The sequence below is a fragment of the Sphingomonas edaphi genome, from assembly GCF_003583725.1.
In the GTDB taxonomy this organism is placed as follows: Bacteria; Pseudomonadota; Alphaproteobacteria; order Sphingomonadales; family Sphingomonadaceae; genus Sphingomicrobium; species Sphingomicrobium edaphi.
The window spans coordinates 1,003,368-1,058,219 of sequence record NZ_QXTF01000001.1 but is presented as its reverse complement, the minus strand read 5'-3'; the positions used below and the strand labels follow the sequence as shown (position 1 = coordinate 1,058,219).

The 54,852-nt window shown below is 63.1% G+C and carries 60 protein-coding genes and 1 tRNA gene (2 of these 61 running past the window's edge); 22 read left to right on the top strand and 39 right to left on the bottom strand.

Translation table 11 applies throughout. From position 1 onward, the window contains the following. A protein-coding gene (gene mutS / locus D3M59_RS05430; RefSeq protein ID WP_233543147.1) for a DNA mismatch repair protein MutS crosses the window boundary here: on the bottom strand, nt 1–1,194 show its beginning. 1,401 nt of this gene lie to the left of the window's left edge; only the first 1,194 of its 2,595 coding nucleotides appear in the window; its start codon is at nt 1,192–1,194; its stop codon lies off the left edge, out of view. Nucleotides 1,195–1,282: 88 nt separating this feature from the next. On the opposite strand from mutS, the gene D3M59_RS05425 reads away from it, so the two are divergent. After that, nucleotides 1,283–3,571, top strand: coding sequence for an NADP-dependent malic enzyme (locus tag D3M59_RS05425; protein ID WP_119532273.1), 2,289 nt, complete (start codon nt 1,283–1,285; stop codon nt 3,569–3,571). Nucleotides 3,572–3,700: 129 nt separating this feature from the next. On the opposite strand, the gene D3M59_RS05420 is transcribed toward D3M59_RS05425, so the two are convergent. Both D3M59_RS05420 and D3M59_RS05415 read right to left on the bottom strand, forming a co-directional pair. Then, entirely contained in the window at nt 3,701–5,791 is a 2,091-nt protein-coding gene (locus tag D3M59_RS05420; protein WP_119532271.1) for a RelA/SpoT family protein, read from the bottom strand. 114 nt (nt 5,792–5,905) lie between these two features. Beyond that, entirely contained in the window at nt 5,906–6,229 is a 324-nt protein-coding gene (locus D3M59_RS05415; RefSeq protein WP_119532269.1) for a CC_3452 family protein, read from the bottom strand. Between the two features lie 118 nt (nt 6,230–6,347). Here D3M59_RS05415 and D3M59_RS05410 point away from each other — a divergent pair, with 118 nt between their 5' ends. Next, nucleotides 6,348–6,827: a winged helix-turn-helix transcriptional regulator gene (locus D3M59_RS05410; protein ID WP_233543146.1), complete on the top strand. Its 480-nt coding sequence runs from the start codon at nt 6,348–6,350 to the stop codon at nt 6,825–6,827. 56 nt (nt 6,828–6,883) lie between these two features. Here D3M59_RS05410 and rpoZ read toward each other — a convergent pair whose 3' ends face one another. Continuing rightward, nucleotides 6,884–7,225: a DNA-directed RNA polymerase subunit omega gene (gene rpoZ, locus D3M59_RS05405; RefSeq protein WP_119532265.1), complete on the bottom strand. Its 342-nt coding sequence runs from the start codon at nt 7,223–7,225 to the stop codon at nt 6,884–6,886. A gap of 80 nt (nt 7,226–7,305) precedes the next feature. On the opposite strand from rpoZ, the gene D3M59_RS05400 reads away from it, so the two are divergent. Further along, nucleotides 7,306–8,514 (top strand): phospholipase D-like domain-containing protein, encoded by a 1,209-nt coding sequence (locus D3M59_RS05400; protein ID WP_233543145.1) that lies wholly within the window; start codon nt 7,306–7,308, stop codon nt 8,512–8,514. Here the strand turns inward: D3M59_RS05400 and D3M59_RS05395 are convergent. Then, nucleotides 8,511–9,029: a class I SAM-dependent methyltransferase gene (locus D3M59_RS05395; RefSeq protein WP_119532892.1), complete on the bottom strand. Its 519-nt coding sequence runs from the start codon at nt 9,027–9,029 to the stop codon at nt 8,511–8,513. The genes D3M59_RS05400 and D3M59_RS05395 overlap by 4 nt on opposite strands. Nucleotides 9,030–9,254: 225 nt before the next feature. On the opposite strand from D3M59_RS05395, the gene D3M59_RS05390 reads away from it, so the two are divergent. Then, nucleotides 9,255–10,571, top strand: a complete 1,317-nt coding sequence (locus D3M59_RS05390; protein WP_119532261.1) for an MFS transporter — start codon at nt 9,255–9,257, stop codon at nt 10,569–10,571. On the opposite strand, the gene D3M59_RS05385 is transcribed toward D3M59_RS05390, so the two are convergent. The 3 genes from D3M59_RS05385 to D3M59_RS05375 all read right to left on the bottom strand — a co-directional run bounded on the left by D3M59_RS05385 (nt 10,568) and on the right by D3M59_RS05375 (nt 14,405). Continuing rightward, a complete protein-coding gene (locus tag D3M59_RS05385; RefSeq protein WP_119532259.1) occupies nt 10,568–12,883 on the bottom strand; it encodes a CDC48 family AAA ATPase in 2,316 nt (771 codons plus the stop codon). The two genes, D3M59_RS05390 and D3M59_RS05385, sit on opposite strands and share 4 nt — an antisense overlap. 306 nt (nt 12,884–13,189) lie before the next feature. Further along, nucleotides 13,190–13,948: an SDR family NAD(P)-dependent oxidoreductase gene (locus D3M59_RS05380; protein WP_233543144.1), complete on the bottom strand. Its 759-nt coding sequence runs from the start codon at nt 13,946–13,948 to the stop codon at nt 13,190–13,192. A gap of 1 nt (nt 13,949) precedes the next feature. Continuing rightward, nucleotides 13,950–14,405 carry a peptidylprolyl isomerase gene (locus D3M59_RS05375; protein WP_119532891.1) on the bottom strand — a complete coding sequence of 152 codons (456 nt, stop codon included), beginning with the start codon at nt 14,403–14,405 and terminating at the stop codon, nt 13,950–13,952. A 115-nt stretch (nt 14,406–14,520) separates the two neighbouring features. On the opposite strand from D3M59_RS05375, the gene mgtE reads away from it, so the two are divergent. Genes mgtE through D3M59_RS05360 form a run of 3 tightly spaced genes read left to right on the top strand, consistent with a single transcriptional unit; the run spans nt 14,521 to nt 17,960 of the window. After that, nucleotides 14,521–15,945 carry a magnesium transporter gene (gene mgtE / locus D3M59_RS05370; protein WP_119532255.1) on the top strand — a complete coding sequence of 475 codons (1,425 nt, stop codon included), beginning with the start codon at nt 14,521–14,523 and terminating at the stop codon, nt 15,943–15,945. 38 nt (nt 15,946–15,983) lie between these two features. Then, a complete protein-coding gene (locus D3M59_RS05365) occupies nt 15,984–16,382 on the top strand; it encodes a DUF1489 family protein (protein ID WP_119532254.1) in 399 nt (132 codons plus the stop codon). Nucleotides 16,383–16,424: 42 nt separating this feature from the next. Further along, nucleotides 16,425–17,960, top strand: coding sequence for a glycosyltransferase family 39 protein (locus tag D3M59_RS05360; protein ID WP_119532253.1), 1,536 nt, complete (start codon nt 16,425–16,427; stop codon nt 17,958–17,960). A 2-nt stretch (nt 17,961–17,962) separates the two neighbouring features. Here the strand turns inward: D3M59_RS05360 and D3M59_RS05355 are convergent, their stop codons facing one another. From D3M59_RS05355 to dinB, 4 genes are all read right to left on the bottom strand, one after another. Continuing rightward, entirely contained in the window at nt 17,963–18,670 is a 708-nt protein-coding gene (locus tag D3M59_RS05355; protein ID WP_119532252.1) for a GIN domain-containing protein, read from the bottom strand. 51 nt (nt 18,671–18,721) lie between these two features. Beyond that, nucleotides 18,722–19,450, bottom strand: coding sequence for a head GIN domain-containing protein (locus D3M59_RS05350; protein WP_119532251.1), 729 nt, complete (start codon nt 19,448–19,450; stop codon nt 18,722–18,724). A 116-nt stretch (nt 19,451–19,566) separates the two neighbouring features. After that, nucleotides 19,567–20,106 carry a CarD family transcriptional regulator gene (locus tag D3M59_RS05345; protein WP_119532250.1) on the bottom strand — a complete coding sequence of 180 codons (540 nt, stop codon included), beginning with the start codon at nt 20,104–20,106 and terminating at the stop codon, nt 19,567–19,569. A gap of 171 nt (nt 20,107–20,277) precedes the next feature. Then, nucleotides 20,278–21,315, bottom strand: coding sequence for a DNA polymerase IV (gene dinB, locus D3M59_RS05340; RefSeq protein WP_233543179.1), 1,038 nt, complete (start codon nt 21,313–21,315; stop codon nt 20,278–20,280). A 125-nt stretch (nt 21,316–21,440) separates the two neighbouring features. Here dinB and sucC point away from each other — a divergent pair, with 125 nt between their 5' ends. The 3 genes from sucC to D3M59_RS05325 are packed head-to-tail and all read left to right on the top strand — an operon-like array spanning nt 21,441 to nt 24,335. After that, on the top strand, nt 21,441–22,640 hold the full coding sequence (gene sucC / locus D3M59_RS05335; RefSeq protein ID WP_119532248.1) for an ADP-forming succinate--CoA ligase subunit beta: 1,200 nt from the start codon (nt 21,441–21,443) through the stop codon (nt 22,638–22,640). A gap of 19 nt (nt 22,641–22,659) precedes the next feature. After that, nucleotides 22,660–23,409 (top strand): electron transfer flavoprotein subunit beta/FixA family protein, encoded by a 750-nt coding sequence (locus D3M59_RS05330; protein ID WP_119532247.1) that lies wholly within the window; start codon nt 22,660–22,662, stop codon nt 23,407–23,409. After that, the gene (locus D3M59_RS05325) at nt 23,406–24,335 is read left to right on the top strand and encodes an electron transfer flavoprotein subunit alpha/FixB family protein (protein ID WP_119532246.1); all 930 of its coding nucleotides are present in this window, start codon (nt 23,406–23,408) and stop codon (nt 24,333–24,335) included. The genes D3M59_RS05330 and D3M59_RS05325 overlap by 4 nt, the downstream gene beginning before the upstream one ends. Here D3M59_RS05325 and D3M59_RS05320 read toward each other — a convergent pair. The 3 genes from D3M59_RS05320 to D3M59_RS05310 form a co-directional block, all read right to left on the bottom strand. After that, a complete protein-coding gene (locus D3M59_RS05320) occupies nt 24,332–25,627 on the bottom strand; it encodes a hypothetical protein (protein WP_119532245.1) in 1,296 nt (431 codons plus the stop codon). The two genes, D3M59_RS05325 and D3M59_RS05320, sit on opposite strands and share 4 nt — an antisense overlap. A 132-nt stretch (nt 25,628–25,759) precedes the next feature. Further along, on the bottom strand, nt 25,760–26,392 hold the full coding sequence (locus D3M59_RS05315) for a hypothetical protein (protein ID WP_233543143.1): 633 nt from the start codon (nt 26,390–26,392) through the stop codon (nt 25,760–25,762). Between the two features lie 89 nt (nt 26,393–26,481). Beyond that, entirely contained in the window at nt 26,482–27,825 is a 1,344-nt protein-coding gene (locus D3M59_RS05310) for a S8 family serine peptidase (RefSeq protein ID WP_119532243.1), read from the bottom strand. 70 nt (nt 27,826–27,895) lie between these two features. On the opposite strand from D3M59_RS05310, the gene D3M59_RS05305 reads away from it, so the two are divergent. Then, nucleotides 27,896–28,396 carry an RNA polymerase sigma factor gene (locus D3M59_RS05305; protein WP_119532241.1) on the top strand — a complete coding sequence of 167 codons (501 nt, stop codon included), beginning with the start codon at nt 27,896–27,898 and terminating at the stop codon, nt 28,394–28,396. A 1-nt stretch (nt 28,397) separates the two neighbouring features. Then, the gene (locus D3M59_RS05300) at nt 28,398–29,093 is read left to right on the top strand and encodes an anti-sigma factor family protein (protein ID WP_119532239.1); all 696 of its coding nucleotides are present in this window, start codon (nt 28,398–28,400) and stop codon (nt 29,091–29,093) included. On the opposite strand, the gene nhaA is transcribed toward D3M59_RS05300, so the two are convergent. Further along, nucleotides 29,090–30,304: a Na+/H+ antiporter NhaA gene (nhaA, locus tag D3M59_RS05295; protein ID WP_119532237.1), complete on the bottom strand. Its 1,215-nt coding sequence runs from the start codon at nt 30,302–30,304 to the stop codon at nt 29,090–29,092. The two genes, D3M59_RS05300 and nhaA, sit on opposite strands and share 4 nt — an antisense overlap. A gap of 116 nt (nt 30,305–30,420) precedes the next feature. On the opposite strand from nhaA, the gene D3M59_RS05290 reads away from it, so the two are divergent. Further along, nucleotides 30,421–30,777 carry a hypothetical protein gene (locus tag D3M59_RS05290; RefSeq protein ID WP_119532235.1) on the top strand — a complete coding sequence of 119 codons (357 nt, stop codon included), beginning with the start codon at nt 30,421–30,423 and terminating at the stop codon, nt 30,775–30,777. On the opposite strand, the gene D3M59_RS05285 is transcribed toward D3M59_RS05290, so the two are convergent. The 14 genes from D3M59_RS05285 to D3M59_RS05220 all read right to left on the bottom strand — a co-directional run bounded on the left by D3M59_RS05285 (nt 30,774) and on the right by D3M59_RS05220 (nt 41,577). Continuing rightward, nucleotides 30,774–31,394, bottom strand: coding sequence for a response regulator transcription factor (locus D3M59_RS05285; protein WP_119532233.1), 621 nt, complete (start codon nt 31,392–31,394; stop codon nt 30,774–30,776). The two genes, D3M59_RS05290 and D3M59_RS05285, sit on opposite strands and share 4 nt — an antisense overlap. Continuing rightward, nucleotides 31,391–32,548, bottom strand: coding sequence for a sensor histidine kinase (locus D3M59_RS05280; RefSeq protein WP_119532231.1), 1,158 nt, complete (start codon nt 32,546–32,548; stop codon nt 31,391–31,393). The genes D3M59_RS05285 and D3M59_RS05280 overlap by 4 nt, the downstream gene beginning before the upstream one ends. Before the next feature lie 84 nt (nt 32,549–32,632). After that, nucleotides 32,633–32,708 (bottom strand) — tRNA-Phe (locus tag D3M59_RS05275). Nucleotides 32,709–32,749: 41 nt separating this feature from the next. Next, entirely contained in the window at nt 32,750–32,941 is a 192-nt protein-coding gene (locus D3M59_RS05270) for a DNA gyrase inhibitor YacG (protein WP_407695425.1), read from the bottom strand. After that, entirely contained in the window at nt 32,925–33,857 is a 933-nt protein-coding gene (locus D3M59_RS05265; RefSeq protein WP_147416706.1) for an Rne/Rng family ribonuclease, read from the bottom strand. Before D3M59_RS05265 ends, D3M59_RS05270 begins: the two co-directional genes overlap by 17 nt. Next, on the bottom strand, nt 33,835–34,407 hold the full coding sequence (locus tag D3M59_RS05260; protein ID WP_119532225.1) for a Maf family protein: 573 nt from the start codon (nt 34,405–34,407) through the stop codon (nt 33,835–33,837). Before D3M59_RS05260 ends, D3M59_RS05265 begins: the two co-directional genes overlap by 23 nt. After that, complete coding sequence (gene infA / locus D3M59_RS05255; RefSeq protein WP_119532223.1) at nt 34,407–34,655, bottom strand: translation initiation factor IF-1; 249 nt, start codon at nt 34,653–34,655, stop codon at nt 34,407–34,409. The genes D3M59_RS05260 and infA overlap by 1 nt, the downstream gene beginning before the upstream one ends. A gap of 74 nt (nt 34,656–34,729) precedes the next feature. Then, complete coding sequence (locus D3M59_RS05250; protein WP_119532221.1) at nt 34,730–35,704, bottom strand: quinone oxidoreductase family protein; 975 nt, start codon at nt 35,702–35,704, stop codon at nt 34,730–34,732. Between the two features lie 79 nt (nt 35,705–35,783). Beyond that, on the bottom strand, nt 35,784–37,889 hold the full coding sequence (locus D3M59_RS05245) for a sodium-translocating pyrophosphatase (protein ID WP_119532219.1): 2,106 nt from the start codon (nt 37,887–37,889) through the stop codon (nt 35,784–35,786). 178 nt (nt 37,890–38,067) lie between these two features. Continuing rightward, on the bottom strand, nt 38,068–39,009 hold the full coding sequence (thiL, locus tag D3M59_RS05240; protein WP_119532217.1) for a thiamine-phosphate kinase: 942 nt from the start codon (nt 39,007–39,009) through the stop codon (nt 38,068–38,070). Between the two features lie 41 nt (nt 39,010–39,050). Then, on the bottom strand, nt 39,051–39,500 hold the full coding sequence (gene nusB, locus D3M59_RS05235; protein WP_199662370.1) for a transcription antitermination factor NusB: 450 nt from the start codon (nt 39,498–39,500) through the stop codon (nt 39,051–39,053). A gap of 21 nt (nt 39,501–39,521) precedes the next feature. Then, entirely contained in the window at nt 39,522–40,409 is an 888-nt protein-coding gene (locus D3M59_RS05230) for an alpha/beta fold hydrolase (protein WP_119532213.1), read from the bottom strand. Further along, nucleotides 40,409–41,290 (bottom strand): pirin family protein, encoded by an 882-nt coding sequence (locus D3M59_RS05225; protein WP_119532211.1) that lies wholly within the window; start codon nt 41,288–41,290, stop codon nt 40,409–40,411. Before D3M59_RS05225 ends, D3M59_RS05230 begins: the two co-directional genes overlap by 1 nt. Continuing rightward, a complete protein-coding gene (locus tag D3M59_RS05220) occupies nt 41,290–41,577 on the bottom strand; it encodes a BolA family protein (RefSeq protein ID WP_119532209.1) in 288 nt (95 codons plus the stop codon). The genes D3M59_RS05225 and D3M59_RS05220 overlap by 1 nt, the downstream gene beginning before the upstream one ends. A 19-nt stretch (nt 41,578–41,596) precedes the next feature. Here D3M59_RS05220 and D3M59_RS05215 point away from each other — a divergent pair, with 19 nt between their 5' ends. Both D3M59_RS05215 and D3M59_RS05210 read left to right on the top strand, forming a co-directional pair. Continuing rightward, nucleotides 41,597–42,199 carry a J domain-containing protein gene (locus D3M59_RS05215; RefSeq protein ID WP_233543142.1) on the top strand — a complete coding sequence of 201 codons (603 nt, stop codon included), beginning with the start codon at nt 41,597–41,599 and terminating at the stop codon, nt 42,197–42,199. After that, entirely contained in the window at nt 42,196–42,495 is a 300-nt protein-coding gene (locus D3M59_RS05210; protein ID WP_119532207.1) for an antibiotic biosynthesis monooxygenase family protein, read from the top strand. Before D3M59_RS05215 ends, D3M59_RS05210 begins: the two co-directional genes overlap by 4 nt. On the opposite strand, the gene D3M59_RS05205 is transcribed toward D3M59_RS05210, so the two are convergent. Genes D3M59_RS05205 through D3M59_RS05180 form a run of 6 tightly spaced genes read right to left on the bottom strand, consistent with a single transcriptional unit; the run spans nt 42,492 to nt 46,362 of the window. Then, a complete protein-coding gene (locus D3M59_RS05205; protein WP_119532205.1) occupies nt 42,492–43,142 on the bottom strand; it encodes a glutathione S-transferase family protein in 651 nt (216 codons plus the stop codon). The genes D3M59_RS05210 and D3M59_RS05205 overlap by 4 nt on opposite strands. Further along, nucleotides 43,139–43,861, bottom strand: coding sequence for a dihydrofolate reductase family protein (locus D3M59_RS05200; protein ID WP_119532203.1), 723 nt, complete (start codon nt 43,859–43,861; stop codon nt 43,139–43,141). Before D3M59_RS05200 ends, D3M59_RS05205 begins: the two co-directional genes overlap by 4 nt. After that, nucleotides 43,854–44,363, bottom strand: a complete 510-nt coding sequence (locus D3M59_RS05195) for a VOC family protein (protein ID WP_119532888.1) — start codon at nt 44,361–44,363, stop codon at nt 43,854–43,856. Before D3M59_RS05195 ends, D3M59_RS05200 begins: the two co-directional genes overlap by 8 nt. 10 nt (nt 44,364–44,373) lie before the next feature. Beyond that, a complete protein-coding gene (locus D3M59_RS05190) occupies nt 44,374–45,171 on the bottom strand; it encodes a VOC family protein (protein ID WP_119532201.1) in 798 nt (265 codons plus the stop codon). Nucleotides 45,172–45,176: 5 nt separating this feature from the next. Next, nucleotides 45,177–45,899 (bottom strand): DUF1428 domain-containing protein, encoded by a 723-nt coding sequence (locus D3M59_RS12435; RefSeq protein ID WP_119532199.1) that lies wholly within the window; start codon nt 45,897–45,899, stop codon nt 45,177–45,179. 19 nt (nt 45,900–45,918) lie between these two features. Beyond that, complete coding sequence (locus D3M59_RS05180; protein ID WP_325048607.1) at nt 45,919–46,362, bottom strand: VOC family protein; 444 nt, start codon at nt 46,360–46,362, stop codon at nt 45,919–45,921. A gap of 71 nt (nt 46,363–46,433) precedes the next feature. On the opposite strand from D3M59_RS05180, the gene D3M59_RS05175 reads away from it, so the two are divergent. The 4 genes from D3M59_RS05175 to D3M59_RS05160 all read left to right on the top strand — a co-directional run bounded on the left by D3M59_RS05175 (nt 46,434) and on the right by D3M59_RS05160 (nt 51,133). Further along, the gene (locus tag D3M59_RS05175; RefSeq protein WP_119532195.1) at nt 46,434–47,123 is read left to right on the top strand and encodes a winged helix-turn-helix transcriptional regulator; all 690 of its coding nucleotides are present in this window, start codon (nt 46,434–46,436) and stop codon (nt 47,121–47,123) included. 31 nt (nt 47,124–47,154) lie between these two features. Then, complete coding sequence (cobS, locus tag D3M59_RS05170) at nt 47,155–48,159, top strand: cobaltochelatase subunit CobS (RefSeq protein ID WP_119532193.1); 1,005 nt, start codon at nt 47,155–47,157, stop codon at nt 48,157–48,159. A 7-nt stretch (nt 48,160–48,166) separates the two neighbouring features. Then, nucleotides 48,167–49,993 carry a cobaltochelatase subunit CobT gene (gene cobT, locus D3M59_RS05165; protein ID WP_119532191.1) on the top strand — a complete coding sequence of 609 codons (1,827 nt, stop codon included), beginning with the start codon at nt 48,167–48,169 and terminating at the stop codon, nt 49,991–49,993. 216 nt (nt 49,994–50,209) lie between these two features. Then, on the top strand, nt 50,210–51,133 hold the full coding sequence (locus D3M59_RS05160; RefSeq protein ID WP_158581954.1) for an esterase-like activity of phytase family protein: 924 nt from the start codon (nt 50,210–50,212) through the stop codon (nt 51,131–51,133). Between the two features lie 19 nt (nt 51,134–51,152). On the opposite strand, the gene rpmB is transcribed toward D3M59_RS05160, so the two are convergent. Beyond that, on the bottom strand, nt 51,153–51,446 hold the full coding sequence (gene rpmB, locus D3M59_RS05155) for a 50S ribosomal protein L28 (protein WP_119532187.1): 294 nt from the start codon (nt 51,444–51,446) through the stop codon (nt 51,153–51,155). A gap of 155 nt (nt 51,447–51,601) precedes the next feature. On the opposite strand from rpmB, the gene D3M59_RS05150 reads away from it, so the two are divergent. Both D3M59_RS05150 and D3M59_RS05145 read left to right on the top strand, forming a co-directional pair. Beyond that, nucleotides 51,602–51,916: a hypothetical protein gene (locus D3M59_RS05150; protein WP_119532185.1), complete on the top strand. Its 315-nt coding sequence runs from the start codon at nt 51,602–51,604 to the stop codon at nt 51,914–51,916. Nucleotides 51,917–51,980: 64 nt separating this feature from the next. Continuing rightward, nucleotides 51,981–52,436 (top strand): nucleoside deaminase, encoded by a 456-nt coding sequence (locus tag D3M59_RS05145; protein ID WP_119532887.1) that lies wholly within the window; start codon nt 51,981–51,983, stop codon nt 52,434–52,436. Nucleotides 52,437–52,488: 52 nt separating this feature from the next. Here the strand turns inward: D3M59_RS05145 and D3M59_RS05140 are convergent, their stop codons facing one another. Next, nucleotides 52,489–53,163 (bottom strand): OmpA family protein, encoded by a 675-nt coding sequence (locus D3M59_RS05140; protein ID WP_119532183.1) that lies wholly within the window; start codon nt 53,161–53,163, stop codon nt 52,489–52,491. A gap of 108 nt (nt 53,164–53,271) precedes the next feature. Here D3M59_RS05140 and D3M59_RS05135 point away from each other — a divergent pair, with 108 nt between their 5' ends. Continuing rightward, the gene (locus D3M59_RS05135) at nt 53,272–54,642 is read left to right on the top strand and encodes a hemolysin family protein (RefSeq protein WP_119532181.1); all 1,371 of its coding nucleotides are present in this window, start codon (nt 53,272–53,274) and stop codon (nt 54,640–54,642) included. Between the two features lie 6 nt (nt 54,643–54,648). On the opposite strand, the gene D3M59_RS05130 is transcribed toward D3M59_RS05135, so the two are convergent. Then, on the bottom strand, nt 54,649–54,852 hold the 3' portion of the coding sequence (locus D3M59_RS05130) for a hypothetical protein (RefSeq protein WP_119532179.1). 291 nt of this gene lie beyond the right edge of the window; the window shows 204 of its 495 coding nt (coding positions 292–495); its start codon lies beyond the right edge, outside the window; the stop codon is at nt 54,649–54,651.

Below are 54,852 nucleotides of genomic sequence, written 5' to 3'. Positions count from 1 at the left end.
GCCGAGGTCGGGCAGCAGCGCGGTGAGCAGCTCCGGCCGGTCGCCGTCGGCTTCCAATACCGCCTTAAGCGCGGCACTCGCGGACAGGCCGTCGCGCAGCAGGGCAAGGTCGCGTGGACTACCACGTCCCGCGACCAGTCGGCCAAGCGCCCGGCTGATATCCGGCATGGCCTTTAGCGCGTCGCGTATACGCTCCCGCCGCAGCGGCTCGTCGTGAAGCCACTGGACCAGCGCCAGCCGCGCCTCAATGGCCTGCCGGTCGGTCAGAGGAGCGGACAGGTCGGCGCCCATCAGGCGGCGCCCCGGCGCCGTCACGCAGCGATCGACGGTCGCCATAAGGCTGCCCGCCAAACTTCCCGTCTGGGTCCGGCAAATCTCCAAGCTGTCGCGCGTCGCCGGGTCGATCGCCATATGCGCTGACCGCGCGATGCGGCGCGGCGCAGCGAGGAAGGCGATGGCGTTTTTCTGCGTAGCGTCGAGGTAGGCTAGCAAGCCGCCAGCCGCGACAAGCTCGGCGCGGCTCGGGGCGCCGAACCCGTCGAGCGTGGAAAGGCCGAACCGTTCCTTCAGCGCCCGCTCGCCGGCGAGGCTGTCGAAGCCCCCTTTCCCGGCGGTCGTCGCGATCCCCGGCAGATTGGCGTCGGCAACGGTCTCAGCCGGCGACAATCGCGCGAGTTCGGATCTCAGTTCGCCCGGCCCGCAACTCACCAGTTCGAACCGTCCGGTCGAAATGTCGGCGGCGGCGATTGCCCAGTCGTCGCCGGCCCGGCCGACGGCCGCCAGCCAGTTTGCGCTGCCGCTTTCGAGCAGCGATTCTTCCGTTAGCGTGCCGGGCGTCACCAACCTGATGATCGCCCGTTCGACGAGTGCCTTGGACCCACGCGCCTTTCGCGCTTCGGCGGGGCTTTCGATTTGCTCTGCAATGGCCACGCGGTGACCGGCACGGATCAAGCGGGCCAAATAGCCTTCCGCTGCGTGTACGGGCACGCCGCACATCGGTACCGGCTCCCCGCTGTCGGCGCCGCGCTTAGTCAGAGCGATGTCGAGGCAAGCGGCTGCGGCCTTCGCGTCGTCGAAGAAAAGCTCAAAGAAATCGCCCATGCGGTAGAACAGCATGGCGTCGCCCGCCTCGGCCTTAAGCCGGTGGTACTGAGCCATCATCGGAGTCTGGGTCGGGGCGTCGCTTCGGGCCATTGGCGCGGTCGTAGCGTCAAAGACCTTCGCGCGCGAGGGTGACTCTTTGTGCAAAAGGTCGTTAAAGCCGCGCTCGACAGGAGAGAGAATGAGCGAGAGCAACGTCAAGTTCACGCGTGATGAAGCGCTGGATTTCCATTCGCGCGGGCGTCCCGGGAAAATCGAGATCATCGCGTCGAAGCCGATGGCGACGCAGCGTGACCTGAGCTTGGCCTATTCGCCGGGCGTTGCGGTCCCGGTCGAGGCGATCGCGGAAGACCCAAGCAGGGCGTATGAGCTGACCGCCAAAGGAAACCTCGTCGCCGTCATCTCCAACGGAACCGCGATCCTTGGCCTGGGCAACCTAGGCGCGCTGGCGTCAAAGCCGGTGATGGAAGGCAAGGCGGTGCTATTCAAGCGCTTCGCGGACGTCGATTCGATCGACCTGGAAGTCGACACGACTGATGCTCAGAGGTTCATCGACGCCGTGTCGCTGCTTGGCCCGAGCTTCGGGGGAATCAACCTTGAGGACATCGCCGCGCCTGAGTGTTTCGTGATTGAGGCTGCGCTCAAGGAAAAGATGAACATCCCGGTCTTCCACGACGACCAGCACGGGACGGCGATCATCACCGCGGCAGGCCTCATCAACGCCTGCCACCTGACAGGCCGGACGCTAAAGGACATCAGGGTTGTCGTGAACGGTGCCGGCGCGGCGGCCATTGCCTGTACCGAATTGATCAAGGCAATGGGCGTTCCGCACAACAATGTGATCATGTGCGACCGTTCCGGCCCGCTTTACCCCGGCCGCGAGAATATGGACCAGTTCAAGTCGGCCCACGCCGTGCCAACGGACGCGCGCAGCCTGGCCGAAGCGCTGGTCGGTGCCGACGTCTTCCTGGGCCTTAGCGCTGCGCGCGCCGTCAGCGGCGACATGGTGAAGGCGATGGCACCCCAGCCAATCATCTTCGCCATGGCAAACCCCGACCCGGAAATTACGCCGCCGGAAGCCAAGGCGGCCCGGCCCGATGCCATCGTCGCGACCGGCCGTTCGGACTATCCGAATCAGGTCAACAATGTGCTGGGCTTCCCCTTCATTTTCCGCGGCGCGCTCGATGTGCGGGCCACCGGGATCAACGAGGAAATGAAAATTGCCGCCGCCAATGCCCTGGCCGAACTGGCGCGCGAAGCGGTGCCGGAGGAAGTGGCGGCGGCCTATGGCGGCATGACCCATCACTTCGGGCCAGATTACATCATTCCGGCTCCCTTCGACCCGCGCTTGATTGAAATCGTGCCGGCCGCCGTTGCCAAGGCCGCGATGGACAGCGGCGTCGCGCAGAAGCCGATCGCAGACATGGCGAAATATCGTGCTGAGCTGCGAGCACGGCTCAATCCCACCTCTTCGGTGCTAAGCCTCGCCTATGAGGCGGCCAAGGCCAATCCGAAGCGCGTCCTGTTCGCGGAGGGCGAAGAGGAAAACGTCCTGCGCGCTGCCATTGCGTTCCGGGAGGGCGGTTATGGCACGCCGGTGCTCGTCGGGCGGGAGGAAGTCTACGACAAGCTCTCCGAACTGGGCGTTGAGGATCCGCAAAGCTACGAAGTGCTGAACAGCCGGAATTCGCCGCTGGTCGGCCGCGCGGTGGATTTCATCTACGCGAAGCATCAGCGTCACGGGCTACTTCGCCGCGCCGCGGAGCGGATGGTGAATCAGGACCGCAACACCTTTGCCGCCGCCATGCTGGCGCTGGGCGAGGGCGATGCAATGATTACCGGAACGACTCGTCCGTTCAGCCAATCGCTGAGCCAGGTGCGCTGGGTCATCGACGACGAGAACGGCCCAACTCCGTTCGGCATTCACGTCATTGCCTCACGGGGGCAGACCGTTCTCATCGCCGACACGGCGGTCACGGAGCGGCCAACCGCCGAGCAATATGCCGCGATTGCGATCCGCGCCGCCGCCTTCGCCCGCCGCATGGGGCAGGAGCCGCGCGTTGCATTTGTCAGCTATACGACGTTCGGCAATCCGCCAGGGCGGCACATAGCGGAATTGCGTGATGCGGTGAAGCTGCTCGACACGCTTCAGACTGACTTTGAATATGAAGGCGAAATGGGACCGGACGTCGCGCTGAACCATGAAGCGCAGGAAAAATACTACCCGTTCAGCCGCCTAACCGGCCCGGCCAATATCTTAGTCATGCCGGGCCTACAGTCCGCCAATATTTCGGCCAAGCTTATCAAGGCGCTGGGCGGCGAAGTGGCGCTCGGACCGTATCTGATGGGCATGTCGTTGCCGGTGCAGATCGCGCCGATGACGGCGTCTTCGTCCGATCTCGTTACTCTCGCGGTCCTGGCCAGCGGCGGGGTCGACGCTATTCGCCGGGCACCGGATCGTAAGGGATAGCCGTACTGCTTACGCAGGCGTGATGAATCTCCTCGCCGACAACGGGGAGATATGCTGATTTCAAGACACCATCGCGGGGCTGTGCGCGCTGGCCTATCGCTGCGCGGTCATTCTTGGCCTTGGCTAAGCCTAGATGCGTTCGACTTGGCTGACCCCATCGGCAGCGCGGAGCGCTGCGATAAGGTTATGGAGGTGGGCTAGGTCGTGGACCTCGACAGCGACGTGGAAGGTGTGAAAGCTGCCGTCGCGATGCGCCAGACCCAGGTTCACGATGTTCGCCCCCTTGGCGCCGAGGATGCTGGCCATCTCGCCCAGCGCCCCCGCCACATCGCGAAGGATAACCATCAGCCGCGCCGTGCCGCCGTCAGACCCGTCGCCCCACGCCAGGTCCAGCCAGTCGGCGTCGACACCAGTCGCCAGCTTGTCGCAGCCGATGACATGGACTTCGATTCCCTCGTCCTCGCGGCGCAGCCCCACGATCCGGTCACCGGGGATGGGATGGCAGCACGATGCAAGGTCGTAGGCAACGCCCGGCGTCAGGCCCTTGATCGAAATGGCAGTACGTTGCCCAAGCGGGCGTGGCGCGACATCGCCGCCGGCAGAGCCCGGCATCAACGCTTCCATCAGCTCGACGTCCGACACGGACCGCCGCGCGATTTTGATCATCAGCGTATCGTGGTCCTCGACCTTGAGCGTCTTGACTGCCCGCTTCAGCGCGTCGTTGCCTAGGGGAGCCGGCAGGCGGGCAACGATCTCGTCGTAAATCTTGCGACCGAGCTCGATCGTCTCGTCGCGCTCCTTGTGGCGGACGAAGCGGCGAATCCCCGCGCGCGCCTTGCCGGTCACGACGAAGCGCAGCCATGAAGGCTGAGGGTGCTGGGCCTCCGACGCCAAGATCTCGACCTGGTCGCCATTGTCGAGGATTGTCCGAAGCGGGACCACGCGTCCGTTTACCTTTGCCCCGACCGTCTGGTCACCGAGATCGGTGTGAACGGCGTAGGAAAAGTCGACTGGCGTCGCACCCTTCGGCAGCTGGATCAGTTCGCCCTTGGGTGTGAAGGCGAAGATCCGGTCTTGGTACATCGCCATCCGCGTATGCTCGAGCAGCTCTTCTGGGTTGGCGGCGTGATCGAGGATTTCGACGAGGTCGGAAATCCACGGGACCTTCGCTTCATCAACCGGTCGCCCTTCCTTGTAGGCCCAGTGCGCGGCCAGGCCGCGTTCCGCCTGTGCATGCATTGCCTTGTCGCGAATCTGGATTTCGATGCGTGATTTGGAATCGTGGATCACCGTGGTGTGAAGCGAGCGATAGCCGTTGCGCTTCGGGGTGGAGATATAGTCCTTGTAGCGGCCCGGGACCATCGGCCAGCGCTGGTGGATGAGGCCAAGAGCGCGATAGCAATCGTCCGGGCTTTCCACGATGACGCGAAAGGCCATCACGTCCGACAACTGCTCGAAACTGATGTGCCGTTCGGCCATTTTCTTCCAGATGGAATAGGGGTGCTTCTCGCGTCCCGTAACCTCTGCTTCAAGTCCGTGGTCGGCAAGGTGGAGCTGCAGGCCGAGGCCGATGCGACTAACTAGGTCGCCGCCGGCTTCGTGAAGCTGCTGCAGCCGCCGCGTGATCGACGCGTAGGCGTCGGGCTCCAGCTCACGGAAAGCCAGGCCCTGCATCTCGTTCATGATTTCGTACATACCGATCCGCTCGGCGAGCGGGGCATAGATATCCATCGTCTCGCGCGCGATGCGGCGGCGCTTATCCTCCGACTTGATGTGGTGGAGCGTGCGCATGTTGTGCAGGCGATCCGCCAGCTTCACTAGCAACACGCGAATGTCGTCGCTGAGCGCCAGCAGGAATTTGCGCAAATTCTCTGCGGCGCGCTCGTTTTCTGATTGCGCCTCGATCTTGCTGAGCTTGGTTACGCCATCGACGAGGCGGGCGACATTGCCCCCGAACAGCTTCTCGATCTGCTCCGGCGTCGCAACGGTATCCTCGATCGTGTCATGCAGGATCGCGGTGACAATCGTCTCGTCGTCCAATTTCAGGTCGGTCAGTATGCCCGCTACCTCGATCGGATGGCTGAAATAAGGGTCGCCGGAGGCCCGGACCTGAGCGCCGTGGGCCTTCATAGAAAAGACGTAGGCGCGGTTGATCAATGCCTCGTCGGCGTCGGGATCATAGGCCCGGACCTTTTCGACCAGTTCATACTGTCTCAACACCGCTCTAATGTGGGGGAGCGGGGGCCTATTTCGCAAGCGCGAAAAAGGGCCGGCCCCCGGGGGAGGGACCGGCCCGTCGAGGAACCGCGCGCGTGCTGCGCGGTCCGGGGAGCATTAATTGGCCTTAGCGAGCGCCGCTGAGTCGCCTCCCTTTGCTGAACTGTTGCACTTGGCCAGCTCCGTAGCACCGAGTGCCCGCCCATCGACGGTAAAGCTTTCAAGGCGCCCTGCCTTGCGGGCGAGGTTCTGGCAGATCACAACCGACCGGCCATAATCGGTAGAGCCTTGGCAGGAACCGCCGGCGCACGACCAGACAATGTCTTTCCCGACGATGCGCGGGGTGGCCGGGGCAGTTACCGGCGTCGCCGAATAGGAGCCGGCGATCGCAGGACTGGCAAGTGCCGCAGCGGCGGTGAACATCAGGGCGAAACGGATCATGAGTGACTCCGCAAATTTGCGTTTCAGGTCGAAACCAGTTTGTCCATCAACGTTTCAACTTGCAACTGTTATTTCGCGAAAGCCTGTGCCTATAGTGCGTCGTGGGAGAGGTACTGCGTTGACGCGAACGGCTAATGAAAACGAACCCGACATCGAGGCTTTCCGCGCTGCGGCACTGAAATGCCCTTTGCCGCCATCAATCGAATTGATCGGCGAAAGATGGGCGTTCCTCATCCTGCGCGGTGCCTTCAACGGACTCCAGCATTTCGAGCAGTTTCAGGCAGGACTGGGTATCGCCCGAAACATCCTGTCGAACCGGCTTGCGCGCATGGTCGAGGGAGGCATACTGGAGCGACGGCCGGACCCGGCCGATCGCCGCAAGGTCATCTATTCGCTCAGTCCCAAGGGGGAAGCGCTGCTTCCGGTCGTGTTGGCGCTCCGCCAATGGGGCGAAGATTGGGGACACGGCACGCAGCATATCGTGCTGGCCGACCAGCGCGATGGCGTTCCCATTCGCCGCATTACGGTCCAAGCCGCTGATGGACGGGAGCTGAAACTGGGTGAGCTTATGTGGGTCGATCGCCCCGCGGGGATCTGAAACGAGAAAGGGCGACCGTTAGGCCGCCCTTCCTGTTTTTCGAACCAACTAAGCGATCAGTCGTAGTCGCCGCCGCTGGGGGTCGGACGCGGCGGAGCGGCCGCCGTTAGGCGGAGCGCCTCGGCCGATTCGCTCAGCGACGCCAATTCGTCCGTCTCGTCATCTTCGTCGATGCGGACGCGCTGTAGGTTGGAAACGATCGCTTCCTCAAGGTGCTTCGGGCGAACCGTCTGCTCCGCGATTTCACGCAGGGCAACCACCGGGTTCTTGTCGCGATCGCGATCGATCGTCAGGTCCGCGCCGCCGGAAATCTGGCGAGCGCGCTGCGCCGCCATCAGCACCAAGTCAAACCGGTTAGGAATCTTGTCGACACAATCTTCGACCGTCACGCGCGCCATTCGTCGCTCCGCCTCTTAATCCAAGCAGGATGGAAAGGCCGGGAGATAGGGAGATGCGCGCCCAGAGTCAATGAAATCGCATGGCGGCAAGTGCTTGCCAGCAGCATCACGCCCCTCCACACAGCGAACGGATGGCCGATGTTCCCCAAGACGACCGGAGCGTGGAGGTAGATGGCAACCGCCTGACACTACTGCCGGAAGGGCCCGAGCGGCTGGCTTGCCTTCTGGCGTTGATTGACAATGCCAAGCGGTCGGTCCGTCTCCTTTATTACATCTATACTGACGACCAGTCCGGCACACTTGTTTATGAAGCGATCGAGCGGGCACTGGACCGTGGCGTGCAACTGTCGCTTCTGGTCGACGGCTTCGGGCTGAAGGCGCCGGAGAATTATTTCTCGCCGCTGGTCGCGAAGGGACTCGTCTTCTGCAAATTTCATCCAACTTTCGGCCGCCGCTATCTAATACGCAATCATCAAAAGCTGGCGCTGGCGGACGAGCGGCAAGTATTAATTGGCGGCTTCAACATCGAAGATAGCTATTTCGGCTCGATCGAGGACGGGGCGTGGCGCGATCTTGGCCTATTGCTGGAAGGTGACGCCGCGGCGCGCCTCGCGCCCTATTATGATGCGTTGCTCCAATGGGCGTTAACCAAAGGCGCGAAGATCCGCGCGCTTAACCGCATCATCCACAGGTACAGCGAAAACAATGGCCCGTTGCAATGGACATTCGGCGGGCCGACACGCGGCCTCTCGCCTTGGGCCACGGCGACTTCGCGCGACCTGCTGACGAGCCGCGACGTCCAAATGATCGCGGCTTATTTTGCGCCGACCTGGGCGATGTTGCGGCGCATCGGGCGCATCGGCCAGAAGGGCCGCGCTCGCATCATCACTGCATCGAAGTCGGACAATCACGCCACGATCGCGGCCGCGCGATACACCTACACCAACTTGCTGCGCCGGGGGATCGAGATCTTCGAGTACTTACCGACCAAGCTCCACAGCAAGCTGGTCGTACTTGACGACATCGTCCACATCGGCTCGTCCAATTTCGACATCCGGAGCCTCTATCTCAACCTTGAGATGATGCTTCGCGTAGACAATCCCGACTTTGCGATGATGATGCGCCATTATTTCGAAGGCGAGATCGAAGCGAGCCAGCAGATTACACCGTATCTTCACCGCAAACGGTCCGGCCTGTGGACTCGGATTGTCCAGGCGATCAGCTTCTTCCTGGTGACGACCGCAGATTATACGGTCACGCGGCGATTAAATTTCCGACCCAGGTTTTAGCCGCGGTCGCGCCAGGCCCAGAACAGGGTTGCCGGCGGCACGTTGATCCATTCGAATCCACGATCGATCCGCTCGAAATGCGGCGCGATGAAATCGCGGACCTTGGGGCTGAACTGGTAGACCAGGAAGGCTCCGCCGTCCCGGATCGCGCGGCCGGTCGCGGCGCCGATAGCATCGCCCACGCCGGGCGGGAGCGTCGAAAAAGGCAAGCCGGATAGGATGTAGTCAGCATGATCGAAGCCGAACTCGGCGATGATCTTCTCAACATCGGCGGCCGAGCCATGAACGGCAATGAAGCGTTCGTCATCGATGTCCCCATTCAGGTAATCGATGAAATCCTGGTTGGTGTCGATCGCGATCAGTTTCGCATCCTTGCCGAGCCTCTCCAGGATCGGCCGGGTAAAGGTGCCGACCCCGGGGCCGTACTCGACAAACAGCTTGGTCGCTGACCAGTCGACCGGCCTTAACATCCTGTCGATCAGGATGCGGCTGGACGGGATGACCGAGCCGACCATCACCGGATGCTTCAGGAAGCCCCTGAGGAATTGCCAGCGCGGGCTCTTGCGGCCTCGGCCGGCGCGCAATTCATGGCGACGCTGGCCTTTATACTGGCTTGCACGGGTGGCGTTCAAAAGGGGCTCCACGAATAATTCAGGGCTCAGGCGTTCGCAAATCGCCAAGCGCTTGGCAAGGCAAATGGGCGGCTATCCCGCACGGTCCGGCGACGTTATGGCATCGGCATGCCGCTCGACAGGACCCGTCCGCGCGTTGCAGGCAGCGCGCTTACGACGCCGCATTTCCTGCTGCTGTATGCTGCCATGCTGGTTGCGGCAGCGGGCAATACCGCGCTCCAGTCGGTGATGCCCGCCATCGGCCGCGAAATTGGCATCTCCGATTTCTGGGTGACGGTTTCCTATACATGGTCGGCAGTGTTGTGGGTGACATTGGCGCCGTTCTGGGCGCGGATGAGCGACCGGCACGGCCGCAAGAAACTGACGCTGGTGGGCGTCGGCGGATTCATTGCGTCGATGGCGCTGTGCGGCCTAGTGCTGCTGGCGGGACTTGAAGGAGCGCTGGCAGGCGGGCTGACCTTTGCGGCGTTCGCTGTGGCACGATCTCTCTACGGTTCGCTCGGATGTGCGACGCCCAGCGCGACGCAGGCCTACCTCGCCTCTCGGACACGCCGGTCAGCGCGCGTTGAGGCGCTCTCGGCCCTGTCGAGCAGTTTCAGCTTGGGAACGATCGTCGGCCCCGCTCTGGCGCCACTGTTCGTCCTTCCTTTGCTGGGTCTGTCCGGCCCGTTGTTCGCATTCGCTGCGATTGCCGTTGTCGTTTTCGCGGCCATCCTGATCGGACTGCCCGACGATACGAAACCAAGGCACGGTCGGCGGGCGGGCCACGGCGCGGCGATGAGCTATCCTTCGCTGGCGAGTACGCCCACCGGAGCCAGTGTCATCGCGGCGACCTCACCGAAGACAGCAAAGCTCAGCTGGAAAGACGCGCGCATACGGCGGTGGATCGTCGCCGGAGTAGTCGCAGGTCATGCCCAGGCCGCGACGTTGGCGTGTCTCGGCTTTTTCGTGATCGATCGGCTGGCACTAGAGCCGCATGGCTCGGAACAGTCGATCGCCATCGTAATGATGGCCGGTGCGGCGGCGACGCTGGCTGCTCAATGGGGGTTGATTCCAAAGCTTCGGCTGGTGCCGCGCTCGCTAATCCTGTGGGGCGCCCTGATCGCGGCGATCGGGCTTGTCGTTACGATGATAGCCAACGACCTTTACGGGCTAGTGCTCGGCTTCGGGATCGCCAGCCTGGGATTTGGCTTCACCCGGCCGGGGTTTACCGGGGGCGCGAGCCTTGCGGTGCCGCTGCAAGAACAGGGTGGCGTTGCGGGCGTCGTCACGGCAGCCAACGGGTCGAGCTTCGTCTTCGCGCCGGCCATCGGCATCCTGTTGTACGGCATTGATCCGCACTGGCCCTTTGCAATCGGCGCGACCCTGCTCGTTGGACTCGTCCTGTGGGGCAGGCGGGCGCTCGATCGGCCCGCCGACCTTTAACCCTTGCCCGGCTCCGACTTACCTGAAACCTTGGGCGTCAGCATGCCTGGCAGGACGAAGCCGATGCCACCGACCGGCTTCACCGCGTCCGACTTTAGCGTCTCCTGAATTTTCGCGTAGTCGGCCAGCATCTCCTCAGTCACCGAGGCGCGGGTTTCGGATAGCGCAGCTTCAAAGTCGGCCATCGTCACCTCACCGCTATCAAGTCCGCGTCGAAGCGCAGTCAGGCCCGCACGGCGCACCAAGTCCTCAAGGTCCGCACCGGTAAACCGCTCCGTCCGCCGCGCGAGGCTTTCCAGGTCAACGTCCTTTGTCAGCGGCATAGTGGACGTATGGATCGCGAGGATTCTGCGACGACCCGCGGTGTCCGGCGTGCCGACGTAAATTAGCTCGTCGAATCGACCGGGGCGGAGCAGCGCCGGGTCGATCAGGTTCGGCCGGTTCGTCGCACCGATGAGGACGACGTTGTTGAGCTCTTCCAGTCCGTCCATTTCGGCCAGGATCGTGTTGACGACGCGCTCGGTGACTTGCGGCTCGCCCATACCGCCGCCGCGGGCGGGGACGAGACTGTCAAGTTCGTCGATGAAGATAACCGTGGGCGCTACCTGTCTGGCTCGTGCGAAAAGACGTGCGATCTGCTGTTCGCTCTCACCGTACCATTTCGAGAGAAGGTCGCTGGACTTCGTGGCGATGAAGTTCGCTTCACTTTCGCGTGCGGTCGCCTTGGCCAGCAACGTCTTGCCGGTGCCCGGCGGACCATAAAGCAAAAACCCTTTGGCCGGACGGATTCCCAGGCGGCGGAACGCCTCCGGATGCTTCAGGGGCAACTCGACACCCTCGCGGAGCTTGTCGCGAGCTTCGTCGAGGCCACCGATATCCTCCCAACCAATGTTCGGCATTTGCACCATGACTTCGCGCATGGCGGACGGCTGGACCCGCTTCAGCGCATTGTCGAAGTCGCTGCCATCGACCGACAACGCATCCAGCACTTCGGCCGGGATGCTTTCTTCGGCCAGGTTGATCTTCGGCATGATTCGCCGAACCGCTTCCAGCGCGGCTTCGCGAGTGAGTGCCGCAAGATCGGCACCGACAAAGCCGTAAGTGCGTCGGGCGAGTTCGTCGAGGTCGACGCCATCCGCCAGCGGCATGCCGCGCGTGTGAATGCCCAGTATTTCGCGGCGCCCGCGCTCATCGGGGACACCGATGACGATCTCGCGGTCGAACCGGCCGGGCCGGCGGAGCGCTTCGTCGATTGCCTCGGGGCGGTTGGTTGCGGCAATGACGACCAAGTTCTGGCGCGGCTCGAGGCCGTCCATCAACGTTAGCAGCTGGGCGACCAGTCGCTTTTCCGCTTCGCCCGTCACCTGGCCCCGCTTGGGCGCGATCGAGTCGATCTCGTCGATGAATATGATCGACGGCGCGGCCTTCGCCGCCTCATCGAAGATCTCGCGGAGCCGCTTTTCGGATTCGCCGTAGGCCGAACCCATGATTTCCGGCCCGGCGATGTGGAAGAATTGGGCGTCGCTCTCGTTCGCGACGGCTTTCGCAAGCCGCGTCTTGCCGGTGCCCGGCGGGCCGTGGAGCAGCACGCCCTTGGGCGGATCGACGCCCAGCCGCTGGAACAGTTCGGGATGGCGCAGTGGCAGTTCGACCATTTCACGCAGCGCGTCGATCGTGTCGGTCATGCCGCCAAGATCGTCGTAGGTGACGTCCGCCCGCCGCTCGCCTTCGCGGCGTTCGGTAAATTCCGGAAGCAACTCGACCTGCGTATTCTCATCGATATGGACGATTCCGCGCGGGACCGTCGAGACGACGCTCAGCCGCACTTCCTGCAGAGCAAAGGCCGGCGCGTTGAGTAGTTGTCGGATGTGATCGGGCATGTCGGCGTTGACGCGCTGGTGGCCCGTTGTCGCTACCGTGTCGCCCTCGCAGAATGGACGGCCTTCGAAACTGCGCTTGAGCGCATCGGCAGACCCTTGAAGGCGGACATTATTCTGAGTGGGAGCAAAGACGACCTTGGTAGCCGGCTTCGATATCGCCTTCTGGACCTCGACAAAGTCGGCGGAACCCACGCCGGCATTGGCGCGCTGCAATCCATCAAGTCGGATGATATCCAGCCCTTGGTCTTCTCCAAAAGGACGAAGCGCGCGGGCCGCCGTCGATCGCTTGCCGATAATTTCGATCACGTCTCCTTCGTTGAGTCCAAGCTCCTGCATCAACTTGGTCGGTAGCCGGGCGATTCCGCGTCCGCTGTCAGCCGGAGGCAGGTTCGCCACCTGCACGCGCCGGGTCATCGTATCGACAGTCGCCATTCGAAATCCTCTTGCTGGAACTCGCCCCAACGGCCCCCTCAACGCACCGCAATAGGAACGGCGGTGCGCCGTTGCGGTTCAATCTGGGGATATCGAGAAGAAAAAAAAGGGCCAGGCGTTGCCGCCCGGCCTTAAGTCTTCAGGAGAGGATGCCTCGAAAGGCCTAAGCGTTATCGCGCTGCACAATAAATTTTGCAAGTGCGATTTTGCAGGTGCGAACAGGCGGACGGACATGGTCCGCGCTCGATCAGTAGGAGAAAGCGGTCGCGGGAGGGCAAGTCGCCCGCTCGACGCAGTCCCGATTTTTTAGAGCTTGATTGTTCCTGCGATCCTTCGGAGCAGGCTGCGCGGCAGGAAGCGGTGGCCCTGTGCCCCGAGCTTGTTCGCGAAGCCCGGAATGACGATCGCTTGGCGCGAATCTAGCCCGGCCAAGCCGGCCGTAACGACGTCGTTCGACTTGGCGGTCAACGGATCCACGATCGGATGCCCATTGAATCCGGCCACTTGCCCGAATTCGGTGGCGGTCGGTCCCGGACAGAGTGCCGACACTACAACGCCATCCTTTCGCACTTCCTCGTGCAGCGCCTCGCTGAACGACAGGACGAACGCCTTGGTAGCGAAATAAACGGCCATGCCGGGCCCGGGCTGGAAAGCGGCGGTCGAAGCGACGTTCAGTATGGCGCCCGACTTTCGCTCAATCATCCCTGGCAAGACGGCGTGCGCCAGCTCCACCAGCGCTCCGCAATTCAGGTCGATCATTTGCCGTTGGCGGGCACCGCCCAGGTCAGCGAAGCGCCCCGTCAGACCGAAACCAGCGTTGTTGACCAACAGTTCTACATGCTCGCCGTTTGAAGCGAGCCCGGCCATCAGCTGCTCTGCCGCCCCGGCCTCGCTAAGGTCGGCGGTGACCGAGCGGGCATTGCCCAGCTCGTCCGCCAACGTATCCAGCCGGTCCTTTCGGCGTGCGACCAGCACCAGGCGCTGCCCACGAGCGGCCAACTGCCTGGCGAAGTCGACTCCTAGTCCGGCCGATGCGCCGGTTATCAGCGTGACCGGCCGGGTCACGTCAGGCGACCGTCGCCTTGACGATTTTGCCGGGTTCGCGCGGTGGCTCGCCGACCGGCAATGCGTCGACATATTCCATGCCACTCTCGACCTGACCCCAGACCGTGTACTGGCTGTCGAGGAAGCGCGCATCGTCGAAGCAGATGAAGAACTGGCTGTTGGCGCTGTTCGGGTTCTGCGCGCGGGCCATTGAGCAAGTGCCGCGCACATGCGGTTCCGAATTGAATTCGGCCTTCAGGTCAGGTTGCTTGGAGCCGCCCATGCCGGTTCCCGTCGGATCGCCGCCCTGGGCCATGAAGCCCGGAATGACGCGGTGGAAAACCACGCCATCGTAAAAGCCGTCGCGGGCGAGGCCCGCGATCCGTTCGACATGGCCGGGAGCCAAGTCGGGGCGAAGCTTGATGACGACGTCGCCGCCGCTGGAAAGGGTAAGGGTCAGGGTGTTGGCGTCGGCCATGATTGCGTCCTCATTTTCTGGAATGTGCGCGCCATGTAAGCGCCCGCCGCGGCTTGCGCCAGTGCGCTTCGGGGCATAGGGAGGCGCACCGGCAGTTCGGGCGAGGGAACATGGCATGAGCGAAAGCGACATCATCGCCACCCCTGCCGTCGAGCCCAACGGTACTCCTCCGGAAGACCGGGTTCACGACAAGGAAGACCGGCTGCGCACCAGCTTCGTCCGCGAAGTACTGGACGCCGTTGCCGACGGCGATGACGAGGCTGCGCGTGCGCTGGTCGCGGGCCTCCACCCCGCCGACATCGCCGATCTGATCGAACTTACGCCGACCGACGAACGCGCAGACCTGATCGAGGCGCTGGCCGGGATGGTCGACGCGGACGTCTATGCCGAGCTTAACGAGCACGTCCGCGAAGACGTGATCGACGAGATGGAGCCGCAGCAGGTCGCCGATCTCGCAGCCCAGCTCGACACCGACGATGCGGTCGCAATCCTCGAGGACCTCGAGGCCGACGACCAGCTGGCCGTTCTGCGCGCGATGGAGCCGGACGACCGCGCTGCGGTCGAGGAAGCGCTGACCTATCCGGAAGAATCCGCCGGCCGCCTGATGCAGCGCGACCTGATCGCGGTGCCGGAACATTGGAAGGTCGGGCAGGTCATCGACTATCTCCGGTCGGGCGACGAACTGGCGACCGATTTCTGGGAAGTGTTCGTCGTGTCTCCGGATCATCATCCGGTCGGGACATGCAAGCTGTCGGCGATCCTCCGCTCGCCGCGGACAGTGCAGGTTAGCGACATCATGGCCCGCAAGCAGACGCTGATCCCGGTCGACCTCGACCAGGAAGAAGTCGCGCTGAAGTTCCAGAAATACGCGCTGATTTCAGCCGCCGTCGTTGATCCCAGCGGGCGGCTGGTCGGCATGATCACCGTCGACGACATCGTCCACATCATTCAGGAAGAAGCTGGCGAAGACGCACTGCTGCTTTCGGGTGCTGGTGAAGGCGACATCAACGAACCGCTGATCGACACTTACAAGTCGCGTGTCCGCTGGCTTGCGGCGAACCTTGTAACGGCACTGGTCGCGGCAACCGTGATCCGCTTTTTCGAGGATTCGATTGCCCGCATGGCGATCCTCGCCGCGCTGATGCCTATCGTTGCCGGGGTGGGTGGTAACGCGGGGACGCAGACGCTGGCCGTGACGGTGCGCGCCATCGCGACCAACCAGCTGACCGGTTCCAACCACTGGCGGGCAGTCTGGCGCGAAATTCGCGTCGCGTTGCTAAACGGCCTGACCATCGCCCTGCTGATCGGGGTTGGCGTCACGATCGTTCTCGGCTCAGCGCAACTTGGCGCGGTCATTGCCGCCGCGATGCTGACGAACATCGTTATTGCCGGGCTCGCAGGCGTGCTCGTGCCGCTTGGACTTGAAAAGGCCGGCACGGATCCCGCCGTTGCCTCGTCGGTGTTCGTGACGATGGTCACCGACTCAATGGGCTTCCTCGTCTTTCTGGGCTTGGCGACGGCGGCGGGCCTCGCCGGCTAGCCCTTTGATACATCCGCGGCCCGTCCTATCTGGGCGGGGTGCCGCTCCATCTCACCAAGGTTGCCGTAGGCTGTGCCAGCGTCGAGGCGCTGCAGAACCGCATCGCGCGCCGCGTGTCAGGAGAAGTGGTGCGTGTGCCGACGCGGATGCGACCCAAGCGGATGAGCGAATTGGTTGGCGGATCGCTGCATTGGATCGTCAAGCACCGGATCGTTGCCCGCCAGGAGATCCTGCGCTTCGAGGACCGCAGCGATGGCCGCATCGACATCGTTTGTGCGGCGGATGTTGTGACGGTCGCTCCCACGCCGAAACGCGCGCATCAGGGCTGGCGCTACCTCGAGGACGAAGATGCGCCGCGCGGTGAGGGCGACGGCAGCGGCATCGGCGAACTGCCGCCGCGCCTGTATGGCAAGTTGGCGGCACTGGCGCTCGTTTAACGCGCTTCGCCCCGACAGGCATTGCCGCTAACGTTGTCGGCGATGCGAGACTCCGGGCCAGCCAGTAGCAGCGCGACGGACGGCTCAGCCGCGCTTAACCGCGCGGCGCTCGTTGCGGATCTCGGGTCATTCTGGCCCCTTTGGCTGCTTATCGCGGCCTCCATCGCGTTGCGGCTGTATCGGTTGGGTGAACTGCCCGGCCTGATCGGTGACGAAGCATGGTATGGCGTGCAGGCCCAGCGGCTGGCGAGTGGGACGGGCGGAGAGCTCCGGACGCCCACCGGTAACGTGCCCGGCCTGTTCCAACTGGGATCAGCCATATTGTTGCACTCGGTGGGTCCACCATCGGCATTGCTGCTCAGAATCCCCGCGCTGCTATCATCTCTTGCAGCGATGGCGCTCGCTTATGCAATCGGACGACGCTTTTTCGGGCCGACGGCCGGGATGGCGGCACTCGTCATTATGGCCTGCCTCCCCGCGAATCTCGCCTATGCGCGCCTAGGCTGGGATCCGAGTCATGCGGCGCTGTTCATTCTCGCCGCAACCTATGCGGCGCTTGCCCGCCGCCGCCTCTTGGCAATGTTGCTGTTCGCGTTGGCGATGGCCAATCATCCGGCAGCGGTGTTCGTCGCGCCTTTCTTGGCCCTGGTCTACGGCGGCGCGGTATTCGCCATTGCGCCACGCCGGACGGCGGCACTGGAGTTGGGGCGTTTCGCGTTGCTGCTTGCGGTGGCTATCGTCCTGATCACGCTGCTGTCGCCGTCAGCATCAAACTACATTGCGCCGGCCCAAATCGCCGCCAGGCTCGTTGACCCGTCCCAGTGGATTTCGTTCGCGGCGGGGTTCCTGCGATTGGTGGCGGGAGACACTACGTCCATCTTCATCGCCGGTCGTGCCCTTGGACCCGCGTCGACGATCTCTCATGCCGCCGTTGCGTTTGGTCTGGTCGGATTCGCAATTGCCGCGGCGGTTACCCTGGTTCGTCGGCCCGACCCGCTGGCCGCGGCGATTTGCCTAGGCTGGTGCGCTAGTGTGATCCTATTGTTTCTGGTGGCGGGATCATGGGCAATGCGGCCCGGGCTGGAGCGGTTTGCGATACCGTTGCTGCCGCTGACCGCGCTTTCGGCGGCTGTCGTGGTACAGCGCCTGGGGCACCGTACCATCGAGCAGACGGTTCTGGCCGTCATCGGCATCGCGGGGCTCGTGGGCTTCACCTTCTCTATCCTGCAGCCGCTGGTTCGAGGCGACTCGCGGCGCGCCGATGCCGTCTGGATCGGACTTCCCGCGCTGAACGAGCAGGCTCTCCGCTTGGTCGCGCGCAGTGCGCCGCGGGGAAAGGTCGTTGTCGTCGCCGAGGATTGGTGGATCTACTGGCCCCTGGTCTATCTCGCGCGAACAGACCGGTTCGCCATTTTGAGTTCCGATAGTGGGACGAGCCCGAACGAAAACGCTTTTTGGATTACTTACCGCGGCGGCGAGATGGACAGGGTGTTGGCCAGCACCGGCTATTGGCTTGCGGGGACGGTCATATCGCCTGATGGGACAGAAGCACTTCGGATCTGGCGAAGTCCGGACTGAATTTACTTACAGCCGCTAACACTGGCCGATCCCTTGGCGTTGATGGTGCAGGACGGCTGGCCGGCCAGCGTTACGGCCGCGAGACCGAGCGCATCGACCTTCGCGGTGCCAGTCACGGCGGTCCGGACGATCGAAGGCCCTTCCGCCCCGATTACGGCATCACGAGTGGTAAGACCGTCGGCGTCAAAATTGGAACTTCCGCGGACCGTTGCGGTCAGCTTGCCGACGCGCCCTGCCAGGCGAGCCGTTCCGGCGCCGGTGATCCCGACTTTCATAGTGTCGATGTCTATCGAATCGATCCGCGCCATTCCGGGGCCCTGGATAGCGAGATCGAATGTCTGGCCGCGCACCTTGTCGACGAGCAACGCGCCAGCGCCATTGATCCACGCATTGGCCAAAGACGGCGTGCCAACTTCGATAGTTACCGCGCCCCGGTCTTCGCCGGGAAACCCGCCCCAGCTTCCGCTTCCTGCGCGGACGACCAACGTTCTGCCCTCGACCCGCACCGACAGGCCGTCGAGCGCTCGTGTGCCCCCGCTGGCTCTCGCATATGGCGACACGCCAGTGTGGAGCGCGACTTGGTACGGACCGTCGATGCGAATCCGGTCGAAGCTGGGCACAGAGAAGTTGCGCTTTACCGCGGGCGCGGCGGCGCCGGCCGGAAGGCTAGCAATCGCAAGCAAGGCGAGGATAGGAAGACGATCGATCATGCTCCCATCCTCGCCTCACATGGTTAACGAAGCGTCAAAATGCTGGCAGCGCTAGCCGCAGCGGACGTTCCCCGATCCGTGCTTCGACACATTGCACTTGGCGCCGCCTGTGATGTCCACGTCACCGGATCCCATAATGGAGACATCGGCGGTCATGCTGGCGTTGGCGCTTACGCTGCCTGAGCCGGCGATCGACACTTCGGCGGCGCGCGTGGCGAGACCGCCGGCGTTGATGTCGCCCGATCCTGCGATCGAAAGATCGACACTATCCGCCTTCCCGGCCGCCGTCACATCGCCCGATCCGGCAATCGACAGCTTCACCGCACCGCCAGCTACGGACGCAAGGCGAAGATCACCGGAACCTGCGACATCACCTTCAAAATCGCCGGCGATCTTGTCGATGCTAATGCCGCCAGACCCGGCGATGGCCGCCTTGCGGAGCATGGCTGCGTTGACCGTAAACACGGCCTTTCCGTTGTTGGTCCAGCTCCAGCGGATTCCCTTGCGCTTCTTCGGCATGATCTTAAGCGTGCCGTCCTCGACGACAACGTCTGTCTCGGACAGCAGGTTTTCCCCGCCGGTCGCGCTGACGCCAGGCTGGCCGCCGGTGACGACGTTAACCTCATAGGGGCCGGCAACGGCAATCTTCTCGAACGCCCCGACCTGATAATTGCGGCTCACCTGCGGACCTGGATCGCGCTCCTCGGCGTCCGCAGAGAAATGGCAAGCTCCGGCCAGCAAAGCGGCGGCGGCAACGGTCGTGAAACTCTTGAGCATCATGGCCTCCCTTTAGCGTATTGCATACATAATACACCAAGGCAGATGCGGAGTGCAACGCAAAAGAAAAGGGCGCCCCGCAAGGGGCGCCCTTATCGATTGGCATCGAAGCTGGACCGCTACGCGTTCGCGGCTTCCTTCGCCTTGTTATGGATCGCGGCGGCCTTGTTCAAGATTTCCAGAATCTTGGCCAGCGCTGCCTTTTCATCGGTCTGTTCCATGGCACCCAACTCACGTGCCAGGCGCGACGAGGCGGCTTCGAAAATCTGCCGTTCCGAATAGCTTTGTTCCGGCTGGTCGTCGGCACGGAACAGGTCGCGGGTCACTTCGGCAATCGACGTCAGGTCGCCTGAGTTGATTTTCGCTTCATATTCCTGCGCACGGCGCGACCACATGGTGCGTTTGACCTTCGGCTTGCCCGTCAGCGTTTCCAGCGCGTCTTTCATCGTCTTGTCGCTCGACAGCTTGCGCATGCCGACCGAGTCCGCCTTCGCGACGGGAACGCGAAGCGTCATTTTTTCCTTTTCGAAGCGCAGCACGTAAAGATCGAGACTGGTTCCGGCGATTTCGGTGCTTTGCAGTTCGACCACCCGGCCAACGCCATGCTTGGGGTACACCACATAATCGCCAACATCGAAGCTAAGGGCCTTTGCAGCCATTCCGTCACCTTTCTCAAATGTCCACATCGCAGTCACAGCCGTTTGCGCACCGTATCGCCCCCCAATAGCGACCCCCCGGTCCCGGCCATGGCCTTCGTGGATTTTGATCCTGTATGGAACGACCGCCGCAGGAGGCGACGGCCGAATGACCATTATATAACAGAAAAATCTCTAAATCGCGAGTCCCAGTTGCCGCGGCGCGGAGTCGTCCTCCTCGATCAGCGAATGGAGCCCCAAGCCTAACAATCTGATTCCCTTGGGAACGGGCAGAATCTGGCCAAGCAGCGATTGCCCTGCGGCCTCGAATGCATCGAAATCCGGCACCGTGGACGCAAAGCTCTTCGATCGGGTGATCAGCGTGAAATCGGCATATTTCACCTTTAACGTCACCGTTCGCCCGCGCACTTGGGCGCGCTCGATCCGTTGCCAGGCATAACCGGCCACGCGCGACACTTCGCGCCGCAAATCTTCTTCTGCCGTAAAGTCCACGTCAAAGGTCCGTTCGGCGCTGACGGACTTATAGGGGCGATCAGACTTCACTTCTCGCTCGTCGATGCCCCGCGCGATGCGCCAGTACCAGCGGCCTGAGGAGCCGAAATGCGCTTCCAGCTGTTCGAGTGGCCAAGCCGCGAGATCCGCACCGGTTAGGATTCCCAGCCGCTCCATCTTCGCCGCCGTTACCGGCCCCACGCCGTGGAACCGCTTTACTGGAAGCGTGGCGACGAAGACGGCGCCCCGGTGCGGCGGAACGACGCATAGTCCGTCAGGCTTATTCTGGTCGCTCGCCAGCTTGGCGATGAATTTGCAGTAGCTCACGCCTGCGGATGCGGTTAGGCCCGTTTCCGCCTTGATCCGCGCCCTGATTTCCTCGGCGATCAACCTTGCCGTTCCTAAGCCGCGCCGGTCTTCGCTGACGTCGAGGTAGGCCTCGTCCAAGCTCAATGGCTCGATCAGGTCGGTATAGTCCGCGAAAATGGCGCGGATTTGGTGCGACACGGCGCGATATACGTCGAACCGCGGCTTAACGAATATCAGGCCGGGGCAGCGGCGTCTGGCCGTGACCGACGGCATGGCCGAACGAACGCCGAAGGAGCGGGCCTCATAGCTTGCTGCCGCGACCACGCCACGATGTCCGCCGCCCACCGCGACAGGCCTGCCCCGAAGCTCTGGATTGTCCCGCTGCTCGACCGACGCATAGAAAGCGTCCATGTCGACATGGATGATCTTGCGCGGTGGCGTATCGTTCACGACACGTTCTCTAACTTGGCTTTGCCGCCGAGTCATGCTTAAGGGCGCGGCAATCTGACCCCGTCATTTTTTCCGGAAAAAGCAACATGAACATCCACGAATATCAGGCGAAGGAATTGCTGGCGAAGTTCGGCGTGCCGGTTCCCGCCGGTCATGCGGCGATGAGCGTCGACGAGGCCGTCGAAGCGGCAAAGCAGCTTCCCGGGCCTCTGTGGGTAGTCAAGGCGCAGATTCATGCGGGTGGTCGCGGCAAGGGCAAGTTCAAGGAGCTTGGCCCGGACGCGAAGGGCGGCGTTCGCCTCGCCAAGTCGGTGGACGAAGTTCGCGCGAATGCCGAGGAAATGCTGGGCAAGACGCTGGTAACCATCCAGACCGGCGCCGAAGGCAAGCAGGTCCAGCGTCTGTACATCACCGACGGCGTCGACATCGCCAAGGAATTCTACTTGGCGCTGTTGGTTGACCGAGCTACCGGCCGTGTCGCGATCGTCGCTTCGACGGAAGGCGGCATGGATATTGAACAGGTCGCACATGACGCGCCGGAAAAGATCCACACAATTACGGTTGATCCGGCGACGGGCCTGATGCCGCACCATGGTCGCGCGGTTGCAGCTGCGCTGGGCCTGTCCGGCGATCTTGCAAAGCAAGCCGCCAACGTGACTGCAAAGCTGTACGACGCATTTCTCGGCACCGACGCCTCGCAGATCGAGATCAACCCGCTTGCAATCACCGAAGACAATAAGTTGATGGTTCTCGACGCAAAGGTCGGTTTCGACAGCAACGCCATGTTCCGTCACAAGGACCTCGCCGAGCTGCGTGACCTTACCGAAGAAGACCCAATGGAGATCGAGGCGTCGAAGTACGACCTCGCCTACATCAAGCTGGATGGCGACATCGGCTGCATGGTTAACGGCGCCGGCCTTGCCATGGCGACGATGGACATCATCAAGCTGAACGGCGCGTTCCCGGCCAACTTCCTCGATGTCGGCGGCGGCGCCTCGAAGGAGAAGGTGACGGCGGCGTTCAAAATCATCCTCAGCGATCCGGCGGTGAAGGGCATCCTCGTCAACATCTTTGGCGGGATCATGCGTTGCGACACGATTGCCGAAGGCATCGTCGCGGCCGCTCGCGAAGTTGACCTTGACGTACCGCTGGTCGTTCGCCTCGAAGGTACGAACGTGAGCCAAGGCAAGGAGATCCTGGCCAACAGCGGTTTGCCGATCGTCGCCGCCAACGATCTGGGCGATGCTGCTCGCAAGATCGTCGCGCAGGTCAAGGTCGCCGCCTAAGATTCTTCAGGAGAGCAAGATGAAGCTTCTCGTCGCCGTCAAACGGGTGATCGATTACAACGTCAAGCCGCGCGTCAAGATGGACGGCAGCGGTGTTGACCTCGCGAACGTCAAGATGAGCATGAACCCGTTCGACGAGATTGCGGTCGAAGAAGCCATCCGGCTGAAGGAAAAGGGCGCGGCGACCGAGATCGTGGTCGTGTCGATCGGCCCGGCCAAGGCTCAGGAAACGTTGCGCACCGCATTGGCAATGGGTGCTGACCGCGCCGTGCTGGTGCAAACGGAGGAAGAAGTTGAGCCGTTGGCGGTAGCGAAGATCCTGAAGGGCGTCGCGGAGGAAGAACAGCCGGGCCTGGTGATCCTCGGCAAGCAGGCGATCGACGACGACAGCAATCAGACGGGCCAGATGCTGGCCGCGCTGCTGGGCTGGCCGCAGGGCACCTTCGCGTCGAAGGTCGACGTCGCGGGTTCCGACGTCAGCGTCACGCGTGAAATCGACGGCGGTCTGGAAACCGTGAAGCTGGAGACGCCAGCGATCGTCACCACTGATCTGCGTCTCAACGAGCCGCGTTACGCGTCGCTGCCGAACATCATGAAAGCGAAGTCAAAGCCACTCGTGACCAAGTCGCCGGGCGATTACGGCGTCGATGTCGCACCGCGCCTTGAAACGCTGAAGGTGGTGGAGCCGCCGAAGCGGCAGGCGGGCGTCAAGGTCGGCTCGGTTGATGAGCTGGTCGCAAAGCTGAAGAGCCTGGGAGTCGCGAAATGAAGACGCTTGTCCTCGTCGAACATGAAGGCGGCCAGATCAAGGACGCAACGCTCGCTGCCGTGACCGCGGCTTCGCAACTCGGGGACGTCAATCTCCTGGTCGTCGGAACCGGCATCGATGCAGTTGCGCAGGCGGCGGCAAAGATAGCTGGCGCCGGCACTGTCCATGCTGCCAACGCCGCTCATTTGCAGCATCAGCTGGCCGAAGATGTCGCGCCCGTCGCGGCGGGCCTGATGGCCAATTACGACGCGTTCCTCGCTCCTGCAACGACGACGGGTAAGAACATTGCACCGCGCATCGCCGCAATGCTCGACGTCATGCAGATTAGCGACATCCTGTCCGTCGAGGACGCCGACACGTTCACCCGCCCAATTTACGCCGGCAACGCAATCGCGACGGTAAAATCAAAGGATGCGAAGAAGGTCATCACCGTGCGCGGGACGGCGTTCGAAAAGGCCTCGGCCGAAGGGGGCAGCGGCACGGTCGAAGCGGTCGAAGCTGGTAGCGCGTCTGGCAAGTCCAGCTTCGTCGGTGCCGAGCTCTCCAAGTCTGAGCGCCCCGAACTGACCAGCGCCAAGATCATTGTCTCCGGCGGCCGTGCCTTTGGATCGAACGACCAGTTTCACGGCCTGCTTGATCCGCTGGCCGACAAGCTCGGCGCGGCGGTCGGCGCGTCACGCGCGGCGGTCGACGCGGGCTATGCGCCCAACGATTACCAAGTTGGCCAGACGGGTAAGATCGTTGCCCCCGAAGTCTATATCGCAATCGGAATTTCTGGCGCGATCCAGCACCTTGCGGGGATGAAAGATTCGAAGACCATCGTCGCCATCAACAAGGATGAAGAAGCCCCGATCTTCCAGGTCGCGGACGTTGGCCTGGTTGGCGACCTGTTCAAGATCGTCCCGGAACTGACGGAAAAGCTCTAAGGCCTCAGGTCGCCAGGCAGCGTGGGCTCGGACAGGATTTTCTCCATCCGGGCCCAGCGCGCCTTGGGATCGGTGCCGGCCGCTTCGACATAAGCGCGAACCAAGTCTTGGCCCAGGCCGTAGTTGATCACATAGGTCCGATACTGGTCGGTAAAGTCGAGGCTCTTCTCGGCCCGTTCCTTCGATTGCAGCTGGTACTTCTGGCTTAGCTCCACCGCCCGGTCGCGGTCGATGCGCCCTTCCAGATATTCACGGGCAATGGTGAAACGCGCACCGGCCAAATCCTTTAAGGCCTTGGTCAGGGCGAGATATTTGGCTGCCTCCCCGGCCGAAAGGCCAGCCAGCGGATAAATGGTCGCCGCTTCAAACTTGAGCTGCTCGTCGCCGGGAAACGCAAGATCGATTCCGTAATTGGCAGACCCTTCCGCGATCAGGGATTGCGGCGAGTACAGCGGGTAGATGCTAAACTCGATCCAGTCCCGCCCCTTCGTCAGCTTTTCCTCAAGCAGCGCGTTCAGAACATGGTGACCTGGATAGCCCTCGTGACAGCCTAGGTCGACTGCCCGGCTGATCCGGATCGGCAGGTCGGTGTTTACCTGGATTAGGCTGTGCGCATTGCCTTTGTAGTAATTGTATCCGCTCCAGCTCTTGCCGGTGACGAACTCCAGCTTGAAGCTTTCGTTCTTGGGCAGGGCAATATGCTGGAACGTGCGGCGCTTGCACTCGGCGATGGCCGCGTCAAAAACTGGCTTCAGCCGCTCGGCCGGAATGTTAAATCTGTCCTGAAAGGATTCGACCCGGTCGGCAAGCGTGCCATCTCCCGGCACCAGTGCCTCGATCTTGGCGAGGACGGCGTCATAGGTTGGTAGCGGCTTCAGGTCGGGCACAACGCCGAACAGGCCTTTCGCCTCATCGGCAAACGATAGCTTTTCGCCCTGCATCATCTTTAGGCGCGTCGCCGCCGCGGTCAGTTGCGCGGCCAAAAAGCGGACGCGCCGACTTTCGAGTGAATCGCCGTTTGTCGGCAGAGAGGCTACCTTCGCCTGCAGTGCCTGCGTTTCCTGTGCCAACTCCGCGAGGGACAGATTGGCCGCCTTTGCCTTAGCTTCGGCTTGAATGTCAGACGGCCCATAATAGGCGTCGATATAGCCTTCCTCCTTTTCCCCGATTTCCAGGCTGAGCAGCACATATTCGCGCGCTAACGCGTCGATATCGCTCGGCGATGCGGGGGCTTTGCGGCTGCAGGCGGTAATGGCCATCGCGGCGAAAAAGATGACGGCGGCATTTTTCATGGACGGACCTTTACGACGAGCGACGGCCGTTGTCGGATTCCGGTTCAATCGCGTCAACCGTCCCGGACAGCAAACCGGGCTCGCTCCAAGGAGGATGGAGCGAGCCCGGCGGCTGGGGGCCTTGGAAAGCCGTTAGTTGCCGGCGGTACCCGAACCGCTGGCGGAGCCGCTTACCGATCCGCTGACACTGCCGCTGACATTGCCGGCCAAGTTGCCCGCGCGATCACGGACATGGCCCACGGCAGTGGTAGCCCGGTTGCGGACATTGCCAACCGCTGTCGTGGTGCGGTTACGCACCGCGCTCACCGTGCCCGCCGCGCGATCCCGAACAGCGCCAACGGTGCTGGCGACGGCGTCGGTGCCGACCGCCTGGACACCGAGACCGGCATTGCCGCTTGCCGAAGCGTCGGTTGACGATGATCCGGCCAGTCCAACCGTTTGGCCAAGGCCGTTGGCGCCGACCGCGCCGGTGGCCACGCTGCTGACAGAACCCGCCAGTCCCGCATTGGCGCTTGCGCTGCCGCTACGAGTATTGACCGAGCGGTTGGCCGACACGCTCCCGTTGACCGTATTGCTAATCGCTCCGGTCGCGCTGCCCACGATTGAGCCATTGCCAAGCAATCCGCCGCCCGAACCGCCGAGCGTCCCGGACAAGGCGCCGCCGAGGCCGCCACCTCCGCTGCCGCCGAGCAACTGCGCCTGCGCGGGGGCAGCAGCGATGGCCGCGCCGATAAGGGCGGTGGCGATCATGTTGGTCTTGAGCATCGAAATCTCCTTCGTTCTATGAGGCCGCTTCGGCCCCATCTGCAAAGAAGAACGGCACCCGCCGCCCACTTCATCCCGCGGCAGGCAATTTATTTTAGGCCAACAGCCTTGGGCGCCACATCGCAGGCCGAACAGACGATGCCGCGGCCTACTTTGCCCTTGCCCGGGACCGCTTCGCTCGCCAGCCGGTCCGCCGAACCCGTGGCGGCGAGCCTCGCGGTTACGAAGGGCGCCGCAAAGCTGGTGCCCCTGACGACCGTATACCCCTTGCCGGGCAGCGCTGCGGCAAGGTCTGCTCCGGGGGCGGCGAAGTCGAGGTGGGCCGACCGTCCCGCCTCACGGAGCGCGCGATTGCGAGAATCTACGCCCGTCACGGCAATCACTCCCGGATAGGATGCCGGATACTGCGGCGGTGAGGCCGGACCGTCGTTGCCAACCGCCGCCACCAGCGCAATGCCACGGCCGCGAAGTGCGGATATTGCCCGGGCCAGCATGCGGTTGGAAGGTCCGACAAGGCTAATGTTGATGACCGACGGCCGCTTCGACGCTGCCCAGGCCAGTGCACGGACGATTGTAGTGGCGGATCCCGCGGCGGCGTTACCGCCATAAACATCCCCGACGAACAGTTGCGCGCCGCGCGCCGCACCCTTGAAGATCCCCTGGTCACCGACGATCAGCGAGCCGACGGCCGTACCATGCCCCGTCGGCTGAGCCCCGCCGGCAAAGCCGCGCTGCTCGATCGATGCGCGCGCCAAGGCTGGGTGCGAGGCAATGCCGCCGTCGATCATCGCAATTCGAGCGCCCGGACGGACGGCACGATTAGCGGCCAGCAGAGCGCCTGCCGCTGGAAGGAGCGCTCCGCCAGCAGGTTCGTAGATATGGTTGTAATCCGCCTCCATTGAAGGGGCCGCCCTGCGAAGCGCCTTCAGTGCCTCGCGGACGTCCATTCCGCGCGGAATTGCAAGCGTTACCATGCGAATGCCCAATTCGCCCGCCTGCTCGTCGCGCACAACGCGAAAGCCACGGCGTTGGGCGGCTGCCAGCGCGCGATGGTCAGGATCCGTTACGATCAGCTCGCCCCGACGAACCGGCTGGCCTTCGCTGTCGCGATCTAGCGTATCTCGGTTGGCGCGGATGAGCGCGGACAGCCGCGCCTTGCGTATATCCGACAGCAGGGCGGGCGGCGCCGAAAGCTGCGGCAGCGGACGCGCGACCGCGTCCAGCGAAACTGGGCGGGCCGGATTGACATAGGAGGACGGCGCTGCCTGCTGGCCGGTGACGTCCCCAACTGTGCGGTCGACAGTGTTGGCAACGGGGCCGAGCACGCCGCCAATCGGCCCACCGAGCCCGCCGCCGCCCAAAAGCTGGGCGGACGCCGCCGACGCGGCGGTCGCGGTCAGCAGGATGGCGGTAAGGATCGGGCGCTTTAACATTGTTCAACCTTTTCTTATGGGCTTGCGGATGAAACGTCGAACGCGCGCCGTTTCATCCGCATGAGGCAGAATGACGTCCCTATCTCCGTTCGACTCCGAGCTTGCCGCCGTCTGGCCGCGCCTCCGGCGCTTCGCCTACGCGCTGTCTCGCGACGCGGCCGATGCGGACGATCTTGCGCAGATGACGGCGGAGAAAGCGTTCAAGTCATTCGATCAGTTCCAGCCCGGAACACGATTCGACAGCTGGGTCTTCCGCATATGCCGGACGGTTTGGATCGATACGGTGAGATCTCGCGGCCGTCGGTCGGCGCACGAGGCACCGTCGGAAGCCGCCGAACATTTGGGTCACGACCCGACGGCAGCGACAGAGGCGGTGATCGACTTGGGCAAGGCGATGCAGGCCTTGCAGCAGCTACCCGACGAACAACGCGAAGTGGTAGCACTGATTCTGATCGACGGCTTCGGATACCGCGAAGCGGCGGAAATCCTAGCCCAGCCAATCGGGACAGTTTCCAGTCGGCTTGTCAGGGGACGGCAGGCTTTGCTGGCCATGCTGGGCGAGGGTTCATGAGATGATCGACGACGAGAAATTCTTTGCCTGGCTGGACGGCGAGCTACCCGTCGCCGACGCAGCGCGAATTGCCGAGCAGGTCGGAGCCGACCCGGCTCTCATCGCGCGGGCCGCTGAGCATCGCGCCCTTGCGGCCAGCCTCAGGGCCGGCTTCGCTCCCCTTATGGAAGGCAAGATGCCGCCGCCGCGCTTTGCGCCGGCTGAGGTTGTCGACCTTTCGGCGCGTCGCAAACAGTGGGGGGCTCGCGGATCGTTTGGATTGCCGCAATGGGCCGCAATGGCGGCAACACTGGCCGTGGGCATCGTTGCCGGGCATTTCGTTGGTGGACGCGATAGCTCCCCGATTCAGTCGCTTGACGGGCAATTGGTGGCCGCCGCTTCATTGGATGAGGCGCTGAACTCGCAATTGGCCTCGAGCGAGCAGGGCGGAGCCGTCCGGATCGGCCTGACGTTCCGAGACAAGGCCGGCGGAATCTGCCGCACCTTCAGTGAAAATGGCGCTACCGGCCTAGCCTGCCGGGACGGCGACCATTGGCGCGTCGACGGGCTGTTCGGTGCCGCCGAAGGGCAGCAATCCGATTATCGTATGGCAGCCGGAGCCGATCCGCGGATTGCCTCCATGATCGACGAGCGGATCAACGGCGATCCATTCGGTCCGGCGGCTGAGCGGGCGGCACGAGGTGACAGCTGGCGTTAATGGTCCGGGTGATCGGCACCGAACAGTTCGTCGCATTCAGCTTCATCATCTGCGCTGCTGACCGTGCCGTCGGACAGGCGCAGTACAAGATAGCCCGCTAGTGCCGATAGCAAGGATCCGGCCAGCGTTCCGATCTTGGCCTCGTCGATCCTGGCCGTGTCGCCAGGGAAGGCCAGCGCGCCGATGAACAGGCTCATCGTAAAGCCGATGCCACACAGGATGGACGCCCCGTAAAGTTGCGACCAGCTGGCACCCTCGGGGCGGGAGGCGAGCCGGGTTCTGATCGACAGCCAGATCGCGCCGAACACGCCGAGCTGTTTGCCGGCGAATAGGCCCAGCAGGATAGCAAGCGGCAACGGTTGAAGAACAGAGTCAATCCCACCCGTCAGGTGCACCCCCGCCGACACAAAGCCAAAGATGGGCACGACACCGAACATCACCCAAGGATGAATCGCATGCTCCAGGTGTTTTAGGGGGGAATGCGCTTCACCTCGGCCCAAGGGGATGGTCAGCGCTGCAAGCACTCCGGCGATGGTCGCATGGACGCCGCTAGCGAGCATCAGCAGCCACAAGAAGGCAAAGCAGAGCAGGAAAGGCCAAAGTCGCCGGACTCCGAATTGCCCGAGCGCGGCCATGCCGGCAACCAGCGCTAGCGCTGCGCCGAGGGCGTAGACGTTAAGGTCGGCAGTATAGAATAGCGCGATGACCAGCACTGCGCCGATGTCGTCGACGATGGCGATCGTCACGAGCAGTAACTTTATTGACGCCGGGGCGTGGCGGCCAAGGATCGCCAGCACACCGATCGCGAAGGCGATGTCGGTCGCCGCAGGGATGGCCCAGCCGGCGCTCAGGTCAGGATTGCCGGCAACGATAGCCAGGTAAATGACGGCCGGCACCGCCATTCCGGCACCGGCGGCAACGATCGGCAAGCGCCGGTCGGATGGTGTCGCCAGCCTCCCATCATACCATTCCCGCTTCACTTCCAGCCCAACGAGCAGGAAGAAGATAGCCATTAGCCCATCGGCTACCCATTCGTGGAGCGACATCACGCCCAGTCGGGGCATGGATGGGCCCAATTCCAAATGGAGCAAAAGCTCGTAGGAAGCGGCGAGCGGCGAGTTGGCCGCGATCAGTGCGGCGCCGGCGGCGGCGATGAGCGCCAGTCCTGCCCATTTTTCGAGCTGTTGCTGGTTTGATGCTATGGAGGCCATACCGTTGCCTAGCTGCTGTCGCCAACAGGGCCAAGCCCAACCGGCCTGTCGGCAACTCCTGTCAGTAGATGTGCGTATTTTCACCGCGGTTGGCAGCGGCGCATCCTTGCGCGCCTATGGAATGGAAGTTGGTCAGACTGGAACTGGCGTCGAACGGTGAGTTTCCGCGCGGCTCGGCAGGTCGGACTTACTTGCTTCGACTGCCGCTTGCCGACGACGGTCACGTCGATTGCACCCGGTTGGCCGCCGAGCCCGAGCGGGCGGTCGTCCGACGCTATTGGGCCAATGAAGCCGATAGGATTGGCCACCTTGTCGGAACGTCGGCGGGCCTGGCGATTCGCTATGAGGTTAATGACAACAGCAATGGACCGCTATTTCCCTTCGGCGCGGATCGGTTGAGCCTGGGCGGCGAGGTCAAACTGACAGATGTCGATGGCCGCGAGCGCGACTTTCGAGTGGCAAGCGTCACCTAATCCTTGAGCTCGTCCCCCAAGCCTGCTGCAAAGGCAATGCGTAGCGCTTCCGACAGGCTCGCGACGCCCAGCTTGCTCATCAGGTTGGCGCGGTGGATCTCCACCGTTCGCGGACTGATATCCAGGTCAAAGGCAATTGTCTTGTTTGGGTGTCCGCGGACCAGCCCTTCCATAACATCATGTTCGCGCGGGGTTAGCGCCCCTAATCGCACCTTGGCCTCGTTGGCTCGCGCCCGGCTACGGTCGGCTTGGGCGATACGCGCCAGTCCCTCGTCGATGGCGCTCAGCAACACGGCCTTTTCGAATGGCTTCTCGATGAAATCGACTGCGCCCGCCTTCATGGCCTGCACGGCCACCGTCACATCGCCATGACCGGTCATAACGATGACGGGCAGGCTAACCCCGCGCTGACGGAGCTCTCGCTGCACTTGTAAGCCGTCGATTCCCGGCATTTGGACGTCGAGCAGGATGCACCCCGGTTCAAGGTTCTTCTGCTTTAGCAAATCCGTGCCTGAGGCGTAGCTCGTCACCTGGTATCCCGACGTCCTCAGCATGAATCCGGCGGACCGGCGGACCGCTTCATCGTCGTCGACCAAGTGTACAATCTTTTCGCTCACGCCTTCGCCTCCTCGCTGTCCGCGTCGATGATTGTGAAATGGAAGGCAGTGCCGCCCGAACGGGTGGGTTCCGCCCAGATTCTACCTCCATGCGCGGCGACGATGGTGGCTGAGATGGAAAGGCCAAGCCCCATGCCATTCTCCTTGGTGCTTCGGAATGGTTCGAACAGTCGTTCGGCAATGTCCGGCGCAAGGCCCGGACCGCTGTCCGTGACCGTGACCCTGACGAGGCCGCCCGCCGCTTTCTTCGAATGGACCTGCAGGCGTGGATCCCGCTTTCCGTCCATGGCCTCGATCGCGTTTCGAATCAGATTGAGCAGCACCTGCTGGATCTGGATCCGGTCGACCAGCACCCGGTCCACAGCCGGGTCGAGGCGCAGGTCAAATTCTAGGCCCTGGTCTCCGGCGCCCACCAACGCCAATGCGCTTGCTTCGGTGACCAGCCGGTGGAGGCTTTCGATCCGATGCTCCGTCTCTCCACGGGAGATGAAATCGCGCAGCCTCCGGACGATCTGGCCGGCGCGGACCGATTGGGCGGCGCATTCATCCAAGGCCTCGCGGACAGTGGCCAGCGTTTCGGCGTTGGGGGTGCCGGCCAGCATGTCGCGCGTGGCTTCGACGTAATTGGCGATCGCGGTGAGCGGCTGGTTGAGCTCATGGGCAAGGCTGGTTGCGAGCGTGCCCATTTCGGACACGCGCTGGACATGGGCCAGCACGGACTGGAGGTCGTGGACGCGAAGCTCCGCCTCTTGCCGTTCGGTCAGGTCGCGGATGAAGCCGGTAAAGACGCGGTCATCGCCAATCCGCGCCTCGCCGACGGACAATTCGATGGGGAAGGTCGCGCCGTCCCGATGGCGCGCGGTAAGGACGCGACCGATGCCGATAATTCGCCTTTCTCCAGTTAGGAGGTACCGCTTGAGGTACCCGTCGTGGCGCTCCCGGTCCGGCGAGGGCATGAGAATGCTGACATTTTCGCCCAAGATCTCGTCTTCACGATAGCCGAACATCTGCTCCGCGGCTGTGCTGAAGGACAGGATATGGCCGCGTTCGTCGATCACGATCATCGCGTCGGGCACAGTCTCCAAGATCGACCGCAAATGTGCCTCGCGAGCGAAGATGCGCGCCGTCCCCTTGCCGATCCCGTCGTCCGCCATGCGGCCTGACTATAGTGGATCGTCCGATTTCCCAACGCGCAAATTTGGCGTGGCGGTCAGAGATCAGGAGGGTCTGAATGGGGATGGTGCCCAGGGACGGGATCGAACCGCCGACACTGCGATTTTCAGTCGCATGCTCTACCAACTGAGCTACCTGGGCGCACCGTTCGAGGCAGAGCCGCCTCGCGAGCGAGCCGCTCCCTAGCGGTCGCTATCCTCGCTGTCCAGCCCGTCCGTGTCGACAGGAGGCCCGGGAATGCGATAGCCTTCACCAAGCCACTGGAGCAGGTCACGGTCCTTGCACCCTCGGCTGCAAAATGGCGCATGGTCGGGCGATGGGGGCTTGCCGCACAGGGGGCACGGCTTGGACTTGGTATCAGGCATGTTCGGCATGTCCGGCCGACATGGCGAGCGCGGCGTCGGCGCGCAAGGTCACGTTTCCGCCCACCTGCCGCGCCAGCCGTTCGAGCCAGTCCGGATGACTCTCCAGGACGCGCGCCACTGCGGGATGCGCGACGAGGCGTATGGCACCGATCTCGGCGCCCGAGCGGCGGAGCAGGGCACGCGCCTCGAACGAAGCGCAGTCAGCAGCCAAGTCGATCAACGATGGCCGGCTACGCGGCCGCACGACCTGCACGAACCCGAACCCGTTCATCGCCGTGCGCTCGGCCGGCGAGGGGAGGTAATTGGCCAATATGGAATCGACCTGCTGGCGCGCATCGCGTCCCTTCAGGGTAGGAAAATCGATGCCGGTGGGGCCACCGAGGTCCAGCCGCCGGATCGCCCGCGCGGCGGCCCACGCACCCATTTGCGCCAGCCGGTCCGGTACCAGCCAGCCGTCGACATCGATCATTGTCATTGCCGCCGTCGGCTGGATCCGCAGCTCGCCGCCATCGAACCGCAAGATCCCACTGCGCGCTTCCTCCAGCAATTCGTCCCAGCCGTCGATTCGGCCCGGTTTCCCGTCGGCCAGTGGAGGGGCGGGGCGCGGTGTCTCCTCGCTACGGCGGGCAAGGCCGCGTTTCCAGCTTTCGACGCCGCCCAACGCTTCGCGGGTCACCTCGATGCGCAGCGGCCCCCCTTCGCTGATTCCTGACACACCGCGCGGAAGCAGGAATTGCTCACCGCCGGCCTCCACGGTGACGCGGGGCGCGACCGCCACCAGCTTCGCCTCGAGGATTGTGCCCGCCGGCGTGACCCCCTCGCGCCGCACGCGCGCTTCTAGGACCTCGTCATTTTCGATGAGCGCGGCGCGTGTTTCGCCAATGCCGTCTTCGACCACCCATTCAGGCAAGGGGATAACCCGCACTCTTCAACAGGTGGCGGGTCTCGGCCAGCGGCAGGCCGACGACGTTCGAATAACTTCCGGCCAAGTGGCGGACATAAACTTCGCCATAGCCCTGGACAGCATAGCCGCCGGCCTTGCCGCGCCATTCGCCATGCCCCGCGTAATAATCGATCTCTTCCGTGGACAGCCGCTTGATCGCAATCATCGTCTCGACGACGCGGGAGCGGATTCCGGAAGCGGGGATAGCCAGCGCCACGCCGGTTAGCACCCGGTGGCGTCGCCCCGACAACAGCTTCATGCAGGCGCGGAGCGTCGTTTCATCCTCGACCTTGGGCAGGATTCGGCGTCCGACCGCGACCACCGTGTCGGCGGCCAGCACAAGCGCATCGGGATGGCGTGCCGCCGCCGCGGTCGCTTTTTCCTCGGCCAGGCGCAAGGCATGAGCGCGCGGCAGCTCGCCTTTGGGGACGCTCTCGTCAATATCGGCGGGATCGACCGCGTCGGGGACGACGTCAATCCGGGCCAGCAGGTCCAGGCGGCGCGGGCTCGCCGAGGCGAGGATCAGCCGCATCAGGCGTTGGGCGTCGGGCCCCCGCGACCGGGCATGAAGCGGTAGGTGATGCGCCCCTTGGTCAGGTCATAGGGCGTCAGTTCAACAAGGACTTCGTCGCCGGTCAGCACGCGGATGCGGTTCTTGCGCATCTTGCCCGCTGTGTGGCCCAGGATTTCGTGGCCGTTCTCCAGCTCTACGCGGAACATCGCATTGGGCAGCAGCTCGACCACCCGTCCGCGCATCTCAAGAAGTTCTTCCTTGGCCATTCAAATCCTTCATGTCTTTAAAATCGAGTTGGCGGCTCATAGCGGCAGACCGCCTCATTGAAAAGGCGGGCCGCTCAGCCAACTGTCAGCACGGTCGATCCGATGGTTCGCCTAGCCTCCAATGCTCGGTGCGCGTCGGCCGCACATGCCAATGCAAAGCGCTGCCCGATGTCGATTTTCACGCGCCCGCTTCGCACGATGTCGAACAACGCCCTGGCCGAATGTTGCAACTCGCTGCGCTCTTCGATGTAGGTGAACAGGGTTGGGCGGGTCAGGAACAGCGACCCTTTCTGCGCGAGGAGTCCGGGCGCGAACGGTTCGATCGCGCCGGAGGACTGACCGAAACTGACCATCAGGCCGCGAGGGCTCAGGCAGTCGAACGATCGCAGGAACGTATCCTTGCCCACGCTGTCATAAACAACCGGGACGCCCTTGCCGTCGGTCAGTTCGCGCACTCGCTCAACGAAATCTTCGTTCGTATAAAGGATCGGGTGACGGCAACCGTTGGCCCGCGCCAGTTCTGCCTTCTCCTCGGTCGACACCGTGCCGATCACAGTTGCGCCCAGCGCTGCTGCCCATTGGCACAGGATCAAGCCGACGCCGCCCGCCGCCGCATGCACCAGGATGGTCTCGCCCGCTTTGGTTGTCCGCACCCGATTGAGCAACATATCGACCGTCATGCCCTGCAGCATCATCGCCGCCGCTTGCTGGTCGGTGATCTCGGCGGGCGGTACGACCAACCGGTCGGCGGCAATGAGGCGGCTCTCGGCATAACCGCCGATCGGTCCGGCGTAGGCCACGCGATCGCCGGCCTCAAGGCCGGCGACGTCTGGTCCGACCAAGTCGACGATCCCGGCTCCTTCGACGCCCGGCGTGAAGGGAAGCGGCTGGGGATAAAGGCCGGTCCGGTGATACACATCGATGAAGTTCAGACCGACGGCCGTCTGGCGAATGCGGACCTCGCCGGGCCCCGGATCGCCGACTGCGCATTCTTCCCACCGCATTTGCCCCGGCCCGCCGGGTTGATGAACGCGAATGGCATGGGTCATCGACGGCTCCTGAAACGGATAGGCCCCGCCGCGACCTTGGGTCGGGCGGGGCCGATTTCAACCGGCTGGGCCGGAAGACTTACACCGCCGAATGACCGGCCAGCGCAGCGAGCAGGAGTAGCGCTACGATGTTGGTGATCTTGATCATCGGGTTCACTGCGGGGCCCGCCGTATCCTTGTACGGGTCGCCGACCGTGTCGCCGGTAACCGCGGCCTTATGGGCTTCGCTGCCCTTGCCGCCGTGATTGCCGTCCTCGATAAATTTCTTGGCATTGTCCCATGCGCCGCCGCCCGAGGTCATAGAAATGGCGACGAAAAGGCCGCCGACGATGACGCCCAGCAGCAACGCACCCAGCGCTGCGAAGCCTTGGGCCTGCCCCGCGACCGCCGTAATGACGAAATAGACCAGGATCGGCGCCAGGACCGGGAGCATCGACGGAATGATCATTTCCTTGATCGCTGCCTTGGTGACTAGATCGACCGTCCGGGCATAGTCGGGGCGCGATGAGCCATCCATAATGCCGGTGTTGGTCCGGAATTGCTCGCGCACGTCCTTGACCACGTCGCCTGCCGCACGGCCGACTGCCGTCATGCCCAGTGCGCCGAACAGATAAGGCAGCAGCGCGCCCAGCAGAAGGCCGACGATGACAAACGGGTTTTCCAGGCTGAAGTCGACCGCAAGGCCCGGGAAAAACTCGCGCAGGTCGGTGGTGTAGGCGGCGAACAGCACCAGCGCAGCAAGGCCGGCCGATCCAATCGCATATCCCTTGGTCACGGCCTTGGTCGTATTACCCACCGCGTCAAGCGCGTCGGTCTTTTCACGGACGCTTTCGTCCAGGCCAGACATTTCCGCGATGCCGCCGGCATTGTCCGTTACAGGGCCGTAGGCGTCGAGCGCCACGACCATGCCGGCCAGCGCCAGCATCGAAGTGGCGGCGAAGGCAATGCCCATCAGGCCCGCCAGCGCATAAGCGATGATGATGCCGGCGCAGATGACCAGCGTCGGCATAGCCGTCGATTCAAGGCTGATCGCCAAGCCCTGGATGACGTTGGTGCCGTGGCCAGTTTCGGACGCCTTGGCGATCGAACGGACCGGGCGATAGTTAGTGCCGGTGTAATATTCGGTGATCCAGATGATGAGGCCGGTGATGATCAGGCCCAGCAGCATGCACCAGTAGAGGTCCATGCCGGTGAAGCTGGTGGCGCCTGCCGACATCGTCGCATTGAGATCGCCCAGCGCATATTGGGTAGCGAAGAAGATGGCGATGCCCGAGGCGACGGCAGTAACCGCGAACCCCTTGTACATCGCGCCCATGATGCTGGTGCCCTTGCCCAGCCGGACGAAATAAGTGCCGAGGATCGACGTCAGGACGCAGACGCCACCAATCAGCAGCGGTAGGCTCATCAGCGGCAGCAGGGCATCGCCCGCTCCCTTCATGAGCAGCGCGGTCAGGACCATTGTGGCTCCGACAGTCACGACATAGGTTTCGAACAGGTCGGCCGCCATGCCGGCGCAGTCGCCGACATTGTCGCCGACGTTGTCGGCGATCACGGCGGGGTTGCGGGGATCGTCTTCCGGAATACCGGCCTCGACCTTGCCGACCAGGTCGGCGCCCACGTCGGCGGCCTTGGTGAAGATGCCGCCGCCAAGACGGGCGAAGATGGAGATCAACGACGCGCCGAACGCCAGGGCGACGAGCGCGTCGATGACGATGCGGTCGCTGGGCTCATGGCCAGCAACGCCGACGAGATAATAGAAGAAGCTGGCAATCGCGAGCAGCGCTAGGCCGGCGACTAGCAGGCCGGTGATGGCGCCGGCGCGGAACGCCATCGTCAGGCCCTGCTGAAGGCCCTGGCTGGCGGCCTCCGCCGTGCGGACGTTGGCGCGCACCGAAATGTTCATGCCGACAAAGCCGGTTGCTCCCGACAGGATGGCGCCGAGCACGAACCCGCCCGCGGAGAGCGGACCGAGAAACACGAAGACGATCACGGCGACGACGACGCCGACAACGGTAATCGTCATATACTGACGCCGAAGGTAGGCCGAAGCGCCTTCCTGAATAGCTGCGGCGACTTCCATCATCCGTGCATTGCCCGCCGATGCGCGAAGCACCGCCGAGCTGGTAAGACCGCCGTACAGCAGCGCAACGACGCCGCAAGCGATCGCAAAGAGTACCAGGTTCATATTGGTGAATTCCCCTATTCGACCATGAGGCGGCAACGCCGTCCCTAGAAAGCCCGGGGAAGGTGTAACGGGGATTTGGGCGGTGGCAACCCGCCAGTTGTCAGGGCGCTATCGGAGCACCAGCGCGGTCGCCATTCCTGATGCAAGGCCTAGTGCGGCAATGACCCATTGACGGGTGCTAAGCGCGATGATGTTCATATCCAAGCCGCTCCGGTATCGGTACTTCGCCCTTCTCGTCGAACAGCGAAATGCTGCTTCCCGGAACGAGTGATCCGATCGGCGCAATGATGGTCCTTGAAGGTAAAGAAAGGCTTACCGCCGGATCAAAGTCCTCCGGCAGCGCGGCAAGCAGCGCATAATCGTCCCCGCCGGTGGCTGCGGACAGGCGCGACGTCCGGCTATTGCCGCGCTCGGCAATGAAACCGCGCGACAACGGCAAAGCGGACAGGTCGACCCGTGCGCCGCAGCGGCTCGCATTGCACATCCGCTGCAGGTCGAGCAGCAGGCCGTCCGACACATCCATCATTGCGGTCGCGGCGGTCGCCAGCGCGCGGCCCGCCGCCAGTTGCGGGACGGGCCGGCGATAGGCCTCGACCAGCGGCCCCTCCGCCTTGGGATCGTGACGCAAGGTGGCGAGGCCCGTGGCGGCGTCACCCAATACGCCGACCAGCCACAGCCGATTACCCGGCCTGCCGCCGCCGCGCGATGGGATATTGGTGCCACCGCGCCCGATGGCGGTCAGTCCCAGCACGCGCGGCGATCCCGCGGGAAGCGCGATCGTGTCGCCGCCGACCAAGGGCAAATGGTACGCTTCGCAGGCCGCCGCGACGCCCGACAGGAAGCGCTCTTCCCACTCGCCATCGCCGCCGATGGTGACGCTCATCAACGCGGCGATCGGCTCGGCGCCTTTCGCGGCAAGGTCGCTCAAATTTACGGCGACAAGCTTCCAGCCGACCGAGGCCGGCGGATCATCCGACAGGTAATGGATGCCCTCAGCGATGCTGTCATGGGTAAGCACCATGTCGCCGATCACCGCCGCGTCATCCTCCAGCCCGCGCGCGGCGGGATGGGTTGCGAGCGCGCGCAGTCGCTCTAGGAACGCAAATTCGCCGATGCTCATGATCCGACTATAAACCGCGACAGAGCGGTTGGGGAAAGCCCTTAAGCGGCGGGCCGGGCGACCTTGGCGATTGCGTCGAGCAGGCCGTTCACGAAGCTCTTCTCGCGTTTGTCGTAGAAGGCATCTGCGACATCCAGATACTCACTGATAACGGTCGCGACGGGTACGTCCCGACGGGCGACCAGTTCATAGGCGCCGACCCGCAGGATCGCCTTCATTGGCTTGTCCAGCCGCTCCAGGCTCCAGCCTTGGGCGAGCCGTTCCGCGACCAGCGCATCGATCTCATCGCGTCGCGCCAGCGCTCCCGTTACTAAATCATCGAAGAAGCTCTGCTCGGCGTCTGCATAGGTTTCGCCCTCGATCGTCGCACCGAGGCGATGGTCGTGAAATTCATGGAGCAAGCGCGCGGTTGGCGTGCCTTCCATTTCCTGCTGGTACAGCGCCTGCACGGCGGCGAGCCGAGCGGCGGAGCGCGAGATCGAACGAGTCATGATGGGCGGAGCCTTAGCCGCTCAATTGCCGGCAAGGAAGGGGGCGAGCGCATCCGCAACCTTGTCCGGAGCTTCCCACGGCGCGAAATGACCGACGCCCTTCAACGGAAAGACCTCCACGTCGTCGCCGACCTCCCCCATTCCTTCGAGCTGAACTGGGAGTAGCGCCTTGTCCTCAATGCCCCAAATGACCCGTACGGGCATATGCAACTTGGGCAGGCCGCGCTCGACCCAATCCGGCATGACTGTTTCTTCGCCCATCGGAGGGACGAATATCTGGCTGGCGCGATACCAGTTGAGCATCGCGGTAAGCGCGCCCGGCCGGCTCCAGTCGGCAATGTATCTGGCTCGCTCGTCCGACGAAATGCGCGCCAGGTCGACATGCTTCGAAAAACTTTTGTCAAAGAAGGTGTCGAAACCCATCCGCGTGATCGCAGCTTCCATCCCCGGATCTCGGAATGCCGTGATATATTGGGAAGCAGCGCGCTGCGCTTCATCCTCGACCAGCGACTTCTGGAAAATCAGGGGATGCGGCGAATTCACGATTCCCAGTCGCTCGACACGGGGGTTGCCGCGCAGCGCCGCTGCCCAAGCGATGGCGCCGCCCCAGTCATGGCCGACCAGCGTAAAGCGCTCCACATCCAGTTCATCCGCCAGCGCGAAAATATCCGCGACCAGCGTCTCAGTGGAGTAAGCTTCGACGCCGGCTGGCCGGTCCGTTTGGCCGAATCCCCGGAGGTCGGGCATGATCAGTCTGACGCGGTCCTCCAGCCGCTTTTCGACCTCGCGCCAGGTTCGGTGGGATTCAGGAAAGCCGTGCAAGAGAATGGCTGGCGGCGCATCGTCGTGTCCGGTGATGGCGACATTCATCGTGATGCCGGTCGACAGCGACCGAAGTTCCTGTCGCATCAGGGATAGCTCACCGTCTTGGGGACTTCTGGAATGGGAATGAATTCCTCTTCGTCTCCCGGCACGAGCGGGAAGCGCCTCGCTTTCCAGTCTTCCTTGGCCTGGTTGATCCGATCGCGTGACGAACTGACGAAGTTCCACCAGACATGGCGCGGCGTAGTAAAGGCTTCACCGCCAAGCAGCATGATGCGCGAAGACGCCCCCGCGCTAAGCTTCATCGCCTCACCCGGAGCCAAAATGTAGAGCGCGAAAGGGTCGAGTGGCCGACCGTCGATGCTCGCCTCGCCCTCGCAAAGCAGCACCGCCCGTTCGTCGGCGTCGGCGTCGATAGGAACACTTGCGCCGGCGGCTAACATGATGTCGGCGTAAATTGTAGCGCTGTGCTGAGTTACGCCAGCTGTCTGGCCCCACAATGTACCCATCAACACCCGTGCGGACACGCCATCGTCCTCTACCAGCGGCAGGGCGGTTTCGTCGGCATGCTCGAACGCCGGTTCGATATCTTCCTGGCCGTCAGGCAGCGCCAGCCAGGTCTGCATGCCGTATAGCGTCGGTCCGTCCGGTCGAAGGTCCTGCGGCGAGCGTTCCGAGTGAACGATTCCCCGCCCCGCGGTCATAAGGTTGATTGCTCCCGGCTCGATCACGCAACGCGTGCCAAGGCTGTCGCGATGTTCGATCGCCCCTTCGAACAGGTAGGTGACGGTGGCGAGGTTGATATGCGGGTGCGGCCGGACATCCATTCCCAGTCCAGCCGGAAGCCTCGCGGGGCCAAACTCATCAACGAAGATAAAAGGTCCGACCATCGTCCGGCTCTTGGCGGGAAGGGTACGCCGAACCTTGAACGCCCCCAAATCATGCGTTGAAGGGGTGATGACCTCCATCAATTTTCTCCCGGTGCCAGTGCCTTTATCGTCAGTGCGTGGATGCGTTCGCGCATCAACTCGCCCAGCGCGGCATAGACGCGGCGTTGTCGCTGCACCCGGCCGAGGCCCTCGAACTGGGGACTGACGATGGTCAACGCAAAATGGCTTTCACCGCGCGGATCGTGGCCAGAATGGCCGACATGGTGATGACTTTGATCTTCAAGGGCGAGGCTGGTTGGGCCGAGCGCCGACGTCAGGCGTTCGATGATTTCCCGGGCGACGGGGCCGGTGGCGGTCGATTGCATCGCTCCTATATAGAGGTGTTTGAAGCGCGAGGAAGAAGTGACGGTACGGCAGGCCAAGTGGCATGGACGGGTTGAAGGGGCGACGGACCGCTGCGCGGTGCCCGGTTGCGGCGAGCCGGGCGAATTCCGTGCGCCCATTTCGCCAGGCAACTTCGATGGGCCTGGCACTTGGAGCTTCCTGTGCTTGGAGCATGTGCGCGCGCACAACGCGGCCTACAATTTCTTCGAAGGGATGAGCGCCGAGGAGATCGAGGCGGCCCAGTCGCCGATCGCCGGCTGGGAGCGAGCCACGCGCGCTTTCGCCACCAATGGCGCCGACCGCGGTCCTGCCTGGACCGACTTCGCCGATCCACTCGATGCGATTTCTGCGCGCTTCCGGCCAGAATCGCGGCGTCAGCGAGTCGATCGTTTCAACGCCAAGGAACGGCATGCGCTCGGCGTACTTGGCCTGAAGGATGACGTTGACCGCCGCGGCCTGCGCAAGCGCTATTCCGACCTGCTTCGCCGTTACCACCCCGATCGCAATGGCGGAGACCGCCGGCACGAGAAAAAACTGCAGCAGGTAATCGAGGCCTACAATGCGCTTAAAGGCGCGCGTGCATTCGCGGGCATGGGACAATGACCCATCTGCGGTTGTGGCGCTTCGATGTGCCGGCCGCGACCGAGGAACGGTTCGTTGAGGCTTATTGCGCCGACGGGGATTGGGCGCGCCTGTTCGGCAGCGCGGAAGGGTTTCTGAAGACCGAACTGTGGCGCGAATCAGACGGCGCTTACGTCACCGCGGACTATTGGCGAACGCGAGAGGATTTTGAACGATTCCAGTCGGCGCTGGGCGTGGCTTACCGGGCGCTCGATACCGAGCTTGAGGGCATTTCGGGGACGGAAGTTTTCCTCGGAGCCTTCGATCTGGTCACCTAATCCCGGTCGGGTGCACCGAGCGGAAAATAATGGCGGTACGGCCTCGCTTCCTCGACTGCGCGCGATACCGCGGGATAAGCGAGGAGCCGGCGCCGGTACGCGGCGAGTCGAGGACGACCCTCGGCTATCGGCTGTACCCAGTCTGCGTAAAAAAGCGCTGGCGCCGCCGCGCAGTCCGCGAGAGTGAAAAGATTGCCGACCGCCCAGCCTTCCTCCGCCAAATTCGCTTCAAGCCAGTCGTACGCCACGTCCAGCGCTTCGCGGCCACGCGTCGCTGCCAGGCCTTCTCCGTCGGGCCAAATGGCGTGATTGACTGCTGGCTGCATGTTGCCTTGGATGTGCAAGTCGAAAAAGCGGTCGAGCAGTCGCACGCGCCGCCCCTCCGCACCGTCGGGAATCCAGACGTTTGGGCCGGGATGGCGGGCCTGTAGATGCTCGATAATGCACGTTGCTTCGGGGATGACCTCGCCATCGTCGACGAGCACCGGAAATTTGCCGATTGGCCAGACCTTTTTAAGGTCGGCCATACCGCTGGGGTCAGCAGGATCGACATTGCGATAGACGAAGGGGGTTTCATTCGCCCAAAGCGGAATGAGAGCCTTCCAACTGTAACTACTGAAGGGATGGACGAAGAGTTCGAGGCTCACCACCGACCCTCCGCCATGGCCGCCTGCCGATCCCGTTCGCGGTGGCTGCTCGATTGCGGGCCGGCCCAATCCTGGCCGACGCCACCGGCCGGTTCATAAGTTGCGATAACTGCGCCGGACCGGGTCATCTTGTAATCGATCGGCCGCAGCGATCGTGCAGGGGTCCCGTCGCCAAACAGCCGTTTGCCAGCTCCCAGGACAACCGGGAACGTCATGATGGTCAGCTGATCGAGCAGGCCTTCGCGCAGAAGTTGGGGATAGAGCGTACTGCTGCCCTGAATCAGGAGGTCGGGACCGTCGCCTTTGCGGATCGCTTGCAGCTCATCGATGCTGCCGACCCCGTGGCTGTTCGACCAGCCCAGATCCGGCGCTCCTCGGGTCAGCACATACTTGTCGGCGCGAGTGAAATCCTCGCCCATCTGGATAGCGGCTTGCTCCCCCTCGTCTTTGCCTGTGCGGTCGAAGATCTCGCCGATGCCGGTCGCTTCCCCGCCGACATAAGGCCAGTAAGCGGCAAAGATGTCGTAGGTGCGGCGGCCGAGCAGAAGGGCATAGTCACCCTCGAAAAAGCGGTCGATCGCATCGCCGACCTCATGGTCGAAGAATTGCGGCAGCCAGCCACCATGCGTGAAGTTGCCGGTCGGATCCTCGCTGGGCCCGCCAGGCGCCTGCATTACGCCGTCTAGCGAGACGAAAGCGCTCCCACGGATTTTACGCATCGGCGGTCTCGCCGTTGAACGCGGATGCGATCTTCGCGATGTCGATTTTCTTCATCTTCATCATCGCATCCATCGCGCGCTTCGCGGCTGCGCGGTCGCTGCTAGTCGTCGCCTCGATCAGCATGCGCGGCGTGATCTGCCATGAATAACCCCACTTGTCCTTGCACCACCCGCAGACGCTTTCCTCTCCGCCATTGTCGACGATGGCGTTCCAGTACCGGTCGGTCTCTTCTTGGTCGTCGGTGTAGACCATTAGGCTCACCGACTCGTTCGGCTTGAAATTATCTCCCCCGTTGAGGCCGACGAAATGGTTGCCGCAAACAGTGAATTCGACGGTCAATTCCTGGCCTTCGGGACCCGACGGCGTATCGGTCGCGGATTGCGACGCTGCGCCGACTTGGCTGTCGGGAAAAACGCTGGCGTAGAATTCCGCAGCCTTGCGCGCTTCGCCGATGTCATACCAAAGGCACGTGATCATCTTCTCCGTTTTCTCGGTAGCCATCATCCATTCCTTATTTCTGGCGGGGTCCGACCAAGCCGAAAAGTGCGCCCTGCGGATCGACACCATTGAAAGCAAATTCGCCGCCCGGAATTTCCATCGGGCCGTTTACGACCTGCCCGCCGCCAGCGCGGACGGCATCGGCTGCGCGGTCGATGTCGTCGACGCCGACATAGAAGTTCCACATGGACCGGGGCATGTCGGGCATGGTTGGCATTACGGCGCCGATCCCGACCCCGTCATGCTGGACAAAGTGGTATTTGCCCATTTCGCCCATATCCATGTCACCTTCTTGGCTCCAACCGAAGTGACGCTTGTAGAAGTCGATCGATCGGTTGGGATCGCTACTCCACAGTTCGTTCCAACGGACGTGCTGTGGCCGGTCGACTGAAAAGACATCGCTTTTCGCATCCGGCTGGCCTTCCGGCGGGATGGGATCCATCAAGTACACGGGGGCGCCCTCCGGTCCGGTGACCATCGCCAATCGACCGACGCCTGGCTGATCCCATGGAGCCACCATCACCGACCCGCCATCCGTACTGATGGCCTCTACTGCTTCGTCGACATTGCCGACGTGCAGATAACCGAGCCAAATGGGCCGGGCCCCTCCCAACCGCATTTCGTCAGTCAGGGTCAGCACGCCGCCGGCATTGCCGCCGTCCGACCGGCCGATCATCCGGTATTCGATGCCGGGCGCTACGGAGTTTTCGGCGATGTTCCAACCTACGACGGCATCATAAAATTTCTTCGAAGCCGCGGGGTCGGGACTCATCAGCTCATACCAGATGAAGCTGCCTATCGGATTGGTCATGGGCCTTACTCAGCCGCGGTATCGATAATCGGCCGGAAACCTCCCCAGAACATCCGCTTCCCGTCGAACGGCATTTCCTGGTTTTGCATCGAGGTGTTGCTCATCATCTTGGCCCACGCAGCGTCGCGCGTGTCCTTGTCGGGCCATTCGACGTAAGAATAGACGATGCCCTCGCCGTCCTCGGCCTTCACCGCGCGCTTGTAGTCGGTGACCTTGCCCTCGGGCACGTCATCGCCCCACGCCTCAACCACTCGCAGCGCGCCCATGTCCTTGAACTTGGCCGCCATGTCTTGCGCCATCGCGCGATAGGCGTCCCTCTTACCTTCCGGAACTGGCAGCAAATATCCGTCGGTATATCCCGTTGTTCCACTGGCCTTTTCGTCGACGAAACTTTCGAAGCCACCATAGATCATGCGCGTTCCGTCAAACGGCATGTTCGCGCCCATGTCCTTCATCCGCGGGTCATTCATGATCTTTTCGTTGGCTGCGTCGCGCGTCGCGCGGTCGGGATACTCGAACCAGGAGAACACGACCGTCTCGTCGTCCTTGGCCTGAACCGCACCCTGGAAATCGGTAACCTTTCCTTTTGGCACGTCATCGCCCCAGTTTTCGACCATCCGCGTGACGCCAAATTCCTTGAATAGCGGCGCTGCGTCTGTCGCGTGCTTGCGATATGCTTCCTTGTTGGCGTTGGGGACCGCGCAGACAAATCCTTCAATGTAAGTCATCCAGCCTCTCCTCTTCGGTCTATTTTCCAGCTGGCGCTTCTGCCTTCGTCAAGGCTTCCGCGCCTCCTTGAATGGCTTGAGGAGCCATCCAGTTTGGTTCCCAATGATGGCCGTCGGGGTCTTCGAAGCTCCGGCCGTACATTAGTTCGCCAAACTCCTGCTTCGGCCCCGGGTCGCCCTTGCCTCCGGCGCTGACCGCCTTGTCGATCATTGCGTCGACGTCGGCTTTGCTGTCGCAGGAAATGGCTAGCAGCACGCCGCTCGTGCGGTGGGCGTCAATGACGTCCTTCTTGGTAAAGGTCCGGTAGAAATCGTGGGTCAGAAGCATGACGTAAATCGCATCGCTCAACACGATTGCGGTTGCCTGCTCGTTCGAAAACAGGGGATTTATGGTGCCCCCAATCGCCTCATAAAAGGCAGTTGAGCGCGCCAGGTCGGTGACCGGCAGGTTCACGAAAATCATTTTCGGCACTGGCAGCCTCCTCGCGACTCGGCTGGCTTGTCTTTTGCGGGCAACAGTCATAAAATGCAACCATGAAGTCAGAAAAGATAACCAATGTGCGGCAGGGCGAAGAGAAGCGGAGATATGACGATGCGTGTGGAACCGCCCATGGTCTCGCACTGATCGGCGAGCGCTGGGCCCTGCTGGTGCTGCGCGAACTAATGCTAGGGGCGAGGCGTTTCTCCCAGCTTCGCGCCGACCTGCCTGGCATCAGCGCCAACGTGCTCACCCAGCGACTGTCGGAATTGGAGGCTCGCGGGCTGGTTGTGAAGCGCAGGCTGCCCCCGCCGGCAAATGTGCAGGTATATGAGGCAACCGAATGGGGGCTTGAAGCGGAACCGATCATCCAGACCCTGGGCCGCTGGGCAGCTCGAAGTCCCAGCCACGATCCCACCTTGCCGATCAGCGGCGTTTCGATCCTACTATCGATGCGTACGATGTTCGATCGGGAGAAAGTCAAAGGGCTGAACGCCGTAATCAACTTTCAGTTCGGCCATGACAGTTATGTCGCCCGCATCCACGGTGGCGAGATCGACATCGTCCGCGGCGAAGCGGCGGATGCATCGCTGACCATCGCTGCCAATCCGCCGGCCAATCTTGCCGCGGTCCTTTATGGCAAGGCAACTTGTGACCTAATTGAATGGTCGGGCGACAAGGCCCTGCTCGACCGGTTCGTCGATTTGTTCGAATTGCCGCCCAAGGCGCCGGTCCCGGCCAGTTGAGGCGCGGCCTACTTCCGCTTAAGGCGATTGCATGACCGACATCCCCAACGTTACGCTGGACAGCCGCAGCGATACGATCCTCGCCTCGCCCGACAAAATGGTGAAGGTTCGCGACGCATTCGGGGTCGACAGCGACCTGGAAGTGCCGGCGTTCAGCGAAGCGGATGAGCGGGTGCCGGACCTCGATCCGGCTTATGTATTCGATCCCGACACGACGATGGCAATCTGCGCTGGCTTCGCTCGCAATCGTCGCGTGATGGTTCAGGGCTATCACGGCACCGGCAAGTCGACCCATATTGAGCAGGTCGCCGCGCGCCTGAATTGGCCGTGCATTCGCATCAACCTTGACGCTCATATCAGCCGCATCGATCTTGTTGGTCGCGATGCGATCGTCCTCCAGGACGGGCAGCAGGTGACGGAATTCCGGGAAGGTCTGCTCCCGTGGGCGCTGCAGCATCCGGTGGCGCTGGTATTCGACGAGTATGACGCCGGCCGCCCCGACGTGATGTTCGTCATCCAGCGCGTGCTGGAAACCGACGGCAAGCTCACGCTGCTCGACCAGAATCGCGTGATCCGGCCGAACCCGTGGTTTCGCCTGTTCGCGACAACCAATACAATTGGCCTGGGTGATACCAGCGGGCTTTATCACGGCACTCAGGCGCTCAATCAGGGCCAGCTCGATCGTTGGAATATCGTCACGACACTGAACTACCTGCCGGCCGCGACCGAGGCGCAGATCGTCCTTGCCAAGTCAGGCGAATATGACAGCAAGGACGGCAAGCAGACGGTAGAAAAAATGGTCAAGGTCGCCGACCTTTCTCGTCAAGGCTTCATCAACGGCGACATTTCGACTGTTATGAGCCCACGCACGGTGATCAGCTGGGCGCAGAACGCCTTGATCTTTGGCGATGTTGGCTTCGCCTTTCGGCTGAGCTTCCTTAACAAGTGCGACGAGAGCGAGCGGCCGCTGGTCGCGGAATATTATCAGCGGGTGTTCGGGACCGACTTGCCCGAAAGCATCGCGCACCGCGCTTGAGGCCGGAATGGCCGTCTCGAGTCCACTAGACCGGTTTCGCTCGGTGCTGGCCGGCGCCGTTCGCGCCATCGGCCGCGATGCCGACGCGGACGTTGTGTTCGCATCTGAGGCGGCCGGGCAGTCGAGTGGCAAGGTTGCCCGCGTCGTGTCGCCCGGCCCTTCGCTTGAGCCGCGCCTGTTGGCTGAAGCGCGCGGCGCGGCGGATGCTGTCGCGCTGCGCCTGCGCCATCATGATGCAACACTACACGCTACGCGCGCGCCCCATGCTGACGGCGATGCGCGAGCGGTGTTCGATGCGCTGGAATCGGCGCGGGTCGAAGCGCTGGGCGCGAAGGCAATGGACGGAGTGCGGGCAAACTTGGGCGACCTCGTCGAAGCGCGAGTTCGGGCCGACGCGATCATCCGCGCACGGACTGCGGAGGAAGTGCCATTGGCGACCGCGGTCGGGCTTCTCGCCCGACAGCGACTAACCGGTGAGGCGCCACCGGCGGCGGCTACGAAGGGGCTGCAGCTGATCGCGCCGTGGATCGAGGAAAAGGCTGGCAACGAGCTTGATGCGCTGGCGCTGACTATCGATGACCAGGCCGCTTTCGCAACCCTTGCACGTCGCCTGCTGGAAGACCTTGAACTTGCCGACGCTGACGAGCCGGCCGACGAGACACCGGATGAGGGCGGCGACGACGACCAGGGCGACGACCAGGGGCCGGACGAGGCGGATGATGTCGACAGCGACGGCGCCGCAGGTGGCGACATGGAGATGCGTTCCGAGGAAGTCGAGCGCGACGAGGGCGATGACGAGTCGACCGATAGCGAGGCCGACACGGACGAGGGCGAGGCAACATCGGGCGACGAGGGGGCCGACCAGGCGCGCGCCAACCCGCAACGGCGCAATTGGCCGGACGAACCGACCACCGACTACAAGCCGTTCACGACGCGGTTCGACGAGATCGTCGGCGCCAGCGAACTGTGCGACGAGGAAGAATTGAACCGGCTCCGTGGCTACCTCGACCAGCAGATGGCCAGCCTTGGCGGCGTAGTAACGCGGCTAGCCAACCGGTTGCAGCGGCGCCTGATGGCACAGCAGGCTCGCAGCTGGGACTTCGACCAAGAGGAAGGGCTACTCGACGCGGCGCGGCTGGCCCGCGTCGTCGTGTCCCCCGGGCACAGCTTAAGCTACAAGGTCGAGCGCGACACCGAATTCAAAGATACGGTCGTCAGCCTGCTGATCGACAATAGCGGTTCGATGCGAGGCCGGCCGATCTCCATCGCAGCGACCTGCGCGGACGTCTTGGCGCGGACGCTGGAGCGCTGCGGTGTCGCGACGGAAATCCTCGGCTTCACTACACGCGGATGGAAGGGCGGCCAGAGCCGGGAATACTGGCTGTCCGAAGGGCGGCCACCCAATCCCGGTAGGCTAAACGACCTCCGTCACATCATCTACAAGCGCGCCGACCAGCCTTACCGCCATGCGCGGCGAAGCCTGGGGCTGATGATGCGCGAGGGGTTGTTGAAGGAGAATATCGACGGGGAAGCGCTGCTGTGGGCGCACAACCGGCTCATCGCGCGGCCGGAAGAGCGGCGGATCCTGCTGGTCATCAGCGACGGCGCTCCGGTCGACGATTCAACCGCATCGGCCAACGGCGGCACGTATTTGGAACGCCATCTGCGGCAGGTCATTGGCTGGATCGAATCCCGATCGTCGGTCGAGCTCGCGGCAATCGGCATCGGACATGACGTCACGCGCTATTATTCGCGAGCGGTAACGATCATGGACGCAGAGCAGCTCGGCGGCGCGCTGATCGAACAGCTTGCAGCGCTGTTCGACAAGAATTGACGATGACTGGGAAGAAGTTGGGCCCGGAGCAGATACGCACTCCGGGCCCCCCTCGTTACGCGACGCGAGGGTTTTATTCGGCCGTCTCCAGCCTTCGACGGGGAAAAGGGGGAAACCCCGTCCGTGAGAAGGGTTATGCCCGATTCGCTGTTGAACGCGGCTGAACATGTCGTGCAGCCCGTGTTAAGGAAATCAAGATATTTCAATGGCTTGCCGATGGCAGGCGCAGTTCTGGCGGCCTTCGTGCCGATCAGTGCGCTGCCGGACCGCCCGCAGCGGCACTCGGCAGTCCTGCCCATCGCATATGCGCCGGTGCCGTTGCTGCCCCTAGGACCGTTTCGCGTTGCGGGTGCGTGGCAGGTGAAGGTGATGGACCGCAGGGCCGGTGGACTGTCGGGTCTGGCCATTGGCGGTGGCCGGTTTGTATCGGTCAGCGATCTTGGAGCTGTAGTCGCATTCGATCCACCGGCCAGGGAAAAGCCGATGGCCGATATCGCCGACCTTCGTGACGGACCCGGCAATGCCGGGCTCAAGATTGGCCGTGATGCTGAAGCGCTTGCCCGCGATTCGCAGGGACGCGGATGGTGGGTTGCGTATGAGCAGCGTCACTCGCTCTGGCTCTATGATTCAGCGCTCGCACGCGCGCAAGCCACCGTCCCCGTGCATCGTCCGGCCTGGTGGGATAATCGCGGTATCGAGGGGTTGGTGGCAGATGGCGACGGCCTGCTCGCCTTCCCCGAAAATGGCCGCGAGGTCATTCGGATAGATCATCATGGGCAGAGGAGCCTCCCGCTGCAGTCCCCGATGGATGTGGCTGAGGCCGCACGGGCGACCGACGGGAGTATTTGGCTGTTGCTTCGCTCGAAGAGCCTGAAAGGGATCGACCAGGCGATTGCGCCGCTGATGGCGGATAGCGTCGGTTATCGCGTCGGGCCGCTACAGACGCTGCCCAAGGCCGCTTTCGACAATTATGAGGGGATGGCATTCGCAAGTCTGCCCGGCGGAGGCTGGCGAATTTGGTTGCTCACCGACGACGGCCATCGCTTCATGGCGCGAACGCTTCTCGTTGCGATCGACTGGAACAACCCGCCGGATCGCAGACACAACAAACGCCCGGCAACGAGCGCCGGGCGTTTGTGAAGCCGTCAGTCGGCGCCGGTTAGGCGGCGGCCGACTTGGCCTTCTTCGCGAGTTCGCGCTTCAGCTTGGCGGCGCGGGTAGACAGCTTGTCCTCGCTGGTCTTGGCCAGCCAGTTGTCCAGACCACCGACGTGCTCAACCGAGCGCAGGCCGTGCGTCGAAACGCGCAGCTTGATGCTCTTTTCGAGCGCTTCCGACATCAGTGTCACGTTCTGCAAGTTCGGCAGAAACGTACGCTTGGTCTTGTTGTTGGCATGGGAAACATTGTTACCCACCTGCCGGCCCTTGCCGGTCAGTTCGCAAACGCGCGACATCGGTCACATCCTAGTTTTAAAGGTGGGCGCCAGAAGCTCCCGGAAAGCGCCGCCACCTACTCGGCGAAGAGCAATCCGTCAACCTGCAGCGCGTAGGCGGCAACTCGACGCATCATGGCGCGTTGGCCCTTTGACGGTTGTGGGAGACGAACATCATGCGTGCTGTGCTGCTTATCCTCATTCTGGCGGTAGTCGCCATCATAGCTGCGATCCAGACAGGCCTGCTCAATATTTCCCAGACCCGCCCCGCCACGGCGCCGACCGTCGAAGCAAGCGACGGGGCGATTCGGGCCAAGGCGGGCCAGGCCCCGGCGTTCGAGGTAGAAACCGGTTCGGTCGGCATCGGAACGCGGGAGGCTAATGTCGCGGTTCCCGAGGTTCAGGTGAAGCGCGGCGAGACAACGGTAAAGGTTCCGGCGGTGGAAGTCCGCCGGCCGGCCGACGAGGCCAACCAGAACGCCGCCCGCTGATATCCTGACGCCGCGGCTGGCGGGCATGACAGGGAAGCTGGTGGACGCTAGCGGTAAACCCGTCATGGCATTCCCACTTCCGCCCCCCATGCGCCGCGCGCTAGACCTTGCCGACGTCGCGGCCGATGCAGGGGAAGTCCCGGTCGGGGCGGTGATCACACTAGACGGGGAAATCATCGCAGAGGCTCGAAATTCCATGCGCGGCAATCTGGATCCGACTGCCCATGCAGAAATGGTCGCCATCCGTCACGCCGCGACTCGCCTCGGCCGCCCTCGGCTCGACGGGTGCACCTTGTGGGTCACGCTGGAGCCGTGCGCGATGTGCGCGGGGGCTATCGCACTGGCGCGGTTCGACGCGCTACGCTTCGCGGCCGACGATCCCAAGGGCGGCGGCGTCATCCACGGCGCCCGGGTTTTTTCCCAGCCGACTTGCCATCACCGGCCCGACGTGTTGGGCGGTATCGGCGACGATGAGGCATCGCAGCAGCTAAAGCGCTTTTTCGCGACGCGCCGGAGATGAAAAAGGGCGCCGGTGAAGGCGCCCTTTCCATTCGTCCCAAGCTAAAAGTAGCTTAGTAGCCGCCCGGCTGTGTGACCGGCACGACCTTGATTTCAACGCGGCGATTCTGAGCTTTCCCCTCGGCCGTCGCGTTCGAAGCGATGGGGGCCGTTTCGCCATAGCCACGGACGCCCATGCGGGCACGGGCGACGCCGCGCATCGACAGATAGTCGGCAACCGCACCGGCGCGGCGTTCCGACAGCGTCTGGTTATAGGCGTCCGACCCATCCGAATCAGTGTGCCCCAGAACGTCGATATAGGTCTGGTTATAGCTACCCAGAGTCTGAGCGACGCCGTCCAGCGTCGCACGGAATTCGGGCTGGATGTCATAGCGATCGACCGCGAAGGTGACATTCGACGGCATCCGCAGGATCAGGTCGTCGCCTTGGCGGATGACGTCCACGCCCGTGCCAGCGGTCTGGCGGCGAAGGTCGGCTTCCTGGCGATCCATGTAGGCACCAACAGCGCCGCCGGCGATAGCGCCGATGCCCGCGCCCAAAATCTTTTCAGTCCGGTCGCCACGGCCTCCGACTAGATCGCCAAGCAGGTATCCGCCAAGCGCGCCGCCGATGGCGCCGATGGCAGTGTTATTGATCCGGCGCTGACCGGTGTAAGGGTCGGTGGTGCAGGCCGTGGTGATGACTGCGCCCGATAGGGCAATGGCAGTCAGCATGGTAATGCGACGCATGAATATACTCCGAAAATCTAAGGGATCGGTTTTGGAACGGCAGGAAGCCGCGATAGTTCCGCATCCTAACCTCTCCGCGCCCGCTTGCCCGTGCGCCATTTTATCGGCATGGAACCTGAAGCTGCCATGAGCGACGCGCTCCTTCCCTTCCCTTGGATCGATCTTTTCGTGATCATCGCGCTCATTGCGGTGAACGGCCTGCTGTCGATGAGCGAGCTGGCAATCGTGTCGGCGCGCGAGGCCCGCCTAAAGGCGATGGCAAAGAGCGGTTCGGCCGGCGCTACCTGTGCGCTGAAGCTGGCAACCGAGCCCGGCCGGTTCCTGTCGACCGTGCAAATCGGCATCACCCTAATTGGCATCCTGACGGGCGCCTTCTCCGGCGCGAGCCTAGGGGACCCTGTGGCCCAGCGTATCGCTTTGCTTGGCGTCGACCCAGAAACCGCCGAAACGGTCGGCTTTGGCCTAGTTATCGTCGCCACGACTTATTTGTCGCTGGTGATCGGCGAACTGGTCCCGAAGCAGTTCGCGCTACGCAACCCTGAAGGGATCGCGGCCATCGTCGCCCGGCCTATGAGCTGGCTCAGCCGGATCACGGCGCCGTTCGTTTGGTTGCTGGACCAGACCAGCGCGATGATTTTCCGTGCGCTGGGCCTCAACCGCGAGACCAAAAATGTTGTCACCGCTGAGGAACTTCACCTTGTCGTCGCCGAAGCGCAGACGGCTGGCGTCCTGGAAGAAAGCGAACGCGCCATCATCTCGGGAATCGTCCGATTGGCAGATCGCCCGGTGCGCGAGGTGATGACTCCGCGGACCGACATTGACTGGATCGACATTAGCTGCAGCCGTGACGAGCTTCGTCGCGAACTGGCGGCAACGCCGCACAGCCGTCTTCCAGTTGCCGACGGATCGGTCGACAACATTATCGGCGTGGTATCGACCCGCGACATGCTCGCGGTTCTGCTGGACGGCCGGGAAATCGACGTTCGCGAGCTGACGAAGGATGCGCCGGTCATTCCTGACCTGATGGACGCGATGGATGCGCTGGCCGTGCTGCGATCAGCCGAAGTGCCGCTGGCGCTCGTTCATGACGAATATGGCCACCTCGACGGCATCGTGACGCCCGGCTCGATCCTTGCAGCGCTGGCCGGGGCCTTCGCGAATGACATGGACGAGGGCGAGGACCCGCCCTGCGTCGAGCGGGAGGACGGTAGTTGGCTGGTGTCCGGCGCAGCGAGTGCCGACATTCTGGGAGACCGGCTGGGAGTGTCGATGCCGGCAGAGCGCGACTATTCTACCGTGGCTGGCTTTGCCTTATCGGTGATGAAGAAGATCCCGGAAACCGGCGAAAGCTTCAAGTTCGACGGATATCGCTTCGAAATCGTGGACATGGACGGTCGCAAGATCGACAAGCTGCTGGTCGCCCGGTCGAAGCGCCGTAAGGCCGAGGAAGCGGCGGAGAGCGACGCGCCCTCCGCCTGAGCACGTTTAGAGTTTCCCAAACTTCAATTCGTAGCCATCCACATCACCGCGGGAGAGGTAATCCGCCTGCTCGACGATGCGGTCGCGGCTGAACCGTCCGCGGAATGCCCCCAGAGAATTATCCAACGCCTCGACTTGCGCAGGGGTCATGCGCGCAATCTGGTCGAAGCGGACGATGCCCCGATTGGCGAGCTCGGCCGCCAGCTTCGG

Coding starts and splice junctions, on each gene's coding strand:
- D3M59_RS05425 (WP_119532273.1), top strand. CDS start 1,283: ATGAGCGAGAGCAACGTCAAGTTCACGCGTGATGAAGCGCTGGATTTC.
- D3M59_RS05415 (WP_119532269.1), bottom strand. CDS start 6,229: ATGATCCGTTTCGCCCTGATGTTCACCGCCGCTGCGGCACTTGCCAGT.
- rpoZ (WP_119532265.1), bottom strand. CDS start 7,225: ATGGCGCGCGTGACGGTCGAAGATTGTGTCGACAAGATTCCTAACCGG.
- D3M59_RS05400 (WP_233543145.1), top strand. CDS start 7,306: ATGGCGGCAAGTGCTTGCCAGCAGCATCACGCCCCTCCACACAGCGAA.
- D3M59_RS05395 (WP_119532892.1), bottom strand. CDS start 9,029: ATGGTCGGCTCGGTCATCCCGTCCAGCCGCATCCTGATCGACAGGATG.
- D3M59_RS05390 (WP_119532261.1), top strand. CDS start 9,255: ATGCCGCTCGACAGGACCCGTCCGCGCGTTGCAGGCAGCGCGCTTACG.
- D3M59_RS05385 (WP_119532259.1), bottom strand. CDS start 12,883: ATGGCGACTGTCGATACGATGACCCGGCGCGTGCAGGTGGCGAACCTG.
- D3M59_RS05375 (WP_119532891.1), bottom strand. CDS start 14,405: ATGGCCGACGCCAACACCCTGACCCTTACCCTTTCCAGCGGCGGCGAC.
- mgtE (WP_119532255.1), top strand. CDS start 14,521: ATGAGCGAAAGCGACATCATCGCCACCCCTGCCGTCGAGCCCAACGGT.
- D3M59_RS05360 (WP_119532253.1), top strand. CDS start 16,425: ATGCGAGACTCCGGGCCAGCCAGTAGCAGCGCGACGGACGGCTCAGCC.
- D3M59_RS05355 (WP_119532252.1), bottom strand. CDS start 18,670: ATGATCGATCGTCTTCCTATCCTCGCCTTGCTTGCGATTGCTAGCCTT.
- D3M59_RS05350 (WP_119532251.1), bottom strand. CDS start 19,450: ATGATGCTCAAGAGTTTCACGACCGTTGCCGCCGCCGCTTTGCTGGCC.
- D3M59_RS05345 (WP_119532250.1), bottom strand. CDS start 20,106: ATGGCTGCAAAGGCCCTTAGCTTCGATGTTGGCGATTATGTGGTGTAC.
- dinB (WP_233543179.1), bottom strand. CDS start 21,315: ATGGACGCTTTCTATGCGTCGGTCGAGCAGCGGGACAATCCAGAGCTT.
- sucC (WP_119532248.1), top strand. CDS start 21,441: ATGAACATCCACGAATATCAGGCGAAGGAATTGCTGGCGAAGTTCGGC.
- D3M59_RS05330 (WP_119532247.1), top strand. CDS start 22,660: ATGAAGCTTCTCGTCGCCGTCAAACGGGTGATCGATTACAACGTCAAG.
- D3M59_RS05325 (WP_119532246.1), top strand. CDS start 23,406: ATGAAGACGCTTGTCCTCGTCGAACATGAAGGCGGCCAGATCAAGGAC.
- D3M59_RS05320 (WP_119532245.1), bottom strand. CDS start 25,627: ATGAAAAATGCCGCCGTCATCTTTTTCGCCGCGATGGCCATTACCGCC.
- D3M59_RS05315 (WP_233543143.1), bottom strand. CDS start 26,392: ATGCTCAAGACCAACATGATCGCCACCGCCCTTATCGGCGCGGCCATC.
- D3M59_RS05310 (WP_119532243.1), bottom strand. CDS start 27,825: ATGTTAAAGCGCCCGATCCTTACCGCCATCCTGCTGACCGCGACCGCC.
- D3M59_RS05305 (WP_119532241.1), top strand. CDS start 27,896: ATGACGTCCCTATCTCCGTTCGACTCCGAGCTTGCCGCCGTCTGGCCG.
- D3M59_RS05300 (WP_119532239.1), top strand. CDS start 28,398: ATGATCGACGACGAGAAATTCTTTGCCTGGCTGGACGGCGAGCTACCC.
- nhaA (WP_119532237.1), bottom strand. CDS start 30,304: ATGGCCTCCATAGCATCAAACCAGCAACAGCTCGAAAAATGGGCAGGA.
- D3M59_RS05290 (WP_119532235.1), top strand. CDS start 30,421: ATGGAATGGAAGTTGGTCAGACTGGAACTGGCGTCGAACGGTGAGTTT.
- D3M59_RS05280 (WP_119532231.1), bottom strand. CDS start 32,548: ATGGCGGACGACGGGATCGGCAAGGGGACGGCGCGCATCTTCGCTCGC.
- D3M59_RS05270 (WP_407695425.1), bottom strand. CDS start 32,941: ATGCCGAACATGCCTGATACCAAGTCCAAGCCGTGCCCCCTGTGCGGC.
- D3M59_RS05260 (WP_119532225.1), bottom strand. CDS start 34,407: ATGCGGCTGATCCTCGCCTCGGCGAGCCCGCGCCGCCTGGACCTGCTG.
- infA (WP_119532223.1), bottom strand. CDS start 34,655: ATGGCCAAGGAAGAACTTCTTGAGATGCGCGGACGGGTGGTCGAGCTG.
- D3M59_RS05250 (WP_119532221.1), bottom strand. CDS start 35,704: ATGACCCATGCCATTCGCGTTCATCAACCCGGCGGGCCGGGGCAAATG.
- D3M59_RS05245 (WP_119532219.1), bottom strand. CDS start 37,889: ATGAACCTGGTACTCTTTGCGATCGCTTGCGGCGTCGTTGCGCTGCTG.
- thiL (WP_119532217.1), bottom strand. CDS start 39,009: ATGAGCATCGGCGAATTTGCGTTCCTAGAGCGACTGCGCGCGCTCGCA.
- nusB (WP_199662370.1), bottom strand. CDS start 39,500: ATGACTCGTTCGATCTCGCGCTCCGCCGCTCGGCTCGCCGCCGTGCAG.
- D3M59_RS05230 (WP_119532213.1), bottom strand. CDS start 40,409: ATGCGACAGGAACTTCGGTCGCTGTCGACCGGCATCACGATGAATGTC.
- D3M59_RS05225 (WP_119532211.1), bottom strand. CDS start 41,290: ATGGAGGTCATCACCCCTTCAACGCATGATTTGGGGGCGTTCAAGGTT.
- D3M59_RS05220 (WP_119532209.1), bottom strand. CDS start 41,577: ATGCAATCGACCGCCACCGGCCCCGTCGCCCGGGAAATCATCGAACGC.
- D3M59_RS05210 (WP_119532207.1), top strand. CDS start 42,196: ATGACCCATCTGCGGTTGTGGCGCTTCGATGTGCCGGCCGCGACCGAG.
- D3M59_RS05200 (WP_119532203.1), bottom strand. CDS start 43,861: ATGCGTAAAATCCGTGGGAGCGCTTTCGTCTCGCTAGACGGCGTAATG.
- D3M59_RS05195 (WP_119532888.1), bottom strand. CDS start 44,363: ATGGCTACCGAGAAAACGGAGAAGATGATCACGTGCCTTTGGTATGAC.
- D3M59_RS05190 (WP_119532201.1), bottom strand. CDS start 45,171: ATGACCAATCCGATAGGCAGCTTCATCTGGTATGAGCTGATGAGTCCC.
- D3M59_RS12435 (WP_119532199.1), bottom strand. CDS start 45,899: ATGACTTACATTGAAGGATTTGTCTGCGCGGTCCCCAACGCCAACAAG.
- D3M59_RS05180 (WP_325048607.1), bottom strand. CDS start 46,362: ATGATTTTCGTGAACCTGCCGGTCACCGACCTGGCGCGCTCAACTGCC.
- D3M59_RS05175 (WP_119532195.1), top strand. CDS start 46,434: ATGAAGTCAGAAAAGATAACCAATGTGCGGCAGGGCGAAGAGAAGCGG.
- cobS (WP_119532193.1), top strand. CDS start 47,155: ATGACCGACATCCCCAACGTTACGCTGGACAGCCGCAGCGATACGATC.
- cobT (WP_119532191.1), top strand. CDS start 48,167: ATGGCCGTCTCGAGTCCACTAGACCGGTTTCGCTCGGTGCTGGCCGGC.
- D3M59_RS05160 (WP_158581954.1), top strand. CDS start 50,210: ATGGCAGGCGCAGTTCTGGCGGCCTTCGTGCCGATCAGTGCGCTGCCG.
- rpmB (WP_119532187.1), bottom strand. CDS start 51,446: ATGTCGCGCGTTTGCGAACTGACCGGCAAGGGCCGGCAGGTGGGTAAC.
- D3M59_RS05150 (WP_119532185.1), top strand. CDS start 51,602: ATGCGTGCTGTGCTGCTTATCCTCATTCTGGCGGTAGTCGCCATCATA.
- D3M59_RS05145 (WP_119532887.1), top strand. CDS start 51,981: ATGGCATTCCCACTTCCGCCCCCCATGCGCCGCGCGCTAGACCTTGCC.
- D3M59_RS05140 (WP_119532183.1), bottom strand. CDS start 53,163: ATGCGTCGCATTACCATGCTGACTGCCATTGCCCTATCGGGCGCAGTC.
- D3M59_RS05135 (WP_119532181.1), top strand. CDS start 53,272: ATGGAACCTGAAGCTGCCATGAGCGACGCGCTCCTTCCCTTCCCTTGG.